Genomic DNA, 57,361 nt, shown 5'->3' with positions numbered 1-57,361 from the left:
GCGGCTACTGGCCCGGGGACCCCGACGCCGGCACCGTCTTCCCCCAGCAGCTCCTGGTCGACCACGTCCGGGTCACCACCGGCGGCGGCCGGCCCGGCGGCGGGCCCATCACGGGCATCGGCGGCAAGTGCGTCGACGTGGCCGGCGGCAACACCGCCAACGGCACGCCCGTGCAGCTCTACGACTGCAACGGCACCGCCGCCCAGGCGTGGACGGTGGGCGGTGACGGTACGCTCCGGGCGCTGGGCAAGTGCCTGGACCTCGCCTCGGGCGGTACGGCCGACGGCACACAGGTGCGGTTGTGGGACTGCAACGGCACGGCCGCGCAGCAGTGGGCCGTTCCGGCGGCCCGGGACATCGTCAATCCGCAGGCGAACAAGTGCCTCGACGCCGCCGGCGGCAGCTCGGCCAACGGCACCCGCTTGCAGATCTGGACCTGCACCGGTGCCGCCAACCAGAAGTGGACGGTGACCCGCTGACCGCCCCGCACCCACCGCGGGCGTAGCACCGCACGTACCCCCGCCCCCGCCCGCCCCGGGCCTTCGCCGTGACGGCGGCCCGGGGCGGGCCCGGGTCGGGCTCGGGTTGGGGGTCGGCGGCGGCGCGTGTGCGCCATTCGTCGCGCGGACCGCTCGCGTCGCGCGCCGAACGGCGCACCGCCGCACCGGTACGGCGGCCTATCCTCCTGGCATGGAGGCACTGGCCGTACGGCTGTCCGGACTGGACCCGCACGTCGAGGGCGCGTTCCGCGTCGTCACGTTCTACGACACGCTGATGCGCCGGCGGGTCGAACTGTCCGCCCTCACCCGGGCCTCGGCGGGCCTGGCCGAGTGCGTGGCCGGGCTGCGGCTGCACGGCACCGGGCAGGTGATCCGCATGACGCCCGACGGCGGGCGGGCCCCGGTCCCGCCGGCGCCCCCGTCCAGCAGCGGGCCGATCACCCTGGACGAGGAGGAGATCGGCACCGTGTGGCTGGAACGCCCCGGCCCGCCGGATCCGCTGGACGAGGTGCTGCTGGACCGGTTCGCCATCGCCGCCGCGGCCTTCGCCGAACGATACGGCCCGGCCCGCACGACCATGGCCGATCCCGCGCTCGTCGAACTGGCCATCGGCGCCGACAGCGACGAGGCCGCCAGGGCGCGGGCGTTACGGCTCCTGGGCTTCGCCGCCGACCGGCCGGTCCACGTCGTCGCCGTACGCTCCCGGCTCCCGCTCGACCGGATCGGGAGCCTGGTGTGCCCGGCCCGCCCGGTGAAGGCAGCGCCGCTCGCCGGGGTCGGTGTCGTCCTGGCCACCACCGTGGACGTGTCCGCGCTGCCCGCGGGGGTACGCGCCGGGGTCGGTTCCCCGGGCGGTCCCGACCGGTCCTGGCGGGAGGCCCGGGCCGCCCTCCGCTTCACCACCGCCGGTGAGCCCGTCGTCCACCACGCCGGTCTGGGCGCGCTGGCGCTCCTGGCCGAGCTCCCGCCGGACGCCCTCCGCGCCAACCCCGACGTGGCCGCCATCGCCCGGGTCGCGGGCGACCCCGACGACCTGGGAACGCTGGAGGCGTACTGCGCCACCGGGTCCCTGCGCCGGGCGGCCGACCGCCTCCACCTGCACCACAGCAGCGTCGGCCGCCGGCTGGACCACCTGGGCGGGCTCCTGGGCGTCGACCTGACCGGGCCCGCCGGACTCGTACGGGCCAGGCTCGCCCTCACCGCGTGGCGGCTGCTCGGCGAGGACGGTCCCACGGACTGACCGAAACCTTCACGGAACCTGGCCGTCCAGTTGCTGGAACGGCCCTTACGGCAGCTCTCTACCGGTGAGTAACATGCGCGGACCACCCGGCACCCCACCCGCCCGCCTGCCCCACCGGCGGCTAGGAGCACGTCGATGTCGTTCCACCGAGCCTTCCCCGACCCACCTCCCTCGCACCCTCCCCGAGGCGCGGAGGCCCCGTTCCCGAACCCCGCGTCGTCGAACCCCCCGTTCCCGAACCCTCCGTTCCCGGATGCCCCGTTCCCGGACGCCCCGTTCCGGCAGGCGCCCGCCGCGCACTGGTCGCGGGGCCCTCACGAGCCCCACCCGCCGCGGGACGACCTCGGCGCCCTCCGCTCCGGCTACCAGGGGCTCCGCCGGGTGGCCACGCTCACGGCGCTCGGGTACTTCCTGGTCTTCCTGCTCCTGGCGGCCTTCGCGCCCGGGCTCATGACCGGCGAGATCACCGGCGGGCTCACCACCGGCCTGGTGCTCGGCCTCTGCCAGCTTCCGGTGGCCCTCGCCGCCATCGCCGTGTACGAGCGCACCGCCCGCCACCGGGTCGACCCGCTCGCGGCGGCCGTCCGTGAGCGCACCCCGCGGGGGGACCGACGATGGTCCGGCCGCCAGGCCGGGGGTGACCGGTCATGACCGAGTTCGGCGCCGACGCCCAGACCATGTCCCTCGTCGCCTTCATCGCGGTCATCACGGTCACCCTGCTGGTCTGCGTGATGACCGGGCCCGACGACAACGACCTGGCCGAGTTCTACACCGGCTACCGCTCGCTGTCCCCGGTGCGGAGCGGTCTCGCGATCGCCGGCGACTACATCTCGGCCGGCACCGTGCTCGGCACCATCGGCATCATCGCGCTGCTGGGCTTCGACGGGGTCACCCTCACCCTGAGCACCGTGCTCTCGCTGGTCCTGATGATGTTCCTGCTCGCCGAACCCCTCCGCAACACCGGCCGGTTCACCACGGGCGACGTCCTGACCCGCCGGGCGCCCGGGCCTGCCGTACGGATCACCTCCGCCCTGGTCACCCTGGCCGCGCTGCTGCCCCTGGTGGTCTTCCAGCTGGCCGGCGCGGGCGATCTGCTCGCCGTCGTCCTCGGCTTCCACTCCGGCGGCTTCAAGACCGGGTCGATCGTGTGCCTCGGCCTGCTGATGATCGTGTACGCCGCGCTCGGCGGGATGAAGGGCACCGCGTTCATCCAGATCGTCAAGACCGTGGTCCTCCTCGGCGCGGCCACCGCCATCGCGGTACTGATCCTCGCGCGGTTCGACTTCAGTCCGTCGGCGCTGCTGGTGGCCGCCCGGAACGGGAGCGGCGCGGGGGACGCGTACCTCGCGCCGGGGCTCCAGTTCGCGGGCGACGGCCTGGACATGATCGGTACCCAGCTCACCGTCGTGCTGGGCGCTGCGGTGCTCCCGCACATCACCATGCGCATGTTCGGCTCGCGCGGCACGGCGGCCGTCCGGCGCTCGCTGTCCTGGGCCGTCTCCACCGTGGTCGTCACCTGCCTGCTGCTCACGGTGATCGGGTTCGGCGCGGCCGCGATCGTCGGGCACAAGGACCTCGTGGCGGGCGACCCCCAGGGGCAGACGGCGTTCCTGATGGTCAGCCAGGCCGTGCTGGGCGCGGACCCGACCGTGGCGGAGACGCTGCTGTTCACCGCGGTGGCCACCGCGGTCTTCCTGACACTGCTGGCCTCGGTCGCCGGAATCACCCTCGCCTGTGCCAACACGCTGGCGCACGACCTGGTCGCCCACGGCCTGCGCACCTCCGAGCTGAAGGCGTCCACCGAGACGGCCGTCGCCCGGACCGCCGCGGTGGGCGTCGGGGTCGTCGCCATCGCGATCGCGGCGGGCGCCAGGCACCTGAACCTCCAGGCGCTGCTGACCCTGTCCTTCTGCGTCGGCGCCTCCGCGATCGCCCCGGCGCTCGTGTACAGCCTCTTCTGGCGCCGCTACAGTCGCGCGGGGCTGCTCGCCACCCTGGTCGTGGGCACCGTCGCCACCCTCGTCCTGACGGCCGGCAGCACCCTGGTGTCGGGGTCGCCGCGGTCCATGTTCCCCGACGTGGACGTCAACTGGTTCCCCTTCACCACGAGCGGCATCCTCTCCATCCCGCTCGGCTTCCTCGCGGGCTGGCTCGCGACGGTCGCCGGCGGCGGAGACGCGGCCGAACGCGTCCGGCGCTACGACGAGGTCGAGCCGCTGATCCTGGCGGGCGCGCCCGCGGGGGCGGGCGCCGACACCCGCTGACACCGTCCCGCCCGCGCCGCGGAGCGCCCGGCCCGCCCACCGGCAGGCCGGACGCTCCGCTGTGAGCGGCCACCGGTACGCGGAGATCATCCGGGCCCACCGCCGTTCCCGCGACGGCTGAGTCCGGGGCGTACGCCACCCGGAACGGCGCGGTGCGGCGGGGAGCCGACGCGGTGCGGCGGCGGCGACGGCACCGCGCGGCGGGGGAGACGTACGTCACACCCCGCCCCTGTCACATCCCGCCCGGCCCGTCCGTCAAGGAGGTGTCAACGCACCACAACGGCACACCAGGAGTGCACCATGGACGCTCGTCTCAACCTCTTCGGCAACCCGGTCGCGGGCCGCATCCTGCGCCACGTCAACGCCGCCGGAAAGGTCGTCACCGACTCGGCACTGCCGGCCGCGACGCAGGAACTGGTGAAGATACGCGCCAGCCAGATCAACGGCTGCGGATTCTGCACGGACATGCACACCAAGGAGGCCGCGCACGCCGGGGAGACCGCGACGCGCCTCCACCTGGTCGCCTCCTGGCGCGAGGCCACCGTGTTCACCGACGCCGAGCGCGCCGCCCTGGAACTGACCGAGCAGGGCACCCGCATCGCCGACGCGTCCGGCGGTGTCACGGACGAGGCGTGGGCGAACGCCGCCAAGCACTACGACGAGGACCAGCTCGCCGCCCTGGTGTCCCTCATCGCCCTCATCAACGCCTACAACCGCGTCAACGTGATCGTCCGGCAGCCCGCCGGCGACTACACGCCCGGCCAGTTCGGCTGACCGTTCCGGGGCCGGGACCCGTGCCCCGTCCAGCCGCCCCGGCCCGCCCAGCCGTTCCGCCCCGGTCCGTCGCCACGACCGGGCCGGGGCAGGGGGGCCGCCGGGTCACACGACGTCGAGGACGTCGGACACCGGCCGGCGCGGGGTGGCGGGCACGTCCGGGCCGTACCCCAGCCGGATCAGCATCTGGGGGTGGCCCGTCGGCGACAGCGGGTCGCGCACCACCCAGCGCAGCTCCGGCCACTCCAGCACCTGCGAGTTGAGGGACGTGGACAGCCCGTCCGAGGTCGCCAGGAGCAGGACGCGCTCCATCGCCTGACCGGCCCGCAGCCAGTCCTCCGGGCCGTCGTCCCGGGTCCCGAGGACGGCCAGGCACGGCCACTGCTCGAAGACCGCGGTGCGCCGCCCCTCGACCGGGCGGTCACCGGCGAAGTCCCGCACCGGGGCCCGGCCGCCGTGCCGGCGCGGACCGAACGCCCAGGTCGGCACCCCCTCCAGCGCAGCCGCCTCCCTGCCCGTACCGGTCCAGCGGGCGATCTCCTCCCGCACCTCGGGCGACAACCGCTCCTCCTGCTCGGCGTCCCACACCAGGTCGAGCATCGCCTGGACCTGCCAGGCGTCCGGGAAGGCGAGGCGTGCCCCTTCGGCGAGCGCGGCCCCGGCCAGCCCGTCGAGGAGCTCCCGGGGGACCGGCTCGTCCGAGAACGGCTCCCTGCTGGTGCGGCGCCGGCGCACCGCCGGGTACAGGCCGGCGATCTCGTCCTCCCGGTCGGCGGACGCGAACCCGACGATGGCCAGCCGTTCGGGGTCGGCCGGGTCGGGCAGCAGCCGCACCCGTGCCTCCCAGCCGGCCGCCGCCGCGGCCACACGCAGGTTGAACAGCGCGGCACCGCAGCCGACGTGCAGTCCCCGGGCGGAGGGGTCGGTGCGCGGCATCGTCCGCCGCGGGTCCGACATCACCAGCAGCTCGCCACTGCCGCGCACATGACGGAACCGCCAGGGCTGGGCGTTGTGCATCGACGGGGCGGTGGTGGCGGCGGCCACCCAGGACGTCACGGAGTCCGTGTCCGGTGTGCGAACGGGCATGGCGGTCACCTTCCGGGAAGCGGGGCCGGCGGACCCGCCGGCCCCGACAGGAAAGGCCAGGGCGGCTTCACACCCCCAGCGTCGCCCCCGCCGCCCCCGGCGGCCATGGGCCGAACGGCTCCCGTCGGGGCCGAACGTCCCGCCTCCGGGGCGGCCCGTCAGTCCCCCGGCGCCGCCGACGCCCCGGCGCACAGATAGGGACGGGCGAGGAGCAGGCCGGTGGCGGTCATGACGATGCCGACGTACACCGGCGCGAGGTGGACGAGGTCGGTGTAGCGGATCACGCCGTGCACCACGACGGCCGGCAGGAAGCCGGCGGCCGCCGCCGCGGCCAGGGTCCAGAACACCCAGGCCTCACCCCGCCGCCAGCCCCACGCGCTGAGCAGGGTGATGGCCACCGCGGCGGCCATCAGGGCGCCGCCGAAGCCCGCCCGGTCGTGGGCGATGAACGGTACGAGCCGGGGGTTCACGGCTTCCAGCGTCTGCGGGCCGGCGCCCAGGAAGGTCAGGTCGGTCGGTACGAACACGCCGGTCAGACCGACCACCGAGATCACCGCTCCGCCGGCGAACAGCCCCGCTCCCGTGACGATCAGCAGCAACTGGCCGACCAGCGCCCGACGGCGCTCCCGTTCCGGCCCCTCGCGGGCCGGACGCCACCGGGGTGCGTGCGGAGCCCGGCGGACCGCGAGCACGAACATCGGGAACAGCACGAGGGTGGTGGCCGTGTGCAGCGGTTCCACGAAGCCGGTGGCCAGGAAGTAGAACAAGGTGGGGAAGCCGATCGCCCCCGAGAGCAGGTACACCTCGCGGGCCCAGGGCCAGCCGCGTCTGATCCCGCCCAGGGCGAGGCCGGAGTAGAGGGCGCCGATCGCCACCATCGTGCCGGCCATGGTGATCCGGTCGTGCTGGAGGAAGTGCACGAGGTGGTGGTTGGCGGCGTGCAGCTCGCGCAGCGTCATGCCGAGGTAGTCGCGGTCGTACCAGAGCAGCACCGGTCCGAGGGTGATCGCCGCGGCGCCCAGCCCGGCTCCCGTCATCCCGAGCCCGACCAAAAGCGCCCACCACCAGGCGGGCCAGCGGCGGGGATCGCGCCCGACGTCACGCAGCGCCGGAGCGGGCGCGGTGGGCGTGGCCGCTTCGGTGACGCGCTGGAACCATCCGGGTCCGGCCGCGACCAGCACCCCCGGCCGGGCGAGAACGACGGCATCCGGCTCTTCGAGCGCGGTGGCGGCGGCGGTGACCGACGCGTCGGACGTACGGACCACGTGCGGGTCGTCGCCGCTGGTGAACCCGTCGACGAACGGCGCGAGGGCGGCCTCGGTCTCCGGGTCGCGGGCGCGGACCACCAGTGGGATCGAGCGGCCGGCGGCGGCCTCCCGCACGGTCCGCGCGTCGGCCGCCGCGACGGGCGCCACCTCGACGACACCGGCCCCGAGCGGGGGCATGGCGCGTACCGCCTCGCGGGCCAGCGCGGGCGGGACGGATATCCCGAGCCGGGCGGCCAAGGGCACCCCGGCGATCTCGCCGGCGAGCCGCTCGGGCGGATGGCGATGGCCGAACCCCCGGGCGATCAGCCGCGCGCCGGCGGGACGGGAGCCGACCGAGGCCAGCAGCCGCAGTGCGGCGCGCTGCGAACGGCGCCGACCGAGCACGGCGGCGGCCAGGCCGCGCAAGGGGTGGTACGTCCAGTCCGGCATCAGTCGCTCTCGCCCTCCGTCGCCTCCAGGGGTTCACCGGGCCCGGGCGCGGTCCAGCCCAGCACCGGCGTCATGGAACGCAGCGTCGCCCGCATCGGCGTCAGCCGGGCGGCCGTGTCGCGCAGCAGCACCGCGGGCGGCCACGACAACTGGCCCACCGCCCCCAGCCGGGCGGAGCGGCGCGCGACGGCCTGGGCCCGCGGGCGGCGCAGCAGGTCGTACGAGCGCAGCGCGGCGGCCACGTCCCCGGTGCCGTCGAGGCGGTGGGCGAGGGTGACCGCGTCCTCCAGCGCCTGGCACGCGCCCTGGCCCAGGTTGGGGGTCATGGCATGCGCCGCGTCGCCCAGCAGCGCGACCCGGCCGCGGACGAAGGAGGGCAGCGGTGGCAGGTCGTACAGGTCGTGCCGGAGCACCGTGTCCGGAGCGACCGCCGCCAGCAGGGCGGGGACGGGATCCGGCCAGGACCCGAACCGGCGCAGCAGCTCGGCGTGCTCGGACGGGCCGGAGGCCGCCCCCGGCGGCAGCGACGCGGTCGCGAAGCAGTACATCCGCCCGCCCGGGAGCGCCGTGTAGCCGAACCGCGCTCCGCGGCCCCAGATCGCCGCACCCTCGGCGGGCGGCCCGGCGAGCGGCCCGGTGACCATGCGCCAGGCGGTGTAGCCGACGTACCGGGGGCCGGCCGCGTCGGGCCACAGCGCGCGGCGGACCGCACTGCGCAACCCGTCGGCGCCGACCACGAGATCGGGACGGGACACGCCCCCACGGTGTTCGACGACCGGGCGGCCGCCCTCGTCGCGGACCACGGACACCTCACTGTCCGGCCGCAGGCAGTCGCCGGGGAGCGCCTCGGTGAGCGCCCGCAGCAGGTCCGCGCGGTGCAGGACCACCAGGGGACTGCCGAAGCGGCGCGCCAGCTCCGCGTTGTCGGTGCGGGACAGCCAGCGGCCCCGGCGGTCGCGTACGCCGCCGGTGGCCTCGACCGCGCCGAGCGCCCGGACGGTGCCGGCCAGACCGAGCGCCTCCAGCGCGTGGAGCGCGTTCGGCCACAGGGAGATGCCGGCGCCGATCTCGGTGAACTCCGGGGCCCGTTCCAGCACCTCGACGCGCCAGCCCCGGCGATGCAGGGCGATGGCCGCCGCGAGCCCGCCGATCCCGCCGCCGACGATGGTCGCGGCGCGCTGCGGCATGGGTCCTCGCTCTGGTGTCGGGGGCGCCGCCCCGGTCGGGTGGCCGTCAATCCGGTGCCCGGGCGGCGGGCGATGACGCGGGGCCGGCTGAGCAGCGCCTCATAGCAACATGTCGACAGGGGCCTGTCAATGTCCGACGGACGGACCGGCCCGAGGGGGCGCCCGGATACGGACGGCCCGGCCCGAGGGGGCGCCCGGATCACGGTTGTGACCCGGGCGCCCCTCGGTGTCAGCCGGAGAGGACCTTGATGTCGTCGACGGTCAGGTGTGCGGGCGCACCGACACCCCAGAAGCCGGCGAAGGCGGTGACGGTCGTGTGGTCGCCGGAGTTGAAGGGCACGCTGATCTGCCCGAAGCAGGCGGGTGTGGTGGGCGGGCACCAGCCGGGCGCCGGGCCGAAGTGGCGTTCGACGGGCGGCCACGCCCCGGGGAGGCGGACTCCGAAGAAGGCCGTGTCGACGTTGCTCGAAGTGCGGAAGAACCCCGTGATCACGTAGTTGGTGTGCGGGCGCACCGGGATCGGCTGGGACAGGGCGTTCCACACGCGGGTTCCGGGCGAGCTCAGGACGGCGGACCTGCTGCCGGTGTTGGCACCGGTGGGGGAGGTGGAGACGGCTTTCGGGTCGGGGCCCTCCACGGTCCAGGGCGCGGAGACGGCGGAGGTGCGCTGCTCCTCGAATCCGCCGTCCTGGAGGGGGTTGCGGTAGAGCTGGATGTCGACGTTCCAGGCGCCGAAGTTGTCCCAGTCCTGGGGGTCGTTGATCCGCAGGTCGAGCTTCCCGGAGGTTCCGATCTGGCGGCAGCCGAGACGGTTGAGCACCTCGAAGGGCTGCGCGCCGGTGAGGCGGCCGATGAGGCTGTACGCGTTGAGGCCGGGCGCGGGATAGCCCGCGGGGGCGGGCCGCCGGGGGTCGGCGCCGGCCGGGGTGACCCACTGGGAGCCGTCGGCTGGCTGCCACCAGAAGCCGCTGGTGGAGACCTCGTCGTTCATGTGCGGGACGACGCGGACGACGTCGCCGGGACGCAGGCCCCGGGCATCCGAGGGGAAGGTGGTGCCCCGGCCACCGGACAGGTGCAGGGCGGCGGACTCGTCCGGGTCGAACCCGTGGGCGCAGCGGGTCTTCGCGGTGGTGGGGACCGGGCTGGGCTCGGCGTGGGCCGGCGCGCCGTGCGGGAGGCCGGCCAGGACGGCCAGCAGCAGAGTCACGGCCAGGTGGCGGCGGACCCTGCCACCGGGGTGGCTGCCGGGGCCCGGACGGGGGACGGCGGGGGTTTCGGGCCGGCCTGACGCGGCGGGAGCGGGACGGAAGGCGGCGCGGCAGCGCTGCCGGAGCTTGTTCATGCGGTTCTCCTCGTACAGGTGTCGGGGCGGGATGGGTGTCCGGTTGTCCGGCGGGCAGGTCGGAGCGGTCCGGCGGGCAGGCGCCCGGACGATCGCTCCGGGTGGCGGAAGGTCGCGGAAGCGGCGGAAGGACGTGCGGGCCGGCCAGGCACGGACGGCGCTCGGCCGCGGCGCTCGCGGACGAACGGCGAGGCCGGTGGGCCGGATGCGGGCACGGCGGGGCCGCGGGGCGGCAAGGCGCGCCGCGTACCGGAGGTGGCGTGGGACGGCTGTCAGGGGGCAGGCCCGGGGACGCTCCGCGCGCGGGCCTGCCCTCGACGGGGCGTCAGGAGCAGGTCAGGTAGAACTGGTCGGCGACCTTCTGCCGGTCGACCTCGGGGGAGCCGACCTGCACGGCCATCTCGCCCTGCACCACTTGGCCGGACTGGGTGTTGAGCAGCCGGACCTCGAAGGTCTCGTACTGGGTGTTGGGGGTGGTGAAGGTCATGCTGCCCGTACGGGGCTGGTAGCCCCGGCCGGTCAGGCGCTCGTCGGGGTACCAGGTGTAGTGGATGCTCCCGGTGCGCCGGGCGGTCGCGGAGAAGGTGAACGTGATCGGCCGGGTGCAGTCCACGGTGTCGGATCGGGGCTGGACGTGGACGGAGGTGCCCATCAGGATCGGCTCCGGCGGGTTCTTGATGTTCCCCGTACCCTCCGAGGCGCCCGTGGAGGTCCCTTCCGAACCGCCCGCCGACGTGCCCTCCGAGGTACCGGTCGACGTCCCGCCGCCGGGCCCCCGGCTGGTCCCGGCGGTCCCGCCGGCGACCGTCCCGGCGGACGCGCCTTGCACGGACCCGCTCGCCGTGCCGCCGGTCGGCCCGCCGGTGACCGTGCCGCCGGTCGGTCCCTGGCCGGTGCCGCCCGGGGCACTGCCCCCGGGCCCGCCGGTGACGGTGACGGTGACCCCGCCCGTCGGACCGGTCGTGGATCCCCCGGTCGGACCGGTGGTGGGCCCCCAGGTCGGACCGCGCGTCGCACCGTCGGTGGGCCCCCAGGTCGGGCCGGGCGTCGCACCCGCGGTCGCACCACCGGTCGGGCCGGGCGTCGCACCGGCGGTCGCACCACCGGTCGGGGACCCGGTCGGGGAACCGCCGACGGGCGGGTCGGCCCCGTCACGCCACGACGGCGGGTGGAGGTTCATCAGCGCCCCCGCGAGGGCGATCACCGCGGTCACCGCGGCCGTCGCGAGCGCCACCCGGGCGGTCCGCGAACGGGACCCGCCCGCACGCGTGTCCGGATCGGGCGCCCGGACCTCGGCGGCCTCCCGGGCCCGCCGGCGGATCATCCCGGTCAGGGGGGCGGGCAGCCAGCCCGGGCCCGGCTGTCCGGCGCGTTCGCAGCACCAGTCGAGCACCTGGCCGGGACTCGGCCGGTCATTCGGGTCCTTGGCCAGACACCACGCCACCAGCTCCCGCAACTCCTCGGGCACCGGCTCTAGGTCGGGCTCGCCGTGCACGATCCGGAAGCCCATCTCCGACGGCTCGCTGCCGAACGGCAGTCGGCCCGTCGAGGCGAAGGCCAGCAGCGCCCCCAGGGAGAAGACGTCGCACTCCGGCCCCACCGTGCCCCTCGTCAGCCGCTCGGGCGCCACATAGCCGGGCGTGCCCACCAGCATCTGTGTCCGGGTCAGTGTGGTGGCGTCCCGGGTGCGGGCGATCCCGAAGTCGATGACCTTCGGTCCGTCCCCGGCCACCAGCACGTTGCCCGGCTTCAGGTCCCGGTGCACCACGTCGGCGCCGTGGATGGCCGCCAGCGCCTCGGCGATACCGGCGGCGAGCCGGATCACCGTGTCCACCGGCATCGGGCCCTGCTCGCCGACCAGTTCCTGCACCGAGGGCCCGGCCACGTACTCGGTGGCCAGCCACGGGTCGTCGGCGTCCGGATCGGACGCCACCACCGCCGCGGTGAACATCCCGTGCACCCGGCGGGCCGCCGCGATCTCCTGCCGGAACCGGGCCCGGAACTCGGTGTTCCCGGACCGCGCACCGTCGATCACCTTGATGGCGACCTTGCGCCCCCCGAGACTTTCCCCCAGGTAGACGCGCCCCATCGCGCCGGCCCCGAGGAACCGCAGCAGCCTGAACCCGCCGATCACGCGCGGGTCGTTCGGTGCCAGCGGCCACAGCGCCTCCCGCCACGTCCCCGCCCCGCCGGTACGGGGCTGGCTGCCGGGTCCGGTGTCGCCGCCGGCCGCGAGGGGCTCCTCGGCGCCGGCCGCGAGGGGCTCCTCGGCGCCGGCCGCGAGGGGCTCCTCGGCGCCGGCCGCGGCCGCGTCCCGGGCGTCCTGGTGGTCCAGGTCCCGCTCGAGCAGGGCCTTGGTGCTCTCCCAGCGCCGCGCCCACTCCCGCACGGCCCGCTCATCGCCACCGCAGGCCCGTACGAAGGCCAGCGCCACGTCCCTCGACGGGAGGTTGTGGCCGCGGGCCGCCGCGTGCAGGGTCGCCCTGCCGTACGTGGCCCGCCTCGCCATCGCCTCGTACGAGGGGTTCCCCGCCTCCTGCCGTAACCGCCGCAGCTCCGCCGCGAACTCGACGACAGGCCCCCCACCCGGATCCAACGGTCGTTCCCGACGCCCCACCATCACTGCCTCCCCTGGCTCCGCGCACGGACCTGGCCGTGCCGCGGTCGTCGCCACCGCGCCGGCCGGGCAGCGGCGGCGCGGACTTGCTGCCTCTATGAGTAGCGGCAAAGTCGCCGCCAGGGGCAGGGATCCGGCGTCCCGGGACGTCCATGGACAATCGGACCGCTCCACCGCAGCTCAGCGCCGTCCGGCGGACGCCCTCCGGACAATGCGCGGCGCGGCGTACCGCTGACCGAGGAGGAACTCACCGTGCCGGCACGCCACCCGGACTCCTCGTGCCCGCCGCCGGTCCGCGGCGCGTACCCGGCCCGGTGGACGGCTCAGACGAAGGTGCACGGCACGTCACGGTCCACGCCCAGGGTGCGGATGACACGGGCCGGGAGCCGCTGGATGTGGCACAGACGCAGCCGGACGCCCGCCGCCGCGCAGCGCCGGTGCACCCGGATCAGGAGCGCGGCGCCGGAGCTGTCGCAGAAGGTGACGTCCGCCAGGTCCAGCAGCACTTCCCGGTGCGCGTCGCGCGTCAGAAGGGCCAGCGTCGGCTCGACGCACTCCACGGTGTACAGGTCGAGCTCCCCCGCCAGCGCGACGCCCACCGTGCTCCCGTCCAGGGGCATCCTCGTCAGGCTGATCCCGGTCGTCGTCATGCGGCAGCCTTTCCTCGCGCGGGCCCTGCCCGGGGACCCTGATCGCCCCGGAGCACGCAGTCCATCAGGGAGCGCCGGGCGCCGGCAGGCCCCGCGAGTCCCCGCCACAGGGCCGAAGGTCCCTCTTCCCGGCGCCCGCTCGACCGTCCCGCCGTGGCCGGAGGACCCCGCCCCCGGACTTGGGGCGTCCCGCGCCCGCGACGGGCCGTCAGTCGTGCGGAACGACCGCCACCGGGCAGGGGGCGTGATGCAGCGCGGCGTGGGCGACCGAGCCGATGCGGGCGCCCACCGGGCCCCGTCGCGTCCGGCGCCCCACCACCAGCAACCGCGCCTCCGCCACGGCCGACAGCAGCACCTGTCCCGCGCTGCCGATCTCGACGTGCTCGGTCACCGGCACCTGAGGGAACCGCTTCCGCCAGGGCGCGAGCGCCTCCGCCAGGGCCTTCCGCTCGAACGGCTCCAGCCCTCCCGCCTCGTCCGCGAGGCGCAGCGAACCGGGGCTGTAGGCGTACACCGGCGGCAGGCTCCACGCCCGTACCGCGCGCACGGCCGCACCCCGGGCCGCGGCCGCCTCGAACGCGAAGCGGAGCACCGCGCCGCTGTCCTCGGGCGTGCCCTGCTGCCCCACCACGACCTCACCGCCCTCCGCCGGGCGCACCGGCCCCTCGGAAGCGCGTACGGACACCACGGGCCCGGCCGCGGCGGCGATCACCTGCTGCCCGTACGAACCGAGGAGCCGGCCGGCCAGCGCTCCGTGCCCGCGGGAGCCCAGTACCAGCATCCGTGCCGCGGCCGCCTCCCCCAGCAGGGTGGCGACCGCGGTGTCCTGCACCACCTCGGCCGAGACGGCGAGCTCCGGCCACCGCTCCCCGACACGCGTCCCGGCCTCCCGCACCAGCGCCTCGGCGGCCCGGGCCGTCGTCTCCCGGTCCTGCGCCACGGGCACGTCCAGCGGCTGCCAGAGCCAGGCGTGCACGATCCGCAGCGGCACCCCGCGCAGCGCGGCCTCACGCGCCGCCCAGTCGGCCGCCGCCAGGCCCTCCGCGGATCCGTCCACTCCTACGGCGATGGCGCGGGTCATGGGTGCCTCCACACGGTTCGGGGGCGGCCGCCACGGCCACCCCTCCGCACCCAGCATGAGCGGGGCGGCACGTGGTCGCGCAGGGCCGGTCGGCCCCGCGCCGGGGGCCGGCCGGGCCAAGAAACGGCGCCCACGGCCGGACACCCGCCACCGGCGGGCCCACCGGCCCCCGCGCCCCGGGACCTCCGTCCCCTGTGCGGACCCGGGCGGAGCGACCATGGTGGGGAGCGCAGGCCCACCCCCGGCACCGAAGGAGCCCCTCATGTCCCGCACCGTCACCGTCGGCCTCGACGGGTCCCGGGAAAGCCTCGCCGCGACGGACTGGGCGGCCGAGGAGGCGCTGCGCCGGGGCGTGCCCCTGCGCCTCCTCCAGGTCTGGGCCGGTGACGACGACCCGCGCACCCGCCTCGTCGACCCGTTGACGGCCCTCGGCTGGGGGGAGCGGACGCTGGGGTCCGCGCAGCGGCGGCTGCGCACCCGCCACCCGGGCCTCGACGTCGAGACGGAGTGGGGCTCCGGCGACCCGGTCGAGGCACTGTGCGCCGCCGCCGACGAGGCGGAGGTGCTGGTGCTCGGCTCCCGGGGCCTGGGCGCCCTCGCCGGATTCCTGGCCGGCTCGGTCTCCCTGGCCGTCCTCGCCCGCACCCGGCACCCGGTGGTCCTCGTACGCCCGCACAACCGTCCCGTGCCCGGGGAGGCCCGCACGGCCGGCGAGGTGGTCCTGGGCCTGGACGTACGGGGCTCCGCGGACGAGGTGCTCGCCTTCGGCTTCGCCGCGGCCGACCGGTACGGCTGCGGGCTGCGGGTGCTGGCCGCCTGGGCGGTCCCGGCGGTTCACGGGCCCGACCTGGGCGGCGCCCTGGCCGTGACCCTGGCCGACGCGGCCCGGGCCGCACGCCGGGCGCTCGACGAGGCGCTGCTGCCGTGGACGGACAAGTACCCGGGCGTGCCCGTCGTGCGCGAGTGCCACCAGGCCCGCCCGGCGCAGGACCTGGTGGAGGCGTCGCGCGACGCCCTGCTCCTCGTGGTCGGTCGCCGCAACCGGCGGGCGCGGACCGGTTCCCACATCGGGCCGGTCACCCACGCCGTCCTCCACCACTCCCAGGCCCCCGTCGCCGTCGTCCCGCACGACTGACCGGCCCGGGCAGGGCTACCCGGCCGCGCGCCGGTCGACCAGCAGCGACAGGGGCACCGAGGCGATCCAGCTGTAGAGGGCCGCCTGCGGCGAGAACGGGGCGATGCCGACCGAGAGCAGGAACACGAAGGCCTGCGCCGGGAAGGGCGTACGGCCGCCGCGCCCGTACGCCGGGGACCGCGCGATGTGCCGCTGCATCGCGTACAGCACCAGCGCCGCCGTGCCGATGACGGCCCCGTACAGGCCCGGGCCGAGGGGCAGATGGGCGTAGGCCTCCAGCACCCGCGTCGGGAACGGGATCAGGGAGACCAGGACGAGGAAGGCCACGTTCAGCCAGAACAGGCGGGCGTCGAGCCACTCCGCGCCCCGCAGCGCCGTGTGGTGGGCCTGCCAGAACAGCGCGATCACCACGGCGCTCAGCAGGAAGGTCGCCACCTGCGACGCCACGTCGTCGAGCGCGTCGTGCAGCGCCCGGCCGCTCAGCCCCTCCGGCAGCTCGATGTCCAGCACCAGCAGGGTCATGGCGATGGCCATGACGCCGTCGGTGAGGGCGAACATCCGGTGCGAGGGCAGTCGCGGCCCGCCGGTCCGGGCGGCGGCGCGCCCCTGGCCCTTCTCCATGGCCCTGTAGTAACACCCGCGCGGCCCGCGCGCCCAGGCCCGTCCGCGCGTGTCGCGGACCGGCCCCGGCGCTCCGTCCGTCCGCCCCGTCGCCCCGTCCGTCCGCCCCGCGCCACGCCCGTCCACCGCGCTCGTCCGCCCCGCGCCCCGCCGCGGTGCCGGCGGGGCCCCCGCTCAGAGCCAGCCGTTGCGGCGGAAGCCCCGGTGGATCAGGAAACAGGCGAGGGCGATGACCCCGAGGGCCAGCGGATAGCCGTACCTCCAGCGCAGCTCGGGCATGTGGTCGAAATTCATGCCGTACACCCCGCACACCATGGTGGGCACGGCGACGATCGCAGCCCAGGCGGTGATCTTGCGCATGTCCTCGTTCTGAGCGACCGTCACCTGCGCCAGATGGGCCTGGAGGATCGAGTCGAGCAGCGCGTCGTAGGCGGTGATCTGCTCGGTGACGCGCAGGTGGTGGTCGGCCACGTCGCGGAAGTACGGCCGGACGTCCGGGGCGACGGGTGCGAGCGGCGCGGTGGCGAGGGCGTGCAGGGGCCGGTCGAGCGGGGTCACGGCCCGCCGCAGCTCCAGCAGTTCCCGCTTGAGCTGGTAGATCCGGCCGGCGTCCCCGCGCGCCGCCTGCTCGCTGAAGACGACCGTCTCCACGTGGTCGAGGTCGTCCTGGAGCGCGTCGGCGACGGCGAGGAAGTCGTCCATCAGCCGGTCGGCGACCGCGTGCAGCACCGCGGACGGCCCCTTGGCGAGCTGTTCGGGACACTCCTCCAGCGCTTCCCGGAGCGGGCCCAGCGAACCGTGCGGGCCGTGCCGGACGGTGATGACGAAGTCCGGCCCGGTGAAGACCGTGATCTCGCCGGTGTCCACCACCTCGCTGGTGGCGGTGAGTTCGGTGTGCTCGACGTACCGGCACGTCTTGAAGACCGCCAGCAGCGTGCCGTCGTGCGCCTCCACCCTGGGCCGCCGGTGGGGACGCACCGCGTCCTTCACGACGGCGGGAGGCAGCTCGAACACGTCGGCGAACCCGGCGAACTCCTCCTCGGACGGTTCGTGCAGGCCCAGCCAGACGAACCCTCGGCCGGCCTTCCGCACGTACCGTACGGCCTCGTCCGCACGGTGGAACCCGGAGAGCCGGACGCCGTCCTCGTAGACCACGCAGTTCATCACCGAGGTGCCCAGCGGTGAACGGGCCGGGTGGCTCAGGTCCACGGTCCTGCGGTAGGCGCGGCGCACCACTCGGCGCAGGCTGCGTATCACGGGCAACTGCGGGCTCCTTCGAACAACCGGCGGGCCGGGTGCCAGTGTCCGGCGGCGTCGGGCCCGTCCGGCGCGACGAGCAGGCCTCATGGTCGGTGACGTCCCCGGTCCGGGGCAAGCGGGTGGGTGTGGAGGCCGACGCCTCGACCGGACAGAAGGGGTCACAGAGACGATGACGGACATCGGTAACACGGTCGTACCCGAATCGGTGGCGAGTCCCGCGGCGCGGACGCAGCCCACCGGGGCGGTCGCCCGCTGGCTCCTGCGCCACCGTGTGCAGCCGGTGGGCCGGGCGGCGGGGGAGGGGAACACCGAAGAGCACCCCTGGTGGAAGGTGATGTGCCTGACCGGCGTCGACTACTTCTCCAGCCTGGCGTACGTGCCGGCCATCGCCGCGCTCGCGGCCGGGGCGGTCTCCCCCCTGGCCACGCTCCTGATCGTGGCGCTGACCCTGCTCGGGATGCTGCCGATGTACCGGCGGGTCGCGCGGGAGAGCCCCCACGGGGCGGGGTCGGTGGCGATGCTGGAGGACCTGCTGCCGTTCTGGTGGGGCAAGTTGTTCGTGCTCGTCCTGCTCGGGTTCGTGGCCACGTCCTGGATCATCACCATCACCCTGTCCACCGCCGACGCCTCGGTGCACGTGGTGGAGAACCCCTTCTTCCCGGCCGCCCTGCACGGGCACGAAGTCGCGCTCACGGTCGTCCTGTTGCTGCTGCTCGGCGGGGTGTTCCTGCTCGGGTTCAGCGAGGCGGTCAACGTCGCCATCCCGCTGGTCGCCGTCTTCCTGGCGCTCAACGCGATCGTCATCGCCGTCGGGGCCGCCCAGGTGTTCACCACCCCCGGCGCCCTGGCGGCCTGGACCGACGCGCTGACCGGCGGCGGCGCCGGCCCCGGCGACCTGCTGGGGCCCGCGCTGATGGCGTTCCCGCTGCTGGTGCTGGGCCTGTCCGGCTTCGAGACCGGCGTCAGCATGATGCCGCTGGTGGCGGCCGACGGCGCCGACGACGAACGGCGCCTGCGGGCGCGTATCCGCAACACCCGCGCGCTCCTCACCACCGCCGCGCTGGTGATGAGCGTCTACCTGCTGTCCGCGAGCTTCGTCACCGCCGTCCTCATCCCCGCCCGCGAGTTCGCACCCGGGGGCGCGGCGAACGGACGCGCCCTGGCCTGGCTGGCCCACGAACACCTCGGCGAGGGCTTCGGCACCGTCTACGACATCAGCACCATCCTCATCCTCTGGTTCGCCGGCGCGTCCGCCATGGCGGGACTGGTCAACATCGTGCCCCGCTACCTGCCCGACTACGGCATGGCCCCCGAATGGGGGCGCGCCGTACGGCCCGTCGTGCTGGTCTACACCGCGCTGTGCGTCCTCATCACCCTCGCCTTCGGCGCCGACGTCGACGCCCAGGCCGGCGCGTACGCCACCGGCATCCTGGCCATGATGGTCTCCGGCGCCTTCGCGGTGACCGTGTCCACGGCCCGCCACGGCCGGCGGGCGGGTGCCGCGGGCTTCGGTGTGCTCACCGCCGTGCTCCTCTACGCGCTGATCGCCAACATCGTCGACAAGCCCGGCGGCATCGCCATCTCCGGCCTGTTCATCGCGGGCATCGTCGTCGTGTCCCTGGTCTCCCGCGTCTCCCGCACCACCGAACTGCGCGCCGACCGCATCGTCTTCGACGAGACCGCCCGGCGCTTCCTGACCGACACCCTCGCCCACGACGGCGCCATCAACATCATCGCCAACCGGCGCCAGGCGGGCGACGACGCCGAGTACCGCGGAAAGGAGCGGGAACAGCGCGGCACCAACCCCGTCCCCGGCCCAGCCGACATCCTCTTCCTGGAGATCGACGTGGTCGACCCGTCGGACTTCAGCGACACCCTCACCGTCCACGGCGTCGAGGTCGACGGCCACCGGGTGCTGCGCGCCCACGCCCCGGCCGCCCCCAACGCCATCGCCGCGATCCTGCTCGCGCTGCGCGACGCCACCGGCGTACGCCCGCACTGCTACTTCGCCTGGGCGGAGGGCAGCCCGCTGATGCACATGTTCCGGTACTTCCTGCTCGGCCGCGGCGACACCGCACCCGTCACCCGCGAGATCATCCGGAGCCACGAGCCCGACCCCGACCGGCGCCCCGGCATCCACGTCGGCGGCTGACAGCCCCCCGCCCGCCCGCACGCCCGCCCGACCACCCGCGCCCGCACGGCCACCGGCCGCCGTGCGGGCGCTCCGGGGCTCAAGAGGCAGCGGGCCCGCGCCGATGGGGGAGGTGTGACGGTGCACTCCAGAACGGGACGACACGGGTCCGGACGGGTACGGGCTGCCTGGGCGGTGCCGGCCACGGCGGCGGCCGTGGTCCTCGTCACCGCGCCGCTCACGGGCGCCGCGCCCCCGCACGACGCCGCGGCGCGGCGGACGGTGGGGGCCACGGCGGGGTGGGACGAGGGGCGCCTGCGGGCGCTGTACGGGTCGGAGAACCGGACGATCCGGACGGACCGCCGGGTGGCCGCGCTCACGTTCAACGCGGCCTGGGACGACCGGGGCCTGGACACCGTGCTGGCCGTCCTCGCCCACCACGGGGTGCCCGCCACCTTCTTCCCGACGGGCGACTTCGCCCTCCGCCACCCCGACGCGGTCCGCCGGATCGCGGCGGCCGGACACGGCCTCGGCAACCACTCCCACACGCACCCGCGCTTCGCCCGACTGACCCCCTCCGGGCGGGCGAGGGAGGTGCTGCTCGCGGACCGGGCCGTCCGCGCGGCGTCCGGCACCCGACCGCTGCCGTTCTTCCGCTTCCCGTACGGCGCCACCACGCCCCGGCACATCGCCGAGGTGAACGCGCTGGGCTTCGCCGACATCGAGTTCACCGCCGACACCAAGGGCTACCTCGGCACCGCCGGCGGGATGACCGCGGACCGGGCGGTACGCCGGGCCGTGGACGCCCTGCGGCCCGGCGCGATCCTCCAGATGCACATCGGGGACCCGGCCGGCCGGACCACCGTGCTCGACGCCGAGGCGCTGCCCCGTGTCATCGACGCCTACCGGTCCCGCGGCTACCGGTTCGCCGGCCTGCGGGACCTGCTGACCGGCGCGGCACCCCGCCCGGCGGCCCGCCCGCTCCCGGTGCCCCCACCGTGGGCCACCCGGCGCCTCGGTAACATGACCGGCGGACTGCGCCCGACCGACCGGGACCGGCGCAAGGTCAGCGCCTCTGTCGACCACAGGGCATGCTCCGCACAGCACCGACCGCTCCAGCCCCGCCCCCGACCGGCCGTGTGCCGCCCGCCCCGCCCCGGAGACCTCCGTGCTGAGTGCCGAATCCACGCTGCCCGCCGACCCCGCCCCGGCCGCCCGTACCGCCCCGCCCGGCGACTCCGCCGGCCCCGCCCGCGGCCGCCCGCCCCAGCGGCGCCGCACCGCCACCGGCCGTGCCCCCGACCGGCCCGCCCTCACCGGGGCGTTCTACAGCTTCACCGCGGCCACCACGGGCCTCCTGGTCCTCGCCGCGATCGGCGCGGTGATCCACGAGCCGGTGCTGATACCCCCGCTGGCCGCCAGCGCCGCCCTCGTCCACAGCGCGCCCACTCTGCCCCCCGCCCAGCCCCGCTCCGTCCTCGCCGGCCACCTCATCGGCGCCGCCGTGGGTTACACCGCGCTCGCCACCGCCGGCAGCAGCCCCTGGGCGGCGGCCGTGGCGGCCGGCATCACCCTCGCCCTCCTCATGGTCGCCCGCGCCCCCCATTCCCCGGCCTGCGCCACGACCGTCGTCATCGTCCTCCAGACCCCCGCGGCCGGCCGGTTCGTCCCGCTGCTGCTCGGCGCCGCGACGCTGATGATCCTGGCCGAGTACGCCGCCTCCCGGATCCGCCCCCGGGCCCCGAGGTACCCCGCCTACTGGTGGTGCCCCCGGCCGGTCCAGGACCGGGCTCCCCGTGGCGGCACCCGTTCGGACACGGCCGCGTTGCCGGGGCCGCGCACCGCTGCTGAGCTGGGCCCACGGCCGCGGACGCGAGGAGCGCCGCCAGGGCATGGGACGAGGACGGGATCATGGGCGGTGAGGCCGAGGGCGTCCGGAGAACGGACGCCACCGACGGCGCCGAGGCGGTACGGCGGCTGAAGGTGACCGGCGGCAAGGTCTACGCGAGCGACTTCCGGCCCCGGGACCTCGCCGCCGAGGGCTGGCCCGCCGAGTGCGCCCACGCCCTGCTGCTCCGCAGCCGCTGCGTGGACCGGCCCTTCACCGGCCTGGACCTCGGCCTGCTGCCGCCCGGCCTCCGGCCCGACACCGTGGTGACCGCGGCGGACCTGCCCGAGCCGCCGTACCGCAACAGGGTCTCCACCGACCGGGTCCAGGCCCTCCTGCCGGTGGGCGAGCGCGCCGACTACCTCGGCCAGCCCGTCGCCATCGCGCTGTACGGCGACTTCGTGCGGTTCCGCCGGGCCGCCCAGGAACTCCGCGAGGACCCCGGCCCCGTGCTGTACGGGCCGCGGGCCGGCCAGGACGACGGCCGGACCATCGAGGACGAGCTGCGGGACTGGACCCGCCGCCGGTTCACCGGCACCCAGCGCCAGAGTCACTACCTGCTGGACCGCACCAGGCCCGACGGCTACTCGTTCTGGCAGCGGGGGCGCACCACCTTCGACGGGACCTCGTTCGTCCGGAACGACATGCCCGACACCGAGGCCGAGGACCTGTACCGGGCCGTCGAGGCCGACATGGCGGACGGGGCCGAACACGTCGTCGAGACCACCACCTTCACCCAGCAGACCGACCCGGCCTTCCTCGAACCCGAGGCCGGACTGGCCTGGCTCGACCGTGCCACCGGCCTGCTGCACATGCTGCTGGGCACCCAGTCCCCGCACAGCGACGTCCCCGACATCCTCGACCTGCTGGGCGACGGCCACCCCACCGTGCGCGGCGTGCGGCTGACCGCGACCGAGTGCGGCGGCGGCTTCGGCGGCCGGGACAAGTCGCCGTTCCCCTTCTACCTCGCGCTCGCCGCGGTCTTCTCCCCCGTACCGGTCCGCCTCGCCTACGACCGGCGGGAGCAGTTCCAGGGCGGGCTCAAGCGCCACGAGTCCGCGATGCGAAGCTGGATCCGCGCCACCCCCGACGGGCGCCTCCACGCCGTCCGCTCCTTCGTCGTGCTGCGCGGCGGGGTCGAGGCCAACCTCAACGGAGCCGTCCTCGGGCTCGCCGCGCTGCACGCCACCGGCCCCTACCGTGTGCCCCGCGCCTCCGTGCACGCGATCGTGCTGGAGCGGGCCATCCCGCCGGTGGGATCGATGCGGGGCTTCGGCATCCCCCAGGTCGCGTTCAACCTGGAGACGGCCCTCGACCGGCTCGCCGTACGCCGTCTGCGCACCGACCCCATCCGGTTCCGCCTCGCCAACGTGCTGCGCCCGCACGGCGACGGAATGCCGGACGACGGAACGCCCGGCGACGGAACGCCGGACGACGGCACGCCCGGCGACGGAACGCCCGGCGACGGTGACGTCGACCTCGCCGGCACCCCGCTGCGCTTCCACGTCGGGAACGCCGAGGTCTGCGCCGCGGCGCTGGAACACCCCCTGTGGCGGGAGCGCGACGCGGCGCGCGCCCGCGCCGCCGACCGGGGCGACGGCACCCTCCGCGGCGTCGGCTTCGCCTGCTGCATGGAGGCGTACGGAACGAGCCAGGACAGCGTGTACAGCGCCGTCCGCCTCACCGAGGACGGTCGCGCCGAGGTCTGGGGACAGACCATCGACATGGGGCAGTCCGCACGGCTCGCCCTGGAGCACGCCGCCCACGGCGTGCTGGGGGTACCGGCCGTCGCCCGCCTCGGCGTGGTGGGGCCCTTCGAGCGGTTCGCCCGGCGGCTGCGGGACCGCAACCTGCACTCCACGGTCAAGATCTCCCTGTCGCACGGCGCCAGCAGCGCCTCCAAGACGGCGTTCTTCCACGTCCACGTCCTGCGCGAGGTGTGCCTCGCCCTGCTGCGCCTGCGCATCCTGCCCGCCGCCCGGACCCTGCTGGGCGACCCTGGCCTCACCGACGCGCAGTTGCTGGCCGCCTGGCGCGACGGTGCCGTACGGCTACCCGGCCGCGACCCCGTCCCGCTGGCCGCGCTCGCCGGCGAACTGCGCCGCACCGGAGGCGAGACCTACGCCCTGGCCCACGGCTACTTCTGCAACGGCTGGTCCGGGGCGACCTTCCGGGTCGACGGCGTCGAGCACCGGGCGGCCGTCGACGCCCTGGCCCTGGGGCAGGGCCCCACGGACGACCCGCTCCCGCTGGAACCCCACGGCCCGCTGCGGGCACCGCCCGCGCGAGGCCCCGGCGGCCTGGTCGTCCCCCGCTCCCTGTACGCCGCCGCCGGACACCTGATCGGCGTGGAACTGTCCCCGCGCCGGGGCACCCTGCGGGTGACGGACGCGGTCACCTTCCTCGACGCCGGGGACGCCCTGCTGCCCTCGGCGCTCGAAGGCCAGGTCGAGGGAGGACTGGCGATGGGCATCTCCCACGCGCTGCACGAGGAACTGCCCGAGGAGACCGGCGCCGGGCCGTTCGTCAACCTGGACCGCTACCGGCTGGCCCGGTACGCCGACATCACCGGCATCCGCCGCGAGACGGTGCTCGTCCCGCTCCCCGACGGCGGCGTCCTCGGCCCCGGACAGCCGGCCATGCGCCACAAGGGCGTCGGCGAGGCCACCATGACGGGCGTCGGTCCCGCGATCGCCAACGCCGTCGCCCACGCCCTCGGCCACACCGACGACCGCTGCTGGCCCACCCGTACCCCGATCCGCCTCGCGGATCTGCCCCTCCCCACCGATGGACGGCCGTGATGCAGGAACCGCAGACCGAGCTGGACGTCACCGTCAACGGCGTACGGCACAACGGACGGCGGGTGCCGGGAGACCTGTCGCTCGTGCACTTCCTGCACGAGGAGCTGGGGCTGACCGGCACCAGGATCGGCTGCTCGATCGGCGAGTGCCGCGCCTGCACCGTCGCCGTCCGGACGGCTCCGGGGCTGCCGCCCGTGACGCGCCAGGCCTGCATGACGAGCATGCGGCACGTGCGCGGCTGGGAGGTGACGACCGTCGAGGGGCTCGCCGAGGACGGCGCGCTGCACCCGGTCCAGCAGGCGTTCCTCGACCGGGACGCCTTCCAGTGCGGCTACTGCGCGGCCGGGTTCGCCGTCGCCGGCAGCGTGGTCGCCGAACACGCGCGGCTCGCCCGCGAGGCGGCCGGCACCGGGGACGGGGACGGTCCGGACGTCCAGGACGACCAGGACGTCCTGGACGAGCTGGTCGCCACGGTCCTCGGCCCGCACGTCTGCCGTTGCACCGGGTACGACCGGTACGGGGAGGCGGTGCGGTCCGCCGCCGACGGGCACCGCACGGTGCACCGTACGGCGACCCTCCCCGCCACCCCGGCCGGCGCCCCCGCCCCGGACGCCACCACCCGGTCCGGGGCGGTCCGCAGCGGCGCCCGAAGCCCGGCGGCCGCCCGCCCGCTCACCACCGCCGAGGCCGAACAACTCGGTTACACGCCCCTGTTCGACGATCCCACCCTCGAACTGATCCGGCTGCTGCGCGACGGCGCCGAGATCGAGCACTCGCTGCTGGTCCAGTACCTGTACGCGGCGTTCTCCGTGAAGGTGCCCCGCTTCACCTCCCTCGCCGGCTGGCCCAGCCACCGCTACGGAGGCCGCCCCCTGCACCTGATGGGCGTGGCCATCGAGGAGATGACCCACCTCGACATCGTCAACTCGCTCCTGGTCGCCCTGGGTGCCGCCCCCCACCTGGGACGCCAGCAGTTCCCGTACGAACAGGACATCTACCCCTTCGACTTCACCCTGGAGCCGCTGAGCCCGTACAGCCTGGCCAAGTACGTCTACGTCGAGGCCTCGCCCCGGGCGGTCGACCCCGACCAGCAGCAGACCCCCGAGGACCGCGCCTTCGTCGCCCGCCTGTACGAGGTGCTCGGCTCCGGCCCCGCCCCCGCGCCCCGCCCCAACCAGGTCGGCAGCCTCTACCGCAAGGTCGCCCGGGTCCTGGAGCTGCTCCGGGCCCGGGAACCGGACCGGCTCGACTACCCTGCCTGGTCCGCCCGGCTCGACCTGCTCCGCGAAGAGGGCGAGAGCGAGCACTTCGCGCTCTTCCGCGCCCTGTTCGAGGGCACCCACCCCGCCCTCCTCGGCGGCCAGGACGTCTGGAACCCCGCGAGCCCCGACCACCCGGTCGTCCCGCTGCGCCTCGCCACCGGTCTCCCGCCGTCCGGCGAACCGGTGCCGGACGAGACCGTCCCGGTGCTGCGCCACCTGTCGAACCTGCACTACTGGGCGGTCTGCATGCTGCTGGACCGGTCCTACCGGCAGGGGGGCCGGTTCCACAGCGCGGCCCGCCGCCACATGACCGGTCCGCTGCGCGCCCTGGGGACGGCCCTGGCCCGCCACCGCGAGGGCGTCCCCTTCGACGCCTTCGTCGCCGGGTACGCGCCCGGCCGCGGCGACGCCGAGAACCTGGAGCTCTGCCGGGGGATGGTCCGTCAGATCGTGCTGGCCCAGGAACGCCACGCCCGGCACCTGCCGCCCGACTACGCCCACACCTGCGCGCCGGAGACCCTGTGGGAGCTGGCCGGCGGGTGAGGGATCCGGGCCGGGTACGGTGACCTCGTATTTCCGGTGTCGGACGATGCGGCCGGCCCGTGCGCGGGCCGCCGGTGAAGGGGGTGGCCCGTGCGGGTCAAGGACTTCGACCACGTGGTGCTGAACGTGGCGGACGTGGAGCGGTCGCTGGAGTTCTACTGCGGGCCGCTCGGCCTGGAACCGGTCCGGGTCGAGGAATGGCGGGCCGGCACGGTGCCGTTCCCGTCCGTCCGGGTCAGCCCGACGATGATCATCGACCTGTTCGGCCGTCCGCGCGGCGAGTCCAACGTGGACCACATCTGCCTGGTCGTGGAGCCCCTGGACTGGCAGGAGGTCATCGACTCGGGCACGTTCGACGTGCTGGAGGGGCCGGTCAGCCGGTTCGGCGCCCGGGGCAGCGCGCAGTCGGTGTACGTGCGGGACCCGGACGGCAACACCGTCGAGCTGCGCTGGTACCCGGAGGACGCCGAGGCCTGAGCCTCACCCGCGGCCGGGCTCCGGCGAGCAGCAGCCGTCCCGCCGCATCGCGCGGCCGACGTCCAGCCAGTCCCGCACCCCCGGCCGCGGGCCGTCCCCCTCCCGCCGGCCCCCGCCCCCGTCCCCCCGCCGACGCCCGCCCGCACCGTGCGTCGCGCCGGTCACTTCCGTACCCGTCCCGTCGGCGTTCAACTGGCCTCCCAGCCAGAGAAGTTGGCCTCCCGGCCGTGACCGTCCGGAGTGCGGAAGCCGACATGGAGCACATGGTGCCGCACCCGGGGTCCTGCGGAGGCGCGGACACCGCGACACGAGCCGGTGTTGTCCGAACCAGGCCACGGCGTGCCCGGTGTGCCCCGGCCCGGGCGCACGCGGGTCCGGACCGCCCGCCCGGGCCCGTGGGCCGGCCGGGTCCCGCCGTAGGGCATGATCGGAGGATGTCCGATCGCATCATCGCCGCCTGTGACGGGGCGGCCAAGGGAAACCCCGGCCCGGCCGGCTGGGCGTGGGTCATCGCCGACGCGGAGGGCCGCCCCGAGCGCTGGGAGGCCGGGCCGCTGGGCCGGGCCACCAACAACGTGGGGGAACTCACCGCTCTGCTGCGGCTGCTGGAGGCCGTCGACCCCGGGACCTCCCTGGAGGTGCGGATGGACTCCCAGTACGCCATGAAGGCCGTCACGCAGTGGCTGCCCAACTGGAAGCGGAACGGCTGGCGGACGGCGGCCGGCAAGCCCGTCGCCAACCAGGAGCTCGTCGAGGGCATCGACGCGCTTCTGGCGGAACGGGAGGTCGAGTTCCGTTACGTGCCGGCCCACCAGGTGGGCGGCGACCCGCTGAACGCGATCGCCGACCAGGCCGCGAGCGACGCGGCGCTCACCCAGGAGGCCGCCGGTACCGCGCTCGGTGCCGTGGAGGTTCCGGTGCCCGCGCCGGCCCGCACCGCCCCGGCCCGTGCGAAGGCCGGGGGCGCCGGGAAGCGCCCGGGCCGCACCACCTCCGGCACCATCAAGGCGAAGTTCCGCGGCACCTGCCCCTGCGGCCGGTCGTACGCGGCCGGGGAGCGGATCGCCAAGCTCGGGACCCGCTGGGGCCACCCCGACTGCGCGACCGCGACCCCCGGGGGCGCGGCGGGCTGAGGCCCCGGCCGGCCCGGGACGGCCGGGGCGGGGGGCCCGCGGCCGCGGCCGGGCCCGGGAGCTCAGCGGCCCACCGCCGCGAGGCGGTGCGTCCCGTTGAGGTAGTGCTCGCCGATGTCACGGAGCCGGTGGGCCGTGGAGCGGTGGGCCGTCAGCACCCGGGCGTTGCGCCAGAACCGGTCCAGGCCGGGGGTGTCGGCCAGCTCCAGCACCCGGGTGGTGATGTGCAGGGCAGCCCGGGCCGTGACGGTCTCGGCCGTGGCCACCAGGGCGGCGACGTCCGCGGGCTCCTCCACACCGAGGTGCGGCCCCGCCTCCAGGGCCCCGGCCATCGTCTCCGTCGCCCGCTCGACGACCACGGCGGCGGTGTGGGCCGCGGAGGCCAGCTCGCCGTACGCGAGGAGGAGGTCCGGGTCCTTGGCGGGCAGCGCGTTCCTGCTGGTGTCGCGGGCCTCGGCGAGGGCCCCTTCGGCGATGCCCAGGCCCACGTGGCACAGGGCGAGCCGGAGCGCGGGGTCGGCCAGCGCGGTGAACGGCGCCGTCGATTCCGCGTCGTGCGGACGCGGGCCGAGCACCTGGGCCGGGGCGACGGTCACCCGGTCGAAGGTGACGCTGCCCGCACCCGCGACCCGCTGTCCGAGCCGGTCCCCCGCGGGCTCGACGGACACCCCCGGCCGGCCCGACGGCACGCGGACGACCAGGACGTCGCCCGTCACGGCGCAGAAGGCGTCCACGACGAACTGGTCGGCGACGGTCACGGCCGTGTCGACCGCCACCCTCCCGTGGAGCAGGTGGCCGGAGCCGAGCGGGGTCAGGGTCAGCTCCGGGGCGGCGCCGTCGGGGGGTGTGGTGTGCACGTCACCGGACCAGAGCCACTGTTCGCGGGCGGTGTCCCCCTCGAGTGCGGACGCGCGGTGCGCGGCGCCGTAGAAGCGGCCGCTCCAGGTGTGCACGTAATGGCGGGCCAGTAACGCGCCGACGGAGCTGTCCGCGGTGGCGACCTCCTGGATGACGGCGCAGCCGGTGCGCCAGTCGACCCCGCGCCCCGGGCCCGGCGGGACAAGGAGGCCGGGCAGTCCGGCCTCCCGCAGCCGGGCGGCCTCGTCGGCCGGCTGCCGGCCGGCCCGGTCCCGGGGGACGGCGTCGGCGGCGAGGTCGTCCGCGACGTCCCGCGCGACGCGGAGGACATCGGTACGGCCGGCGGGTCCGGCTCCGGGGCCGGGCCCGAACCCGGACCCGGCTCCGGGTTCCGGTCCGGCGTCGGTCACCGGGGCGGGCGCGGTCACCGTCTTGGCGGTGGCGGAGGTCACCGGCGGGCCGGGGTCGTGGGGCGGTGCCCGGCGGCCGGGGCGGCCTCGGCGCCGTGGGGGGCGGGGGCGGTGGTCATGGGCGGTACTCCTGGTGTCGTGGGCGTACGGGGCGTGCGGGGCGTACGGGGCGGGAGGGCGCGCCGGAGACGGGCCGGGGCACCGGTGCCGCGGGTGGTCGTCGGGGCGAGGGGGCCGACCGTGAGGCAGGGGCATGACAGGCCCGAAGACAGGGGAGCGCCGGGCGCCCGCCGGACCACGGCCGGTGTGGCCCGGCGGCGCACACGGCGTACGGGTCCATGCGTCGCACCCCCCAATCCCTAGTTTCCCTATCGGGTTGGTAGGGATATTGCTCGGCAGGGGACACCGGAACAAGGGGCGGCTCACATGGTGGTCGGCCACGTCTCGCGTGCCGAGACGCCGCACGTCAGGCGGCTATGACGCTGTCTCAGGGGTTGGACCAGGCGGCGGGGTCCTCCGCCAGCGCGTGCACGCCCTCAGGCAGGCGGCCCGACGCCACGTCCGCCAGCGAGACGCCCTCCAGGATGCTCCGGACGTTCGCGCGCAACGCGATCCACAGCGGCAGCAGCGACTCCGCCGGGCCGCTGTACGACAGTTCCGGCGGCCTGACGCCCCGTACCGACACCAACGGGCCGTCCACCGCCCGGACGACGTCGGCGACGCTGATCTCTCCGGCGGGCCGGGCCAGCCGGTAGCCGCCGTTCACCCCGCGCTGGCTGGTGACCAGGCCACCGCGCCGCATGTCGTTCAGGATGCCTTCGAGGAACTTGTGCGGGATCTCCTGCGCCTCGGCCATGGCCTCCGCCTTCAGGGGGTCGCTCCGTTCGCCGACGGCGAGGAGCAGTGCGGCGCGCACCGCGTAGTCCGCCCTGGCTGAAATCCGCATGGCGGCATTATCCCGCACGTGCCGTTGCCCTCGGCGCCGTGCCCCGTGCGGCGGCGCCGTGCCCGTACGCGGCTACGCGCGCGGGGCGGACTCGTCGTCCGTGTCGTCCGTGTCGTCCGTGCCGTCCAAGTCCTCCACCGAGCCGACGACGTCCGCGCCGGACGGCCCGTCGGAGGTGACCGCCTGGGCGGCGGGCGGCGCCGGGCTGAGGGCGGCGATCGCCGCTCCGGCGACGAGGGAGGCGACGGCGAGCATGCTGCGCTTCTTCATGCCCTGTTCAACTGCCGGCCCCGCCCGGCGTCACGACGTCCACCACCCCGAACGGATGTCCCCATCCCGTGGGTGGGTGAACGGCCGGCCGCTCGTCCGCCGTCCGGTCCCGGTCCCGCCCCCGTACGGGCCGGCGCGCGGCTCCGTACCCCGGCGTGCGGAGACGGCCCAGGGGCGGTAGACACGTGGATGTGCAGACCTTCCTGCCGTACCCGGCGTTCTCGGCGTGCGCCGAGGTGCTGGACCCGCGCCGTCTGGGCAAGCAGCGGGTCGAGGCTCTCCAGGTGCTGCGCGGGCTGACCGTGCCCGGCTACGGCTGGCGGCACCACCCCGCGGTACGGATGTGGATCGGCTACGAGGAGGCCCTGGTCCGCTACGGCCTGGACGTGTGCGCGGCCTGGACCGAGCGGGGGCACCGCGACACCTGCGCCGCCTCCCTGCTCGCGGACTTCCACGCCTTCCGCTCCGGCGCGCCCGTCCGTCCGCAGGACGAGCTCGCCGGGGCCGGTGAGGTGCCGTTCTGGCTGGGCGACCCCGCCTTCCACCGCAGCCACCAGTCGGCCCTGCTGCGCAAGGACCCGGACTTCTACGCGGCGCGCTTCACCGGCGTCCCGGACGACCTGCCCTACGTGTGGCCCGGCTCCGACCGGGAAGCGGCGGCCCGTCCGGCCGGCGACGGGGGCTGAGGGCCCCGCCCAGCCCCGGATGAGGCGCGTGGGGCGCCTGTGCCATACTCGGCCGCGCTCCAAGCACTTTCGCAGTCGGGGGAACCACCGTTGAGATTCGAGCCCGCCGTCCTCGGCACGGTACTGGTCGGGTGCCCGGGCGGCGTCGGATGAGCGGTATAGCGCTGACGACCCCGTACCTGGACACCGACGCCGACCAGTTGTCGTTCGTGCTCGGACGTCCGCCGCGCGAGGCGCTCGCCGTGCGCGACCTGACCGTCGGCGGACTCGACGTACAACTGAGACTGCTGGGCGCCTCCCACCAGGTGTTCGCCGGGCCGGTCGGGGAGACCGTCGCCTGCCTGCCCGGCGTCGCGGGCGGTCTGCCCGACACCGCGGCCCGGGACTTCGACGGCTGGCACTACGGCTTCGGCGCGCGCGTACGCCAGTACGGCCCACGGGAGTTCAGCACCCGGGTGGCCCGGATCCGCGACCGCTCGGAGGACCACCCCCGGTCCCTGTACGGGGTCTTCCCCGGCTCACCGGAAGCCGTCACCGCCCTCACCGTGGAGCCGGAGGACACCGGGCTGAGCTGGCGCACCTGGCACACCTACCCGCAGAGCCGCCGGATCGTGGCGACGCACACCCGGCTGGAGGCCCGATGAAGACCGCCCGACGCATCAGCGTGATGCTCCTCGCCACCCTCGCCCTCGCCGCCTGTTCCAGCGACCCGGACGACGACGACGGCAACGACGTCCCGTCCGGCTGGATCCGCGGCCAGTACTCCTCCAGCGGCGCCGACTACGTCGACCGCACCGACCCGGTGCCCAAGGTCGCGGGGGAGATCAACGGCAACACCTCCGCCGTCGACCGCGTCAGCGACGGCGGCAAGGAGTTCCTCCGCTACCGCAACGACATCGTCGCCATAAGCCCGCACACCAGCGGCACCGGCAGCCTGATCGAGATCGCCGACTACCGCACGGGTTACAGCCGTTGGCGCACCCACGTCGGGTCGGTCTGGCCGGACCCCGACAGCGCCGCGTTCCGCGGCGGGGGCCCCGGCTCCGGCAAGTGACGCGACGCGTCCGCCCCTCCGCACCCCCCTTCCCTCCGCATCCCTCGACGACGTCCCCGAAAGGCACACCGTGGCAGAGATCTTCGAGTCGGCAGGCACCGCCCTGCTCTACGGCCTGGTCGGCTTCGTCGTGATGGCGGTCGGCTTCATCGCGCTCGACCTCGTCACCCCCGGCAAGCTCCTCCACGTGGTGTGGACCGAGCGCAACCGGGGCGCCGCCGTCCTCCTCGCCGGCCAGACGCTCGCCATCGGCCTCGTCATCGAGCAGTCCATCCGGGCCAGCGAATCCGAGCTGGGCCTCGCCGAGGGCCTGGTCAGCACCCTGCTGTACGGCCTCGCCGGTGTCGTCGTGATGACGCTGATCTCGGTCATCGTCGGGCTGCTCACCCCTGGGCGCCTGGGCCACGCCGTGCTCGACGACAACGGGACGAGCCCCCACCCCGCCGCCTGGGTCCAGGCCGCCATGTACCTCGGCACGGCCTTCATGGTCGGCGCCGCCGTTTCCTGAACCCGGCATGGGCACCACCGTCCTGGACCGCACCGCCCCGGCCGCCGGACCCCGGCCGCCGGGGCCCCGCGCACGGGGAACGCGCTTCCTGCTGCTGCTCGCGGTGTTCGTCTGCGCGGCCTGCGGCCTGGTCTACGAACTGGCGCTGACGGCCCTCGGCAGCTACCTCATCGGCAACTCCGTGATGCAGACCTCCGTGGTCATCTCCGTCATGGTCTTCGCCATGGGCATCGGGTCCCTCGCGGCCAAGCCGCTGCAAGGGCGCGCGGTCGGCGCCTTCGCCCTCGTCGAGATCCTCCTCGCGCTGGTCGGCGGCCTGTCGGTGCTCATCCTGTACATGGCCTTCGCCTGGCTGCGCCTCTACATGCCCGCCATGGTGGTCGTCTCCTTCGTCGTCGGGCTCCTGGTCGGCGCCGAGATCCCGCTGCTGATGACCCTCCTCCAGCGGATCAGGCGCCAGGAGGCCGGCAGCGCCGTCGCCGACATGTTCGCCGCCGACTACGTCGGCGCGCTGGCCGGCGGCCTGTGCTTCCCCCTGCTGCTCCTGCCGGCCTTCGGCCAGCTCAAGGGCGCGCTGGTGGTGGGCGGCGTCAACGCCGTCGCCGGTGTCGTCGTGGTGCTGTGGATCTTCCGCCGCGAAACCCGCCCGATGGTGCGCAACGGGCTGCTGGCCGGCGCGGGCGGCGTCCTCGCCGTCCTCGCCACGGTGTACGTCCTGGCCGACGACATCGAGGTCACGGCACGCCAGCAGCTCTACCGCGACCCCATCGTGCACGCCGAGACCACGCCGTACCAGGACATCGTGGTCACCCGCTCCACCGCCTTCACCGGGCAGCCCGACACACGGCTGTTCCTCAACGGCGACCTCCAGTTCTCGTCCGTGGACGAGTACCGCTACCACGAGGCGCTGGTCCACCCCGCGCTCGCCGGGAAGCGCTCCTCCGTGCTGATCCTGGGCGGCGGAGACGCGCTGGCCCTCCGGGAGGTTTTGCGCTACGACGACGTGGACACCGTCACCCTCGTCGACCTCGACCCGGCCATGACACGGCTGGCCCGCACCTTCGCCCCGCTGCTCGACCTCAACCGGCACGCGCTGTCCGACCCGCGCGTCACCGTCGTCAACGCCGACGCCTTCAACTGGCTGCGGGACGCCACCCGGCGCTACGACGCCGTCCTCATCGACTTCCCGGACCCGGACACCGCCGCCCTCGCCAAGCTGTACAGCGTCGAGTTCTACCACCTGCTGGGCCGCGTCCTGACCCCCGACAGCCGCGTCATGGTCCAGGGCGGGTCGCCGTTCTTCGCGCCCAAGTCGTACTGGTCCATCGCCGCCACCATCGGGAAGGCCGGCTACGCGACCACCCCCTACCAGGTCGACGTCCCCAGCTTCGGCAACTGGGGCTTCGTCCTCGCCACCCCCGGCGCCGACGGCCCGCCCCCGAAGCTGCGCCTCGCGGCCGACGCCCCGCCGCTGCGCTTCCTCGACGACGACGTCCTCGCGGCCGCCACCGTCTTCCCCGTCGACCGGCGCCCCCAGGACGTCCGCGCCAGCACTCTGATGGACCCGGCGGTGCTGGAGTACACCCGCCACGAGTGGCAGAACTACTGAGCGTGCCCGCCCGTGAGGGCGGCAGGGGTCAGCCGCGGCGGGGGCGCTGGCAGGCCGGGCAGGGCCGGTCGTGGCCCTGGGCGTCGATCACGGTGCCCCATTCGCCGCAGTCGTGGCAGTTCCGGGCCAGGGTGATGTCGATGCGGAGGGCGGGGGCGGGGGCGGGAGCGGTCGGGTCGGCTTCGTGGGCCATGCGGGAAAACTCCTCGTACAACGCGGTATGCGTAAGTTTGCACGATTTGGCATGGTTATGCAATGCCGGTGCGGTGGTGCGGTGGTTCCCGGGCGGAAACGCCGGCGGGGCCGGCCGCGAGGGTGCGGCCGGCCCCGGTGCGGGAGCGGGAGGATCAGTACGGGCCGTTGACGTTGTCGATCGAGCCGTACCGGTCGGCCGCGTAGTTGCAGGCGGCGGTGATGTTGGCGACCGGGTCGTAGAGGTCGGTCGAGGTGCCCGGCACGTGGTAGGCCTCGAAGGTCGGGGCGATCACCTGGAGGAGGCCCTTGGAGGGCGTTCCGGCCAGGGCGTTGGAGTCCCAGTTGTTGATCGCGAGCGGGTTGCCCGAGGACTCGCGCATGATGTTGCGGTGGATGCCCTCGTACGTGCCGGGGATGCCGTGCTGGGCCATGATGTCCAGCGCCTCGCGGATCCAGCCGTCCAGGTTGTCCGGGTAGGACACGGCCTTGGCGGCGGCCGGGGCGGCCTGGCGTACGGCGGACCGGTCGGCGCGCTCGGGGGCGGCGGAGGGGCGCGCGGCCGCGGCCTTGCCGGCGATGGTCAGCTTCAGGCCGGGGCGGATCAGGGACGGGTCGGCACCGATGGCCTTGCGGTTGTCGTCGTAGAGCTTCTTCCAGCCGCCGCTCACCCCCTGCTCCCGCGCGATCTTGGACAGGGAGTCGCCCGCGACGACGGCGTACGTGACGGTGCCGGCCTTCTTGGCGGCGGTCGTGGCGGCCGGCGCGGCGGACACGGCGGTGGTGACCGCGTGCACGGCGCTGGGCGCCGCGCTCGGTGCCGCCTCGGCGGCCGTGGCACCGATCATCGGCAGCGCGAGCGCCGCGCCACCCGTGCCCGCGGCCAGGAGGCGGCGTGCGAGCGGGCTGTTCTTGGCACGACGGTGCTTACCCTTTGCGGGCATGGCGAAATTCCTCTCCGTCGCCTGCGAGGTGAGCTGTCGGGTTCGGACGGGAGATGTCCGGCCGTGGTATTCACCACGACTTCACCCCGAGCCGTTCCGGTGTGATCCGGGCCGGCGGCTTACCTGGGTCCCCCGCTCCTGCCGTTGGTCCGTGAGTGGGTGGGGTTACCGGACGGCGGCAGGATTCGGCGGTCCATCCGGATTGAGGGGACCGTAAGCGAGAGAGGCCGCACGGAACAAGGCTGGAATTCCACACGCGCGGTTACCGCCGTGAAGTGGTGGACCGTCAACTTCGCAGTTCCCATACGGAAATACGGGCATGTGCGAGGGCTCGTGGAGGCAGGGCGCGGTGATGCTTATCACGCGGACCTCGGAAGGGCGACAAGTCGCCTATGTATGGCTGGACATGGGCACATGCCGCGTTACCGGCTTAGAGCCCATCGCGGGGTAAATGGGGCGTAAGGCTGCCGACTGGGCGGGTGATCGCCGGTCACTCGCGAGGAGCGCCGGGCGCGAACCACGGATGGCCGCCCCGATCGACACTCCCGTGGATCCCCGGGAACGAGCGGCATCGGCCCCCTTCCCACATTCACGCCTCGCGAAAGCAAGGCGGAGACGGGCCGAGTCCTGTCGACGGCGTCCGGAGCGGACGCGGCTTCTTTCCTGCGGCGGTCCGGTCGTCCATTGATCCACGCGTACCGGCCGGCCCGTGGTAACGCCGCGATCATTCAGGAATTCGGCGCCGGCGGGAAAGGAGCAAAACGGCCCTCGTCCATTCGGCGGGAATGGATCACTTCACCAGGAGATGTCGTCCAGCATCAGCTCCACCGGCTGCCGGGGCCCCGCGGACGGGGACTGCTCGGTCCACATGACCTTCCCGGTCGGGGTGTACCGGGTGCCCCACCGTTCGGCGAACTGGGAGACCAGGAACAGTCCCCGCCCACCTTCGTCGGTGGTGGCCGCGCGCCGCAGGTGGGGGGAGGTGCTGCTGCCGTCCGACACCTCGCAGACCAGCCGGCGCTCGTACAGCATCCGCACGCGGATGGGCTCCGAGCCGTACCGGATGGCGTTGGTGATCAGCTCACTGAGCATCAGCTCGGTGGTGAACCCGATGTCCTCCAGTCCCCACTGCTCCAGCTTCCGGCCGCACGCGGCCCGGACGCCGGCGACGGCCGCCGGGTCGGCCGGCACGTCCCAGTCGGCGACCCTGGACGGGTCGAGCAGCGTGGTGCGGGCCACCAGCAGGGCGATGTCGTCGCGGCGGTGCGGCGGCAGCATGGCCCGGAACACGGCCTCGCAGGTCTCCTCGGGCGGCCGGCCGGGGTGACCGGACAGCGTCTCGTGCAGCTCCCGCAGACCGATGTCGACGTCCCGCCGCCGGTGCTCGATCAGGCCGTCGGTGTACAGGACGAGCTGGGTGCCCTCGGCGAGCCGGAGCTCGGCCGTCTCGAACGGCAGCCCGCCCAGCCCCAGGGGCGGGAAGACGGGCACCTCGGGGCAGTCCACGGTGCCGTCCGGGCGGATCAGCGCCGGGACGAAGTGCCCGGCGGTGGCCACGCTGCACCCGCCGGTCGCCGGGTCGTAGATCGCGTACAGGCAGGTGGCACCCGTGATGCCCTCCCCGTTGCCGTCCCCGCCCTCCTCCTGGTCGATGCGGGTGACCAGCTCGTCCAGATGGCCCAGCAGTTCGTCGGGCGGCAGGTCCAGCGCGGAGAAGTTGTGCACGGCGGTCCGCAGCCGGCCCATCGTGGCGGCGGCGTGCAGACCGTGGCCCACCACGTCGCCGACCACCAGGGCCACCCGGGCCCCCGGGAGCGGGATGACGTCGAACCAGTCGCCGCCCACCCCCGCCTGCGCGGGCAGGTAGCGGTACGCGATGTCCAGCGCGCTCTGCTCGGGCAGCACCCGCGGCAGCAGGCTCCGCTGGAGGGTGACCGCCATGGTGTGCTCGCGGGTGAAGCGCCGCGCGTTGTCGACGGCCACGGCGGCCCGGGCGGCCACCTCCTCCGCGAAGGCGAGGTCCTCCTCCTCGAACGGCTCGGCACGCTCCGAGCGCCAGAAGTTGGCCATCCCCAGCACCACCCCGCGTGCCTGCAACGGCACCGTGACCAGCGAGTGGATGCCGTACGCGAGGGCCTCGTCGGCCCCGGACGGGTCCTGCGCCCGCCAGCCGTGCGCCACGCTCAGGTCGGCCTCCAGCACCGCGTGCCCGGCCGCCAGCGCCGCCGCCATCGGCGTGGTCGGCACCGCGAACCGGACGAGGTCGCCCACCGGCTGGAGCGGGTGGTCCTCCCGGATCCCGCACACCGCGGTGCGCCGCATCTCGGTGTGCCCGCCCGACGGCTCCTCGCCCCGCAGCACCGGATCCAGCAGCTCCACCGTCACGAAGTCCGCGAACCCCGGGACCGTCACCTCCGACAGCTCCTCGGCGGTGCGTACCACATCCAGCGTCGTCCCGATCCGCACGCCCGCCTCGTACAGCAGCCTCAGCCGCTCCCGCGCGACCTCGGCCATCCCCGACACCGCGCGCAGCTCGGTGGTGTCGCGCAGCGTCGCGACCGTGCCGACCGCCCCGCCGTACGGGGCGGTCGGCCGGGTGTTGACCGCCAGCAGCCGGTCCCCGGCCAGGTGCACCTCGTCGGTCACGGCACGGCCCGAGGCCAGCAGCCCGGCGGTGCTCTCGTCCAGCCCGAGCGCCGTGACGGGGCGCCCCTCCGCGTCCGGCGGCAGCTCCAGGAGCCGGCGCGCCTCGTCGTTGGCCAGGGTCAGCCGGCCGTCGTCCCCGATGATGAGCACCCCTTCGCGCGCCGCGTGCAGAACGGCGTCGTGGTGTTCGTACATCCGGGTCATCTCGGTCGGCCCGAGCCCGTGCGTCTGGCGCCGCAGCCGCCTGCTGACCAGCGCCGAGCTGCCGACCGCCAGCACCAGCGCGGCACCGGCGGAGGCGAAGAGCACCGGGAGGTGCCGGTTGACGGAGTCCCCGACGTTCTCGATGGAGACCCCCGCGCTCACCAGGCCGGCCACCGACCCGTCGGGGGCGGTGACGGGCACGACCGCCCGGGCCGCGTCGTTCGGGGCACCTTCGAAGATCTCGGTGAACGCGGTCCCCGCCGTGGCGCGCTCGACGCCCTCGGCACGGACACCGATCAGCGAGCGTTCGTTGTCGGCGACGCGCGTCCCGTCGGGCCGCATCACGGAGATGAAGTCCACGCCGGAGCCGTTGCGTGCCCGCACCACCGCGGCCTGGAGCGCGGCGGTCGGATCGGCGGACCTCAGCGCATCGATCGTGCCCGGCGCGTCGGCGAAGGACTCGGCGGTGGCGAGCGAACGGTTCTGGGCGTCCTGCTCCCCGTCGTAGCGCGCCTGGAACGCCAGTCCCACCACCGCGGCCGTGATCAGCAGCACCGCCACCAGCACCTGGAGCAGCAGCACCTGACCGGCGACGCTGCGCACGCCCAGCAGGGACCGCATCCCCTCACCGGGCGGCCGTCCGGCCGCGCCGGGACGGGCCCTGCCCCGGGGCCGGTCCGGAGCGTCCGGAGCGTCCGGCGCGCGTCCCGGGACCGGGCGGCCCGACGCCCGCCTGGTCCGTCCGAGACGTCCGCTCATGAACCATTTCTAACACCGCTCCCTCATGCGCAGCGACCCACGGGCGCACGCCCGGCCCCCGTCGCCGTACCGGGAAAGCGGAGCCGGGGTGAACACATCCGCCGCGCCGCCCGTACCTAGGGGCGGACGCGTCCCCCGGCCGCCGTCGGCGACCGGAGTCCGAACCACCAGCAGGAGCAGCGGAGTTGAGTCACAGGCGCATACCCAAGCGAAAAGCCGTCCTGGCGGGAGCCGGGGCGGTCGGCATTGTCGCGGCGGCGATCCTGCTGCCCAACGCCAACGCCTCACAGTCCGGCCCCGCACCGGGGACGGCGACCGCCACGACCATGAGCGCCGCGTCCGCCGCACAGGTGGCCAGGCAACTGGGCCAGTCCCTCGGCGACTCGTACGCCGGGGCCTACTACGACAAGGCCGCGCGCCGGCTCGTCGTCAACGTGGCGGACGGCGACGGCACCGACAAGGCCGCGGTCGAGCGGGCGGGCGCGGTCGCCCGGGACGTGGAGCACAGCACCGGCGAGCTGACGGCGGCGACCCGGACGCTGTCCCGGAAGGCCGGCATCCCCGGGACGGCCTGGGCCCTCGACCCCCGGACGAACCAGGTCCTCGTCACCGCCGACCGCACGGTCACCGGTGAACGCTGGGACAAGCTGGAGTCCACGGTCGCCTCACTGGGCGAGGGCATGGCCCGCATCCAGAAGTCCAAGGGGGAGTTCAAGCCGTTCGTCGACGGCGGTGACGCCATCTTCGGCGGCGGCTCGCGCTGCTCGCTGGGGTTCAACGTGACCACCCAGGACGGCGCCAACGCCTTCCTCACCGCCGGTCACTGCACCGCCGCCTCCCAGCAGTGGGCCGACCAGAACGGCACGCCGCTCGGCTCGGTGCAGGAGAGCGTCTTCCCCGGCCAGGGCGACTTCGGCCTGGTCACGTACGACGACCCCAACGCGGAGGCGCCGAGCGCCGTCGACGTGGGCGGCGGCCGGAAGCTGGAGATCCGGCAGGCGGCCGAGGCGGCGGTCGGGCAGCAGGTCTTCCGGATGGGCAGCACCACGGGGCTGCGGGACGGGCAGGTCACGGGCCTGAACGCCACCGTGAACTACCCCGAGGGCACCGTCACCGGGCTCATCCAGACCAACGTGTGCGCCGAGCCCGGCGACAGCGGCGGCTCCCTCTTCACCCGGGAGGGCGACGCCATCGGCCTCACCTCGGGCGGCAGCGGCAACTGCGACGTGGGCGGTGAGACGTTCTTCCAGCCCGTGACGACCGCCCTCGCCGCGGTCGGCGCCCGCATCGGCAACGGCTGACCGCCGCACCGGTCGCCCGGGCGCCGCGCCCGGTCCCTCCCGGTCCGAACCGCCTCCCGGAGCCCTTGCCGGGCGTCCGGGGGCCTATGGGTACCGCCCCGGGGCCTCCCCCGGACGCCGGTGCGGGCCCATGGGCCGGGCGGCCGGGGGAGGGGCGGGTGCGTACCCGGGCGGTGGGGCCGTCCCTTCCGGCCCGGGGCGAGCCGCGCCCCGCCCGCCCGGGGTCAGGCCCCGGGAATGAGCAGCAGGGGGGTCCGGATCCTGGTGGGGGCCTCGCGGCGGGGTGGTGACGGGCGCCGGGGGGCGCCGCGTGCCACCAGGGCGAGCGCGGCCAGGGCGAGGGCCGTTCCGGCCAGGCCCACGGGCGTCACCGCCCGTCGTGGTCGCCGTCCCATCCCCGTTCCTCCCTCGCTCGGTCCACCGGACAGCGTCCACCCGGCGGGTCCCGCGAGGCGTCCGCGCCGGGCCGGACGGCGCCGGAAACCGCCCGCCCGGCCCAGCGCGTCACCGCCCGGCGTTCCGCCGCCCGGGCGAATCCGGGTGTCCCCGCACCGGCCGGGGCGCCCCATCCAGCAAGGTGAGAGGCATGTCCTCGTACCCCACCGCCGATGTGACGCCGGTCGCCGACCACCCCCCGGCGCTGCCGGGGCCCCGCGCGGGCACCCCGCTGGCAGGGCGGGTGTTCAGCGCCCTCCACGACCGGAAACTGGTCTACAACGCGTGCTGGGAGGACCCGGCGCTCGACCGCGCCGCCCTCGGCATCGGACCCGACGACCATGTCCTGGTCATCACCAGCGGCGGCTGCAACGCCCTGGACTACCTGCTCGCCGGAGCCGGCAGGGTCACCGCCGTCGATGTCAACCCGCGCCAGAACGCCCTGCTGGAACTGAAGGCCGCCGGCGTCCGGCGCCTGTCGCACGACGCGTTCTTCGAACTGTTCGGCACCGGGCGATCGGTACACGCCCACCGGCTCTACCGGGACGCGCTGCGACCGGACCTGTCCCCCTTCGCACAGCGGTTCTGGGACGGGTACATCGAGGCCTTCGCGGGCCGAGGCTGGCGCAACTCCTTCTACTACCGGGGCACGTCCGGCTTCCTCGCCAAGGGCCTGATGCTCTTCCTGCGCCGCTTCCAGGGCCTCGGCCCGGACCTGGACGAGCTGCTGGCCGCGCCCACCCTGGAACGGCAGCGGCACATCTACGAGTCCCGGCTGCGCGACCGGCTCTGGTCGGCGGCGCGGCTCGCCGCACAGCCGGTCGCCCTGAACCTGGCGGGCGTCCCGCCGGAGCAGCGCCGGGAGATCGCCGACGAGTACGCGGGCGGCACCGCCCAGCTCGTGCACGACGGACTGGACGCCATCTTCGGCCGGCTGCCCCTGGCCGACAACTACTTCTGGCGCGCCTACATCACCGGTTCGTACACGGAGACCTGCTGTCCCGAGTATCTGAAGGCCGGCAACTTCGTTCGTCTCCGGGACGCCCTGCCGCGCCTGGACGTGCGCACCGCGACCGTCACCGGGTTCCTCTCCCGGACCGCGCCCCGGCCGGACGTCTCGAAGTTCGTCCTGCTGGACCACATGGACTGGATGGGCTGGCGCGACCAGCCCGGGCTGGCCGAGGAGTGGCAGGCCATCGTGGACGCCGCCCGCCCGGGCGCCCGTGTGATCTATCGCAGCGCCGGACTGACCACCCGCTACCTCGACCCCGTACGCGTCCGCCACGACGGACGCACCCGGCGGCTGACGGACCTGCTCCGGCGTTACCCGGAACTCGCCGCCCGGCTGCACGAGCGGGACAGGGTGCACACCTACGGCAGCTTCCACATCGCCGACCTGCCCTGAGCGAGGAGCATCCATGGGAATCCGGTCCGACCTGCGCACCATCCGCCACATGGCTTTCCCGCGCGTCGCCGGCACCACACCGGCCGAGCGCATGGAGTCCTACTACCGTTCCACGGCCGCCGACTACGACGCCTTTCGCGAACGGCTCCTGCACGGCCGCCGTGAACTGGTCGGCCTGCTTCCCGCCGCGCCTGGCGGCCACCTGGTCGACATGGGCGCCGGCACCGGCAGCAACATCGCCCACCTCGACGAGCGGCGCCGCAAGGAGTACGGGCGCATCACGCTCGTCGACGTCTCCGCCTCGATGCTGGCCGTGGCACGCGACCGCGTCGAACGGTCCGGCTGGGACAACGTGGAGACCGTCCTCGCGAGCGCCACCGACTACCGGCCCCCGGAGGGGCGGGCCGACGTCGTGGTGTTTTCCTACGCGCTGACGATGATGCCCGACTGGTTCACGGCCGTGGACCACGCCCGGGCCATCCTCCGGCCCGGCGGGACCCTCGCCGTCTGCGACTTCTACGTCTCGCGCAAGCAGCCCTCCGGCGGCGTCCGCCACGCCGCGTGGCGGCGGCACCTGTGGCCCGCCTGGTTCAGCCACAACAACGTCTTCCTGTCGCCCGACCATCTGCCCTACCTGTGTGCCCGGTTCACCCCCGTGCACGTGCGCGAACGCCTCTCCCCGGTCCCGTACCTGCCGGCCCGGGTGCCCACCTACCTCTTCACCGGCACCAGGGACTGAGGCGCGGGACGCAGGGCCGGGACCCACCAGTTGGCCCGGCCCAGCAGCGCCATCAGTGCGGGGGCCAGCAGCAGCCGGATCACCGTGGCGTCCACGAACACCGCCACCGCCAGGCCCACCCCCACCACCTTCAGCAGCAGCAGGCCGGACGCCGCGAGCGCCGCCATCACCACGACCACGACCAGCGCGGACGCCGTGAACAGCCCGGCCGTGTGCTGCACGGCACGCGCCACGGCCCGCCGTGTCGGCGCCCCCGCCCCGTGCTCCTCCACGGTCCGCGACAGCAGCAGCACCTCGTAGTCCATCGACAGCCCGAAGGCCACGCACAGCACCAGCACCGGCACCACGGTGTCGGTCACCCCCGTCACCGTGAACCCGCCGAGCCACCCACTCAAGTGCCCCTCCTGGAACACCAGCACCATGACCCCGAAAGTGGCGCTCAGGCTCAGCACGTTCAGGACGAGCGCCTTCAGCGGGAGCACCACACTGCGCGTGCACCACCCCAGCAACAGCAGCGTCACCACCGCGATCAGCGACAGCGCCGGCACCAGCCGTGCCCGGATGGCGTCCGCGAGGTCGGCGAGCCACGCCTGCGTGCCGCCCACCAGCGCCGGCACCGGCGACGAGACCGCCCGTACCGCCCGTACCACCGACACGCCCTCCGCCGTCTCGGGACCGACGTCGGTGACGACCGCCGCCCACGCACCGGCCCCCGAGGCGTAACCGTGCCCGGGCACCGGGGGCGCCACCCGCCGGCCCTCCCGGTACGTCCCGGTGGCCGTCTCCACCCGGGCCACGTGCTCCAGCCGGGCCAGCCGCCGGGCGTAGCCGTCCAGCGCGGCCGCCCCGGCGCGGGCGTCCAGCCCGGGCAGCGCCACCTGCACGGGGTTCAGGGCGTGGTGGTCGAAGTCGCGGCGCACGGTGTCCGTGGCCCGGCGCGTCGCCGAACCGGCGGGCAGCGCCCGGTCGTCGAACGTGCCGAACCGGGCGTCCGTGAACGGCAGCACCAGGGCCGTCAGCAGCGCGCCCAGCACCAGCACCACCGGCACCGGGCGGCGCATCACCGCGTGGGCGAGGCGGTACCAGCGGCCGCCGTCCGGGGTCGTCCACGGCCGGCGGCGGCGCACCGACAGCGCGTCGACACGGGGACCGAGCAGGACGAGCGCCGCCGGCAGCGCGGTGACGGCGAGCAGCGCGCTCAGCGCCACCACCGTGATGCCGCCGTACGCCACCGACCGCAGCATGTCGAGCGGGAACACCAGCAGCGCCGCCAGGCTCCCGATCACCGTCAGCGCGGAGCACACCACCGTGCGGCCCGTGCTGCACACCGTGGCCACCAGCGCCTGGTGCGCGGCCTCGCCCGGATCGGGCTCGTCGCGGTACCGCGCCCGCTCCTCGCGGTACCGGGCCATCATGAACAGGCTGAAGTCCACCGCCAGCGCGAACCCCAGCGCCGTGGTCAGGTTCAGCGCGATCACCGACACCGTCGTGAGCTGGGACAGTCCGGTCAGGAACGCGACCGCCCCCACCACCGCGCACAGGCCCACCAGCAGCGCCAGGCCGGCCGCGACCACACCTCCGAAGACGCCCACGAGCACGGCGGCGGTCAGCGGCGCGGCGAGCAGCTCGGTGCGCCGGAGGTCCAGCCGGCTCTGCCGCTCGATCGCCAGCCCCACCGGCGTGGCCCCCGTCGCGCCCACCGCCAGCGGCCCGTGGCGGCCCGTCAGCTCGCGCAGCAGCGGCTCCACGTCCCTGTGCGCCGTCGCCTCACCGCTCGCCACCCGCAGCAGCACCAGGGCCGAGCGCCCGTCACGGCCGCGCAGCGCGGCGGGACGGCCCGGCCAGTACGAGCGGACCTCCACCACCTTCGGCAGCCGGCGCGCCCGCTCGGCCAGCCGCGTCCCCGCGGCCACCGACGCCGGGTCGTCCACCGAACCGCCGGGGCCGGCCGTCGCCACCAGGGTGACCGTGGGGCTGCCGCTGCGGAACGCGGTGGAGAGCGTGTGCTCCGCCCGCGCCCACTCGGCGCCCGGTGCCGTCGTACCGCCGTGGTAGAGGTTCTCGTTCACCCCCACGGCGGTGACCGCCGCGACCAGCAGCGCGCAGCCGGTCAGCACCAGGGTGCGGACGGGGAAGCGCAGGACCAGACCGGCGAGGGCGCCCAGCGGGTCGGCGGGCAGGAGCCTGAGGTTCCGTTTCACGATCCCGGACCGCACATGTTCTCCTGACGCCTTCGCCCCGGAGCCGTCACCCCGGCCGGACTCGGACTCCCCAACCTCCCACACCGGTCTCCGGCGCGGCCGCCGCGACCCGGGGGGTGTACTCGGACGGCGGAAGCGCCCGCCGGGCCCGCACCCGCCGTTGCCCCACCGGCCCTCAGAGGTCGGTGCGCCCTCTACCGCCCGGCCCGGCGACCGGAGGGGACCTCCCGCCACCGCCCGGCCCGGAGACCGGAGGGGACCGCCCTCCACCGCCCGGCCCGGAGACCGGACGGGACCGCCCTCCACCGCCCGCCCCGGCGACCGGGTAACCCTTTCGCGGTCTTGTGGGGCGGCCCGGACCGGGACAAGGTGAACCCGTCCCGTCGTCCCCTCCCGATCGGAGCGACCGTGGCCCCCTTCCCGCTGCCCCACCACCTGACCGGTGACGGACCCCATCGCGTCCTCGCCGTCCACGGCTGGCTCGCCGACCGCACCGCCTACGCCCCCGTCCTGCCCGACCTCGACCGGACGGCCTTCACCTACGCGCTGGTCGACCTGCGCGGCTACGGGGAGGCCAAGGACGCCCCCGGCGCGTACACCACCCGGGAGGCGGCCGAGGACCTGCTGGCCCTCGCGGACCGGCTCGGCTGGGACCGGTTCTCGGTCGTCGGCCACTCCATGGGCGGCAGTGTCGCCCAGCGCGTCCTGGCCGCCGCGCCCGGCCGCGTCCGCCGGCTGGTCGGTATCTCCCCGGTCCCCGCCGGGGGACTGCTGATGCCGCCCGAGCAGTGGGACCTGTTCGCCGGCGCCGCCGACGCCCCCGCCAACCGCCGCGCCATCATCGACGCCACCACCGGCGGCAACCGCCCCGACGCCTGGCTCGACCGGATGGTGGCCCGCTCCCTGGACCGCAGCGACGCCAAGGCGTTCCGGGCCTGGCTCGACTCCTGGGCCCGCGAGGACTTCCACACCGAGGTGGCCGGGAACGACGTCCCCGCCCTCGCCGTCGTCGGCTCGCTCGACCCGGCGCTCGGCGCCGAGCTGATGCGCCGCACCTGGCTGCGCTGTTACCCCAAGGGCCGGGTCACCGAGCTGCCCCGCGCCGGCCACTACGCCATGGACGAGACGCCCCTCGAACTCGTCCGGGTCGTCGAGGACTTCCTCCGCGCGGACGGCCCCGCGTGACCGTCCCGCCCCGGGCGGTGCCCGACGTGTTCGACCCCCGGCTGTACGCGCGCGGCATCCCGCACGACGCCTACCGGGAGCTGCGCGACCACCATCCGGTGGCCCGGCAGGACGAGTACGAGGTGCTCGGCTGGCCCGCCGGGCCCGGCTTCTGGGCGGTGACCCGGCACCGCGACGTCGTACACATCCTCAAGGACACCCGCCGCTACTCCTCCTGGCTGGGCGCCACGCAGATCCGCGACCCCGACCCGGCCGACCTGCCCTTCATCCGGCGCATGATGCTCAACCAGGACCCGCCCGGCCACGGCAGGCTGCGCCGTCCGGTGAGCCGCGCCTTCACCCCCGGGCGGGTCGCCCGCTTCGAGGCCGACGTCCGCCGCCGGGCCCGCGCGCTGCTCACCGCCGCGCACACCACCGCGCGGGACGGCGACGGCACCGTCGACGCCGTGCGCGCCGTCACCGACGAGTACGCCCTGCTCAACCTCACCGACCTGCTCGGCGTGCCGCGCGGCGACCGGGGCCTGCTGCTCGGCTGGACCGAGCGCGTGATCGCCTACCAGGACCCCGACGAGCCACCGGTGCTCGGCCCCGACGGCACACCCGTCAACCCGCGCTCACCCGCCATGCTGGAGGAGATGTTCGGCTACGCCCGGGACCTCGCGGCCCACAAGCGCGCCCGTCCCGGGGACGACGTCCTCACCTCGCTCGCCCACGCCGACCTGTCCGACGGCGAACTGGAGATGTCCTTCTTCCTGCTCACCGTCGCCGGGAACGACACGGTCCGCAGCGCCGCCCCCGGCGGGCTGCTCACGCTCGCCGCCCACCCGGACGCCCAGCACGGGCTGCGCGCGGGGGAGTTCTCCATCGGCACCGCCGTCGAGGAACTGCTGCGGGTCCACCCGCCCGTCCTGCACATCCGCCGCACGGCGGCCGAGGACCACGTCCTGCGCGGCCGACGGGTGCGCCGGGGGGACAAGGTCGTGGTCTTCCACGCCTCCGCCAACCACGACGAGCGGGTCTTCCCGCAGCCGCACCGGCTGGACCTGGCCCGTTCGCCGAACCCGCACGTGTCGTTCGGCGACGGGCCGCATGTGTGCCTGGGCGCCCACTTCGCCCGGCTCCAGCTACGGGTGTTCCACGAGGAGGTGCTGCGGGTCCTGCCGCCGTACGAACCGGGCCCGCCGCCGCGGCGGCTGGTCTCCCACTTCATCAACGGCCTGAAGTCACTGCCCCTTCGCCTTCTCGGCTGACACCAGCACGCCCACCTTGTCGATGCGGTGCTCCGGGTTGCCCTTGGCGTCCCGCCAGAAGTTCCCGTCGGCGTTGTCCTCGGGCGTCGCGCAGGTGGAGAGGGTGATCATCGCCTTGACCGGCCGCTCGCCGGGCCGGCCGGGCACGGCGGCGCGCTGCTCGGCGAGGGAGCGCTCCGAGCGGAACGACGTCTTCCGGGTCCCGGTGATCCGGTACTCGTACACGGTGCCGCCCGAGGTGACGAACACCGACGCGCCCACCCGGAGCTCCGGCAGGTCCCGCAGCGGACCACCGGCGGACAGCCGGTGCGCGGTGACCAGGTAGTTCCCGACCTCGCCGGGCCCCACGCCGCCGTGCGGGCCGTACGGGCCGGCGGCCACGCCCCGGTTCTGGATCCGGGTCCCGGGCCAGTCGTCGGTCGTCCCCTCGTACGGCACGACCCGCAGGTTCTCGACGCCGATCGCCGGAACGGCCAGCACGGCGGCCTCGGAGCGGGCCGGGTCGTCGGGGGACGGCTCGGGGGAGGGCGCGACGGGCGGTGCCGCCCGGGGCGTCCCGGGCGCCGGCCCGCCGACGGGCGCCACCGGGGTCGAGGCCGCCGTCGCCGTCGCCGCCGCCGTCACCGGAGCCGTCGCCGAGGCGGAGCCGGGGGCCGGGCCGGCCGGCCGCTCGGCCGCTCCGCTGCCCGTGGCGGCACAGCCGACGAGCGCGACGACGAGGGCGCCGGTGAGCGCGGCGGAAGCGGTACGGGCGCTGTGCATGGGGCTCCGGATCGATAGCCGGGACAGGGCGGGCCACACCAACGTAAACCGGACACGTGTTCCCTGAACAGCCCCGTCGGCGAATCGTGGGCACGCCGTGACCCCGCCCTCACTCCGTGCCACCGGCCCAGCACGGGCGGTCCGGGCTCAGCCCGTGCCGCGCGGGGTGCGGCGGGCGGCCCGGCGGCGCTTGATCGCCCGCCGCTCGTCCTCGGTCGTGGCGCCCCAGACGCCCGCCTCCTGCCCGGACTCCAGCGCCCACTCCAGGCACGGTTCCCGCACCGGGCAGCGGCGGCACACCGTCTTGGCGTCCTCCGCCTGGAGGACCGCCGGACCGGTGTTCCCGATCGGGAAGAAGAGGTCGGGGTCCTCGTCGCGGCACACCGCCTGCTGGCGCCAGTCACTCATGAAACTCTCCCAATCCGTCGAACGGTTCGTCCCATGCGGGTCGCCGCGAGGAGGGGAGTCGAAACAGATCATCACAGAACGGACTCATTCGCCGCACAGTCGCAGCCTCTTGGGCGTGGTGGCGGCCGGCTCCGGCAGGCGCAGCCCGTCCCTCCCCGGCGTCAGTGAACCGAGGAGGCTCGCGTGCCGGGCGCCGGTGCACGAGGGCACCGTCCCCGGCAGCCCACGGACCGTCAGGAACCCCAGGACCGCGAAGGCGTACGCCTCCTTGGCGGCCGACGGCAGCCCCAGCTCGTCCGACCCGCGCAGCGGCACGCCGCCGAGTTCCCCGCCCAGCATGCCCATCAGCACCGGGTTGCGGGTGCCGCCGCCGGACGCGACGACCTCCGTCGCCCCCACCGAGCGCACCGCGTCCGCCACCGTCCGGGCGGTGAGCCGGGTGAGCGTCGCGACCACGTCCTCGGCGGGCAGCCGCTCGAACCCCGCCAGGGCCGCCCGCAGGTACGGCAGGTGGAACCGTTCCTTGCCGGTCGTCCGGGGCGGCGGCTGCGCGTAGTACGGGTCCTCCAGCAGCCGCCGCAGCAGCGCCCGGTCGACCCGGCCGCGGGCGGCGAGGGCGCCGTCCTCGTCGTACCCGAGCGCACCGCCGGTGAAGTGGCGCACGGCCGCGTCGACCAGGGCGTTGGCGGGCCCGGTGTCGAACGCGACCGGGGACCCGGCCCCGGCGGCCACCGTGATGTTGGCGATGCCGCCCAGGTTGAGGGCCACCGGCACGCCGGGCCGGTCGCGCAGCCACAGCACGTCCACGACGCTCACCAGCGGCGCGCCCTGCCCGCCGGCGGCGACGTCACGGGCCCGGAGGTCCGACACGACGGGACGGCCCGTCGCCTCCGCGATCCAGGCCGGCCGGCCGAGCTGGAGGGTGCCGTGCACCGTCCCGTCCGCCACCCAGTGGTACACGGTCTGTCCGTGGGAGACGACGAGGTCGGCGCGCCCGTCGCACAGCTCCTCGTCGGCCCGTACGGCGAGCGTCGCGAAGGCCCGCCCGATCAGGGTGTCGAGCCGGCACACGTCCTCCATGGTGGTGGCGGCCGGGGGCAGCGCCGCGGCCAGCGCGTCCCGCACCCCGGCGGGGTACGGGGCGCTCACCATGCCCAGCGGCGTCAGCAGCAGGGTGTCGTCCTCCAGCGACAGGTCGGCGGCGGCCGCGTCGACGGCGTCGTACGACGTGCCCGACATCATCCCGATGACCCGCATCCCGCTCCGTCCCCGGTCAGCCGCGCAGCGCGCGGCGGTGGTCGTCGCCCCGCAGCGTGGCCAGGGCGAGGGCGCTGACGGCGCACGAGGCGGCCACGTAGTACGCGGGCACGTCGGCATCGCCGGTCCTCCTGACCGCCTCGGTCACGATCAGGCCCGCGCAGCCGGAGAACACCGCGTTGGACAGGGCGTACGCCAGCCCCAGCCCGGTGTACCGGACGCGGGTGGGGAACATCTCCGCCAGCATCGCCGGCCCGGGCCCCGCCATCAGACCGACCACCATCCCGGCCCCGCACACGGCGAGGCCCTTGACGGCCGGCGGCACGCCCGGGTCCTGCAACAGGTCCAGCAGCGGGAACGCCGCCACGGCGGCCACCACCGCGCCCGACACCATCACCGGGCGCCGCCCCACCCGGTCGCTCAGCGCGCCCGCCGGGAGGATCACGGCGGCGAAGCCCGCGTTGGCCAGGACCGCGGCGGTCAGCGCCTGCCGGAACGAGGCGTCCAGCACGTTCTGGAGGTACGACGGCATGACGACGAGGAAGGTGTAGCCGGCCGCCGACCAGCCCATCAGTCGCCCGGCGCCCAGCGCGACGGCCCGCACCGCCTCCCCCGCGGACGCCCGGGGCGCGGGCGCGGCGGCGGCCGGGGCGTCGTGCCGGTGCCGGAACGGCGGCGTCTCCTCCAGCCGCAGCCGCAGCCACAGGGCGGCCAGCCCCATCGGCAGCGTCAGCAGGAACGGCACGCGCCAGCCCCACGCGGCGAGCTGCGCCCCGGTGAGCACCGTGCCCAGCAGGGCCGCCACCCCGGCGCCGCCGAGCAGGCCGAGCGCCACCGTGAACGACTGCCAGGCCCCGTACAGACCGCGCCGGCCCGGCGGGGCGAACTCCGTCATCAGTGCCACGGCGCCCCCGAACTCGCCGCCCGCCGACAGGCCCTGGACGACCCGCAGCAGCGTCAGCAGCCACGGCGCCGCCGCGCCGATCGTGGCGTACGAGGGCAGCACGCCGATCAGGGTGGTCGCGGCCGTCATCAGCAGCACCGCCAGGATCAGCGTGGGGCGCCGGCCCACGCGGTCACCCAGGCGGCCGAACAGGGCGGCGCCCAGCGGCCGGAAGAAGAAGGCCAGCGCGAACGACGCGTACGTCCGCACCAGCGCCTCCGCCGCGCTCCCGCCCTCGGGGGTGAAGAACGTGGCGGCGACGAGGGTGGCGAACCAGCCGTAGACGCCGAACTCGTACCACTCGATGAAGTTGCCCACCGAGCCCGCCACCAGCGCCCTGCGGGAGCGCGGCGGCCCGGGGCGTCCGGTGCTCCCGGCGGGGCCCTCGGCCTCCTCCGCGGGGCCGTGCACGGAGGTCGTCATGCGGTGCCCTTCCGGAGGCGTCGACTCACGTCATCGGTTCCCTCCCGGGGGCGTCGAGGAAACGGTCCAGCAGGGCGTCGAGGCCGGCGGCGAGCACCTCCTCGCCCGCCCGTTCGGCCAGCGCGGGCGCGGTGGCGCGCAGATGGGGAAGTTCCCGTACGGGCATGAGGTGCAGGCCCATCCGGATGGCCGGTTCCGGCTCGTCGGGGTCGTCCACCACGGCGGTCAGCTCCACCAGCACGAACCCGAAGGCCCACGCCGTCACCGCCCGGTAGGCCAGCTCCGTGCGGTGGTCGTCGGCCCCCGCCCGGACCAGCAGGCCCAGGACGTGCTCCTGCACCCGCAGCACCGCCCGCGGCCGGCGGGCCAGCGGCACGGCGAGCATCCGGGTGGCGAACAGCGGAACCACGTGCGGGTGGCGCAGCGACAACCGGTGGACCTCCCGCACCGTGCGGTGCAGCTCCTCGCGCCACTCCCCGCCGTTCATACCGGTCCGCTCGCCGGCCGCGGGAACCCCCAGGGCGTCCATGAGCTCCCGGAAGACCGCTTCCACGAGCCCGTCCAGCAGCGCGTCCTTGCCCGGCGCGTACCGGTAGAGGGCCATCGCCTCCACCCCCAGCTCCGCCGCGAGCCGCCGCATGCTCAGGCTCGACAGGCCCTCCCGGTCGACCAGCCGGAGCGCCGTGGCCAGCACCAGGTCCCGGGTCAGCCGGCCGCGCCGGCGTCCCGTCCTTCCGGAGCCTGCCTCTGTGGGCATCCCTTGACCCTCTTCATAAATCGGAGGAAGGTGTACATATACGCTGTAAATATATATCTTTTCGGGCGTCATCGATATCCCCCGGCAGGTCACCGTGGAGCCGATCACACGTCTCGGGAACTGGCTTCGGCCGAACACCGGAGGGGGGCCGCACAACGGGCCCGGACCGGTCAGCGGCAGGCCGCCCGTCTCCGCCCATCGCGTCATGGCGCTGTACGTCCTCTTCGTGATCCCCTTCACCGTCGTCTACCTGACGGTCCCCGACCGGCACACCAGCATGTGGGCCGTGATCGGGACGGCGGGGGTCGTCGCGATCCTCATCGGCGTCCGCCTCCACCGCCCGGCGCGACGCTGGCCCTGGCTGATGCTCGCCGCCGCCAACCTGACCTTCACGGCCGGGGACACCACGTACAACATCCTCGAATCGGCCTTCGGCCAGACCAACCCGTTCCCGTCCCTCGCGGACGTCTTCTATCTGCTGGCCTACCCGCTGTTCGCCGCCGGGTTCTTCGGCTTCATCCGCTACCGCACCGCGTCCCGGGACATCGCCAGCCTGCTGGACGCGCTCATCCTCACCTCGGGACTCGCCCTGCTCTCCTGGGTGCACCTCATCAACCCGCTCACCATGGCCGGCGGCGAGACCTGGGTGCACCAGACGGTCGCCATCGCCTACCCGCTCGGTGACGTGCTGATCCTGGCCATGCTGGTCCGGCTGCTCACCCTCGGCGGCACCCGCGAGCGGTCCGTCCAGCTCCTCGCCCTCGGCACGTGCGGCATCCTCACCTCGGACGTCCTGTACGGGCTGATGCAACTCCAGGGGACCTGGCGGGTCGGCACCTACATGGATTTGGGCTGGGTGGTGTTCTTCACCGCCTGGGGGCTGGCCGCCCTGCACCCGTCCATGGTGCGGCTCACCGAGCACGTCCCCCAGCCCGGCCCGGGCCTCGCCAAGCGCCGCCTCGCCGTCCTCGCCGTCGCCTCGCTCATCGCCCCCGTCATGCTGCTGGTCGAGGCGCTGCTGGGCCACGTGCGGGACGCCGCCGTCATCGCCGTGTTCTCCGCCCTGATGTTCCTGCTGGTCATGGCCCGGTTGTGGGAGCTCGTCTCGGAGCACCGCAGGGCGGTCACGCGCGAGCGCAGCCTCCGCGTGGCCGCCGCGTCACTGGTCGGCGCGGTGACCCCCCGGGACGTCGCCCGCTGCGTCGAGGCGGCCGCCACCACGCTGTTCGGCGCGGGGGACCCGCGCGAGGCCGTGCTGCTCGCCGTGGACGCCCGGCGGCGGCTGCGGCCCGTCACCACGGCGGGCGGGCCCTGGACCCGGAACATAGACATCCCGGCCGACGCCCTCGGCAGGGTCGGCGTCCCCGCCCCGCCGGCCCCCGGCACGTCCGCCGGTACGGCCCCGAGCGGCACCCCGCCGGGCACCACGCCCGCGCCGCCCGCCGGCCCGGCCGCCACGCCCCCGCCGCCCGCCGGCACCGGCGGTCCGGCGCCCGCTCCCGCCGCGCCCGCCCCCGCGACGGCCGGCCGCCGCGCCGAGGGGACGCGGCTGGTGGACGTCGCCGCCCTGGGGCCCGAGGCGGCCGCCGCCCTGGCGCCGTCGACCCACGTCGTCCTCAGCCCCCTGACGCTCGACACGCCCCAGACGGTCACCCCACTGATCGGCGCACTCCTGGTCGCCGGGCCGCGCCGCCGGCTGGAGCAGATCGGCACCTCCGTGCAGTCCCTGGCCTCACAGGCCGCCCTGGCGCTCGAACGCGTCGGCCTGAGCGAGGAGATCAACCGGCGCCGCAGCGAGGCCTACTTCCGCACCCTCGTGCACAACGCCTCCGACGTGATCCTGATCGTCGACGACGACGACACCGTCCGCTACGCCAGCCCCTCCGCCCAGGGCATGTTCGGCGGCGCCCTCCTCAGCGGCACCCCCCTCGCCCGGCTCGTCGACGCACAGGACCGCGCCCGGGCCGCCCGCACGCTCGGCCGGGTCCGCTCCGGGGACGCCCGGGACGTCCACGACGACTGGCGCGTGCTGCGCTCCGACGACCAGCGGCTGGACGTGGAGGTCCGGTGCAGCAACCTGCGCCACGAGCAGACCGTCCACGGCATCGTGCTCACCCTCCGCGACGTCACCGAACAGCGGGAGCTGGAGCGCGAGCTCACCCACCGCGCCTTCCACGACGCGCTGACCGGCCTGCCCAACCGGGTCCTGCTGCTGGAACGCCTCGAACGGGCCCTGCTGCGCGGCCGCCGGGTCGCCACCCTCACCTGCGTGCTCTTCATCGACCTCGACGACTTCAAGATCGTCAACGACATGATGGGCCACTCGGTCGGCGACGAACTCCTCGTCGCCGTCGCCCGGCGGCTGACCGCCGCACTGCGGCGCACCGACACCGCCGCCCGGCTCGGCGGCGACGAGTTCGCCGTCCTCATGGAGGGCGTCAGGGAACCCCAGGACGCCGAACGGCTCGCCGCGCAGATCGTCGAGGCCCTCGACGCGCCGTTCCGGCTCACCACCGGCTCGACCAGCGTCTCGGCGTGCATCGGCGTCGCCACGGCCCGGGACAGCGGCGAGGCGGAGGAACTCCTCGGCCACGCCGACCTCGCCCTGTACGCCGCGAAGACCGCCGGCAAGGGCCAGTGGCAGCGCTACCGGCCCGACCTGCACTCCGGCATGGTCGAGCGGCACGAACTCCAGGCCGGCCTGGACAGCGCCATCAGCCGAGAGGCGTTCACCGTGCACTACCAGCCGATCGTCGAGATCGACGGCGGCGCCGTCGCGGGCCTCGAGGCACTGATCCGCTGGCCGCGCTCACGGGGTCTGGTGCCGCCGGACCAGTTCATCACGCTCGCCGAGGAGACCGGGCACATCATGCCCCTCGGCGCCTGGGTGCTCGAACGCGCCGCCCGCGACGTCGCCCGCTGGCAGAAGGCCCACCCCCGCACCCCGCCCCTCTGCCTCAACGTCAACGTCTCCGCCCGGCAGTTCATCGACCCCGGGTTCGTCGAGGACGTACGGCGCGTCCTCGACACCTCCGGGCTGGCGCGCGGCTCCCTCGTCCTGGAGATCACCGAGACCGTCCTGATGCGGCGTGACGAGCAGATCCGCACCGCCATGCGGACCCTCAAGCGGCTGGGCGTCTCCATCGCCATCGACGACTTCGGCACCGGGTTCTCCTCCCTCAGCTACCTGCGGGAGTTCCCCATCGACATGCTCAAGGTCGACAAGTCGTTCATCGACGACATCGTCACCGACGGCCAGCAGGTCGCCCTCGTCGAGGGCATCGTCCGCATCGCCGACGTCCTCGGCCTCCAGGTCATCGCGGAGGGCATCGAGAACGCCGGCCAGCGCGACCTGCTCAGCGCCATGGGCTGCCGCTTCGGCCAGGGCTACCTCTTCGCCCACCCGGTGACCGCCGGCGAGGCCGAACGTCTGCTGGACGCGTCGGGCGGCCACCGGCCGGCCTCCCTCGTCGGCCGCCGCCCCGAAATCCGGACCATCGCCCACCCGGCCGCCCGCGGCGAACCGAGCGTCGGCGACCTGGCCCGCCTCCAGAAGACCAGTCGCATGTGCGACGCCGTCATCGACGAGGTCCACGGCCGCCGCATCCGCATCGGCGACCGCTGGCTGGCCGACTTCGCCTCCTGCAACTACCTCGGGTTCGACTTCGACCCCGAGATCATGGACGCCATCGCCCCCCACGTACGCCGCTGGGGCACCCATCCGAGCTGGTCCCGGCTCATCGGCAACCCCCGCCTCTACACCGAGATCGAGGAACGGCTCGCCGGCCTGCTCGGCGCGCCGGACACCCTGCTGCTGCCGACCATCACCCTCATCCACTCCTCCGTCATCCCCGTCCTCGCGGGAGGCGGGCAGGTGTGCGTGGAGGCCCGCGCCCACCGCACCGTGTACGACGGCTGCCTCGTCGCCCGCGGACAGGGTGCCTCGGTACGGCGCTTCCACGGCGACCGCCCCGACGAGCTGGAGCAACTGCTCGCCTCCGCCCCGCCCGGCGCCACCCGGCTGGTCTGCATCGACGGCGTCAACAGCATGACCGGCAACCTCCCCGACCTGGAACTGCTGGCGCGCATGTGCCGCGCCCACGACGCCCTGCTGTACATCGACGACGCCCACGGCTTCGGCGTCATCGGCGAACGCGGCCCCGGCGAGACCTCGCCGTACGGAGCGAAGGGCAACAGCATCGTCCGCCACCTGGCCGAGTCGTACGACGGCATCATCCTGGTCGCCGGCTTCTCCAAGGCGTACTCCTCCCTCCTCGCCTTCCTGACCGCGCCCCCCGACCTCAAGGCCCACCTGAAGATCGCCGCCGGGCCCTACCTGTACTCCGGGCCCTCTCCGACGGCGTCGCTCGCGACCGTCCTCGCCGGACTCGACGTCAACGAGCGCCGCGGCGACGCCATCCGCGCCGGCCTCCACCGCAAGACGCGGCGCGTGCTGGACCACGTGCGCGGCCTCGGCATCGCCACCCCCAACACCGACGACCTGCCCATCATCGAGATCCCCCTCGCCGACAGCTGGGACCTGGACGCCGTGGGCGACTACCTGTGGGAACACGGCATCTACGTCACCCTCGCCGGCTACCCGCTGGTGCCGCGCAAACAGGTCGGCTTCCGGGTCCAGGTCACCGCCCTCAACACCGACGAGGAGATCGAGCAGCTCAACGACGCGCTCACCGGGCTGGCCGACCGCTTCCCGCTCCAGCAGAGACTGCCGGAGGCGGACGCCGAGCCCGGACCCCTGCCCGGGCCCGACGGTTGGGCGCCATGAGCCGCCCGGGCCGGTACGCCGGCCGCGACGACGACCGCGACGACGCCGGCCGCCGCGACGGCGGCCCACCGCCCCCCGGCCGCGACCACCGGCACAACGCCGACGCGGACTGGGACCAGTGGCCCGTCGCCGCCTACCTGGCCGAGAACTACCGCCGGATGCACGCCTCCGACGCCACCGTCATCCGCCACCACGCCGGCTTCTACCGGCAGTTCCCCGCCGACGGCATCGGCCGGTCGCTGGAGTTCGGCGCAGGTCCCAACCTGTACCCGCTGATGGTCGGCGCGGCGGTCGCCCGCCGGATCGACGCCCTCGAACCCAGCGCCGCCAACGTCGCCTACCTCACCGGACAGCTCGCCCACCCCGACGAGAACTGGGACGCCTTCTACGCCCTGTGCCGCACCCTGGACCCCCGGCTGCCCGCGAGCCTCCCCGACGCACTGTCCCGGGTCGGCGTCCTGCACGCCGACGCCACCGCCGTCCCACCGGGCGCCTACGACCTGGCCTCGATGAACTTCGTCGCCGAGAGCGTCACCGAGGACGCCGACGAGTTCGCCGCCCTGTGCGGCACGTTCATCCACGCGGTACGGCCCGGGGGCCACCTCGTCGCGGCCTTCATGGAGAACATGCCCAGCTACCACATCGGCGCCGGCCTGAGCTGGCCCGCCTTCCCCGTCGACACGACGGCGGTACGGCACGTCTTCGCCCCGTACACCGAACGGCTCCGGATCACC

General features: G+C 74.9%; 46 protein-coding genes, 1 pseudogene and 1 riboswitch (2 of these 48 running past the window's edge). Of the genes and pseudogenes, 25 read left to right on the top strand and 22 right to left on the bottom strand.

The window, feature by feature from the left end:
* The 5 genes from ACZ7LK_RS15945 to ACZ7LK_RS15925 all read left to right on the top strand — a co-directional run.
* A protein-coding gene (locus ACZ7LK_RS15945; protein ID WP_471141190.1) for a ricin-type beta-trefoil lectin domain protein crosses the window boundary here: on the top strand, positions 1-479 show its 3' portion. The gene continues 817 nt to the left of window position 1, outside the view; only the last 479 of its 1,296 coding nucleotides appear in the window; its start codon lies off the left edge, out of view; the stop codon is at positions 477-479.
* Positions 480-690: 211 nt separating this feature from the next.
* A complete protein-coding gene (locus ACZ7LK_RS15940; RefSeq protein ID WP_392273529.1) occupies positions 691-1,740 on the top strand; it encodes a helix-turn-helix domain-containing protein in 1,050 nt (349 codons plus the stop codon).
* Between the two features lie 135 nt (positions 1,741-1,875).
* Positions 1,876-2,391 carry a DUF485 domain-containing protein gene (locus tag ACZ7LK_RS15935; protein ID WP_471141187.1) on the top strand — a complete coding sequence of 172 codons (516 nt, stop codon included), beginning with the start codon at positions 1,876-1,878 and terminating at the stop codon, positions 2,389-2,391.
* Entirely contained in the window at positions 2,388-4,004 is a 1,617-nt protein-coding gene (locus tag ACZ7LK_RS15930) for a sodium/solute symporter (RefSeq protein ID WP_471141184.1), read from the top strand. Before ACZ7LK_RS15935 ends, ACZ7LK_RS15930 begins: the two co-directional genes overlap by 4 nt.
* A gap of 300 nt (positions 4,005-4,304) precedes the next feature.
* Positions 4,305-4,778 carry a carboxymuconolactone decarboxylase family protein gene (locus tag ACZ7LK_RS15925; protein ID WP_471141181.1) on the top strand — a complete coding sequence of 158 codons (474 nt, stop codon included), beginning with the start codon at positions 4,305-4,307 and terminating at the stop codon, positions 4,776-4,778.
* Between the two features lie 105 nt (positions 4,779-4,883).
* On the opposite strand, the gene ACZ7LK_RS15920 is transcribed toward ACZ7LK_RS15925, so the two are convergent.
* The 7 genes from ACZ7LK_RS15920 to ACZ7LK_RS15890 form a co-directional block, all read right to left on the bottom strand.
* Positions 4,884-5,864 (bottom strand): Acg family FMN-binding oxidoreductase, encoded by a 981-nt coding sequence (locus ACZ7LK_RS15920; protein ID WP_471141179.1) that lies wholly within the window; start codon positions 5,862-5,864, stop codon positions 4,884-4,886.
* Positions 5,865-6,022: 158 nt separating this feature from the next.
* Positions 6,023-7,561, bottom strand: a complete 1,539-nt coding sequence (locus ACZ7LK_RS15915; RefSeq protein ID WP_471141176.1) for a hypothetical protein — start codon at positions 7,559-7,561, stop codon at positions 6,023-6,025.
* Entirely contained in the window at positions 7,561-8,748 is a 1,188-nt protein-coding gene (locus ACZ7LK_RS15910) for an FAD-dependent monooxygenase (protein WP_392273535.1), read from the bottom strand. Before ACZ7LK_RS15910 ends, ACZ7LK_RS15915 begins: the two co-directional genes overlap by 1 nt.
* 229 nt (positions 8,749-8,977) lie before the next feature.
* Complete coding sequence (locus tag ACZ7LK_RS15905; RefSeq protein ID WP_392273536.1) at positions 8,978-10,090, bottom strand: hypothetical protein; 1,113 nt, start codon at positions 10,088-10,090, stop codon at positions 8,978-8,980.
* Positions 10,091-10,415: 325 nt separating this feature from the next.
* On the bottom strand, positions 10,416-12,686 hold the full coding sequence (locus ACZ7LK_RS15900) for a protein kinase domain-containing protein (protein ID WP_471141172.1): 2,271 nt from the start codon (positions 12,684-12,686) through the stop codon (positions 10,416-10,418).
* A 344-nt stretch (positions 12,687-13,030) separates the two neighbouring features.
* The gene (locus ACZ7LK_RS15895) at positions 13,031-13,357 is read right to left on the bottom strand and encodes an STAS domain-containing protein (RefSeq protein WP_471141169.1); all 327 of its coding nucleotides are present in this window, start codon (positions 13,355-13,357) and stop codon (positions 13,031-13,033) included.
* Positions 13,358-13,565: 208 nt separating this feature from the next.
* Positions 13,566-14,438 (bottom strand): universal stress protein, encoded by an 873-nt coding sequence (locus tag ACZ7LK_RS15890; protein ID WP_471141166.1) that lies wholly within the window; start codon positions 14,436-14,438, stop codon positions 13,566-13,568.
* A 262-nt stretch (positions 14,439-14,700) separates the two neighbouring features.
* Here ACZ7LK_RS15890 and ACZ7LK_RS15885 point away from each other — a divergent pair, with 262 nt between their 5' ends.
* On the top strand, positions 14,701-15,573 hold the full coding sequence (locus ACZ7LK_RS15885) for a universal stress protein (RefSeq protein WP_392273540.1): 873 nt from the start codon (positions 14,701-14,703) through the stop codon (positions 15,571-15,573).
* Positions 15,574-15,588: 15 nt separating this feature from the next.
* Here ACZ7LK_RS15885 and ACZ7LK_RS15880 read toward each other — a convergent pair whose 3' ends face one another.
* Positions 15,589-16,194, bottom strand: coding sequence for a TMEM175 family protein (locus ACZ7LK_RS15880; protein WP_469463336.1), 606 nt, complete (start codon positions 16,192-16,194; stop codon positions 15,589-15,591).
* 174 nt (positions 16,195-16,368) lie between these two features.
* On the bottom strand, positions 16,369-17,457 hold the full coding sequence (locus ACZ7LK_RS15875; RefSeq protein ID WP_392273542.1) for a magnesium and cobalt transport protein CorA: 1,089 nt from the start codon (positions 17,455-17,457) through the stop codon (positions 16,369-16,371).
* Positions 17,458-17,623: 166 nt separating this feature from the next.
* Here ACZ7LK_RS15875 and ACZ7LK_RS15870 point away from each other — a divergent pair, with 166 nt between their 5' ends.
* From ACZ7LK_RS15870 to ACZ7LK_RS15840, 7 genes and pseudogenes are all read left to right on the top strand, one after another.
* Complete coding sequence (locus ACZ7LK_RS15870) at positions 17,624-19,606, top strand: APC family permease (RefSeq protein ID WP_471141161.1); 1,983 nt, start codon at positions 17,624-17,626, stop codon at positions 19,604-19,606.
* A 114-nt stretch (positions 19,607-19,720) separates the two neighbouring features.
* Positions 19,721-20,287 (top strand): annotated as a pseudogene (locus ACZ7LK_RS15865) (polysaccharide deacetylase family protein); the annotation flags it as partial.
* A 466-nt stretch (positions 20,288-20,753) separates the two neighbouring features.
* On the top strand, positions 20,754-21,566 hold the full coding sequence (locus ACZ7LK_RS15860; protein WP_471141158.1) for an HPP family protein: 813 nt from the start codon (positions 20,754-20,756) through the stop codon (positions 21,564-21,566).
* Positions 21,497-24,274 (top strand): xanthine dehydrogenase family protein molybdopterin-binding subunit, encoded by a 2,778-nt coding sequence (locus ACZ7LK_RS15855; RefSeq protein WP_471141155.1) that lies wholly within the window; start codon positions 21,497-21,499, stop codon positions 24,272-24,274. Before ACZ7LK_RS15860 ends, ACZ7LK_RS15855 begins: the two co-directional genes overlap by 70 nt.
* Positions 24,274-26,079, top strand: coding sequence for a ferritin-like domain-containing protein (locus tag ACZ7LK_RS15850; RefSeq protein WP_471141152.1), 1,806 nt, complete (start codon positions 24,274-24,276; stop codon positions 26,077-26,079). Before ACZ7LK_RS15855 ends, ACZ7LK_RS15850 begins: the two co-directional genes overlap by 1 nt.
* Positions 26,080-26,169: 90 nt before the next feature.
* Entirely contained in the window at positions 26,170-26,556 is a 387-nt protein-coding gene (locus ACZ7LK_RS15845; protein ID WP_392273548.1) for a VOC family protein, read from the top strand.
* Between the two features lie 434 nt (positions 26,557-26,990).
* Positions 26,991-27,689, top strand: a complete 699-nt coding sequence (locus ACZ7LK_RS15840) for a ribonuclease H family protein (RefSeq protein WP_469463341.1) — start codon at positions 26,991-26,993, stop codon at positions 27,687-27,689.
* 62 nt (positions 27,690-27,751) lie between these two features.
* Here the strand turns inward: ACZ7LK_RS15840 and ACZ7LK_RS15835 are convergent, their stop codons facing one another.
* The 3 genes from ACZ7LK_RS15835 to ACZ7LK_RS15825 form a co-directional block, all read right to left on the bottom strand.
* Positions 27,752-28,999 (bottom strand): acyl-CoA dehydrogenase family protein, encoded by a 1,248-nt coding sequence (locus tag ACZ7LK_RS15835; RefSeq protein ID WP_471141147.1) that lies wholly within the window; start codon positions 28,997-28,999, stop codon positions 27,752-27,754.
* A 445-nt stretch (positions 29,000-29,444) separates the two neighbouring features.
* Positions 29,445-29,903: an RrF2 family transcriptional regulator gene (locus ACZ7LK_RS15830; protein WP_469463343.1), complete on the bottom strand. Its 459-nt coding sequence runs from the start codon at positions 29,901-29,903 to the stop codon at positions 29,445-29,447.
* A 72-nt stretch (positions 29,904-29,975) separates the two neighbouring features.
* Entirely contained in the window at positions 29,976-30,173 is a 198-nt protein-coding gene (locus ACZ7LK_RS15825) for a hypothetical protein (protein WP_471141144.1), read from the bottom strand.
* Between the two features lie 191 nt (positions 30,174-30,364).
* Here ACZ7LK_RS15825 and ACZ7LK_RS15820 point away from each other — a divergent pair, with 191 nt between their 5' ends.
* The 5 genes from ACZ7LK_RS15820 to ACZ7LK_RS15800 all read left to right on the top strand — a co-directional run bounded on the left by ACZ7LK_RS15820 (position 30,365) and on the right by ACZ7LK_RS15800 (position 34,030).
* Entirely contained in the window at positions 30,365-30,859 is a 495-nt protein-coding gene (locus ACZ7LK_RS15820; RefSeq protein WP_471141568.1) for an MSMEG_6728 family protein, read from the top strand.
* A 149-nt stretch (positions 30,860-31,008) separates the two neighbouring features.
* Positions 31,009-31,503, top strand: coding sequence for a DUF2617 family protein (locus tag ACZ7LK_RS15815; RefSeq protein WP_392273553.1), 495 nt, complete (start codon positions 31,009-31,011; stop codon positions 31,501-31,503).
* Positions 31,500-31,913 carry a DUF4247 domain-containing protein gene (locus ACZ7LK_RS15810; RefSeq protein WP_392273554.1) on the top strand — a complete coding sequence of 138 codons (414 nt, stop codon included), beginning with the start codon at positions 31,500-31,502 and terminating at the stop codon, positions 31,911-31,913. The genes ACZ7LK_RS15815 and ACZ7LK_RS15810 overlap by 4 nt, the downstream gene beginning before the upstream one ends.
* A 70-nt stretch (positions 31,914-31,983) precedes the next feature.
* Positions 31,984-32,421, top strand: a complete 438-nt coding sequence (locus ACZ7LK_RS15805) for a DUF350 domain-containing protein (protein WP_469463346.1) — start codon at positions 31,984-31,986, stop codon at positions 32,419-32,421.
* A 7-nt stretch (positions 32,422-32,428) separates the two neighbouring features.
* Positions 32,429-34,030, top strand: coding sequence for a polyamine aminopropyltransferase (locus ACZ7LK_RS15800; RefSeq protein ID WP_392273556.1), 1,602 nt, complete (start codon positions 32,429-32,431; stop codon positions 34,028-34,030).
* A gap of 28 nt (positions 34,031-34,058) precedes the next feature.
* Here the strand turns inward: ACZ7LK_RS15800 and ACZ7LK_RS15795 are convergent, their stop codons facing one another.
* The 3 genes from ACZ7LK_RS15795 to ACZ7LK_RS15785 form a co-directional block, all read right to left on the bottom strand.
* Complete coding sequence (locus tag ACZ7LK_RS15795) at positions 34,059-34,223, bottom strand: hypothetical protein (protein ID WP_392273557.1); 165 nt, start codon at positions 34,221-34,223, stop codon at positions 34,059-34,061.
* 154 nt (positions 34,224-34,377) lie between these two features.
* Positions 34,378-35,166, bottom strand: a complete 789-nt coding sequence (locus tag ACZ7LK_RS15790; protein WP_392273558.1) for a LysM peptidoglycan-binding domain-containing protein — start codon at positions 35,164-35,166, stop codon at positions 34,378-34,380.
* 3 nt (positions 35,167-35,169) lie between these two features.
* A riboswitch (cyclic di-AMP (ydaO/yuaA leader) is annotated at positions 35,170-35,338 on the bottom strand.
* A 623-nt stretch (positions 35,339-35,961) separates the two neighbouring features.
* Positions 35,962-38,775, bottom strand: a complete 2,814-nt coding sequence (locus ACZ7LK_RS15785; RefSeq protein WP_471141137.1) for a SpoIIE family protein phosphatase — start codon at positions 38,773-38,775, stop codon at positions 35,962-35,964.
* 185 nt (positions 38,776-38,960) lie between these two features.
* On the opposite strand from ACZ7LK_RS15785, the gene ACZ7LK_RS15780 reads away from it, so the two are divergent.
* On the top strand, positions 38,961-40,076 hold the full coding sequence (locus ACZ7LK_RS15780; RefSeq protein ID WP_392273560.1) for a S1 family peptidase: 1,116 nt from the start codon (positions 38,961-38,963) through the stop codon (positions 40,074-40,076).
* 224 nt (positions 40,077-40,300) lie between these two features.
* Here the strand turns inward: ACZ7LK_RS15780 and ACZ7LK_RS15775 are convergent, their stop codons facing one another.
* On the bottom strand, positions 40,301-40,471 hold the full coding sequence (locus tag ACZ7LK_RS15775; RefSeq protein ID WP_392273561.1) for a hypothetical protein: 171 nt from the start codon (positions 40,469-40,471) through the stop codon (positions 40,301-40,303).
* A 191-nt stretch (positions 40,472-40,662) separates the two neighbouring features.
* On the opposite strand from ACZ7LK_RS15775, the gene ACZ7LK_RS15770 reads away from it, so the two are divergent.
* The gene (locus ACZ7LK_RS15770) at positions 40,663-41,916 is read left to right on the top strand and encodes a BtaA family protein (RefSeq protein WP_471141133.1); all 1,254 of its coding nucleotides are present in this window, start codon (positions 40,663-40,665) and stop codon (positions 41,914-41,916) included.
* Between the two features lie 13 nt (positions 41,917-41,929).
* Entirely contained in the window at positions 41,930-42,655 is a 726-nt protein-coding gene (locus ACZ7LK_RS15765; RefSeq protein WP_392273563.1) for a class I SAM-dependent methyltransferase, read from the top strand.
* On the opposite strand, the gene ACZ7LK_RS15760 is transcribed toward ACZ7LK_RS15765, so the two are convergent.
* Positions 42,628-44,856 (bottom strand): MMPL family transporter, encoded by a 2,229-nt coding sequence (locus ACZ7LK_RS15760; protein ID WP_471141130.1) that lies wholly within the window; start codon positions 44,854-44,856, stop codon positions 42,628-42,630. The two genes, ACZ7LK_RS15765 and ACZ7LK_RS15760, sit on opposite strands and share 28 nt — an antisense overlap.
* 408 nt (positions 44,857-45,264) lie before the next feature.
* Here ACZ7LK_RS15760 and ACZ7LK_RS15755 point away from each other — a divergent pair, with 408 nt between their 5' ends.
* On the top strand, positions 45,265-46,041 hold the full coding sequence (locus ACZ7LK_RS15755; protein ID WP_392273565.1) for an alpha/beta fold hydrolase: 777 nt from the start codon (positions 45,265-45,267) through the stop codon (positions 46,039-46,041).
* Positions 46,038-47,291, top strand: coding sequence for a cytochrome P450 (locus ACZ7LK_RS15750; RefSeq protein WP_471141126.1), 1,254 nt, complete (start codon positions 46,038-46,040; stop codon positions 47,289-47,291). The genes ACZ7LK_RS15755 and ACZ7LK_RS15750 overlap by 4 nt, the downstream gene beginning before the upstream one ends.
* On the opposite strand, the gene ACZ7LK_RS15745 is transcribed toward ACZ7LK_RS15750, so the two are convergent.
* The 5 genes from ACZ7LK_RS15745 to ACZ7LK_RS15725 form a co-directional block, all read right to left on the bottom strand.
* Entirely contained in the window at positions 47,265-48,053 is a 789-nt protein-coding gene (locus tag ACZ7LK_RS15745; RefSeq protein ID WP_471141123.1) for a class E sortase, read from the bottom strand. The two genes, ACZ7LK_RS15750 and ACZ7LK_RS15745, sit on opposite strands and share 27 nt — an antisense overlap.
* A gap of 147 nt (positions 48,054-48,200) precedes the next feature.
* Positions 48,201-48,461, bottom strand: a complete 261-nt coding sequence (locus ACZ7LK_RS15740; RefSeq protein ID WP_392273568.1) for a WhiB family transcriptional regulator — start codon at positions 48,459-48,461, stop codon at positions 48,201-48,203.
* Between the two features lie 84 nt (positions 48,462-48,545).
* Positions 48,546-49,718, bottom strand: a complete 1,173-nt coding sequence (locus ACZ7LK_RS15735) for an anhydro-N-acetylmuramic acid kinase (RefSeq protein ID WP_471141119.1) — start codon at positions 49,716-49,718, stop codon at positions 48,546-48,548.
* 16 nt (positions 49,719-49,734) lie between these two features.
* On the bottom strand, positions 49,735-51,084 hold the full coding sequence (locus ACZ7LK_RS15730) for an MFS transporter (RefSeq protein ID WP_392273570.1): 1,350 nt from the start codon (positions 51,082-51,084) through the stop codon (positions 49,735-49,737).
* Between the two features lie 25 nt (positions 51,085-51,109).
* Positions 51,110-51,841, bottom strand: coding sequence for a TetR/AcrR family transcriptional regulator (locus tag ACZ7LK_RS15725; protein WP_471141115.1), 732 nt, complete (start codon positions 51,839-51,841; stop codon positions 51,110-51,112).
* A 205-nt stretch (positions 51,842-52,046) separates the two neighbouring features.
* On the opposite strand from ACZ7LK_RS15725, the gene ACZ7LK_RS15720 reads away from it, so the two are divergent.
* Together ACZ7LK_RS15720 and ACZ7LK_RS15715 are read left to right on the top strand one after the other, a co-directional pair.
* Complete coding sequence (locus tag ACZ7LK_RS15720) at positions 52,047-56,627, top strand: aminotransferase class I/II-fold pyridoxal phosphate-dependent enzyme (RefSeq protein WP_469463354.1); 4,581 nt, start codon at positions 52,047-52,049, stop codon at positions 56,625-56,627.
* Positions 56,624-57,361, top strand: partial view of a class I SAM-dependent methyltransferase gene (locus ACZ7LK_RS15715; protein WP_471141112.1) — the 5' portion only. It continues 87 nt past the right edge of the window; 738 of the gene's 825 nt are visible here — the first part of the coding sequence; it begins with the start codon at positions 56,624-56,626; its stop codon lies off the right edge, out of view. The genes ACZ7LK_RS15720 and ACZ7LK_RS15715 overlap by 4 nt, the downstream gene beginning before the upstream one ends.

The organism is Streptomyces sp. NPDC039423, assembly GCF_055598725.1.
This window is presented reverse-complemented; position numbering and strand designations above follow the sequence as displayed.

Bases quoted from the DNA above. Each gene is read 5' to 3' on its own strand.
- ACZ7LK_RS15940 (WP_392273529.1), top strand. From the start codon at position 691: ATGGAGGCACTGGCCGTACGGCTGTCCGGACTGGACCCGCACGTCGAG.
- ACZ7LK_RS15935 (WP_471141187.1), top strand. From the start codon at position 1,876: ATGTCGTTCCACCGAGCCTTCCCCGACCCACCTCCCTCGCACCCTCCC.
- ACZ7LK_RS15930 (WP_471141184.1), top strand. From the start codon at position 2,388: ATGACCGAGTTCGGCGCCGACGCCCAGACCATGTCCCTCGTCGCCTTC.
- ACZ7LK_RS15925 (WP_471141181.1), top strand. From the start codon at position 4,305: ATGGACGCTCGTCTCAACCTCTTCGGCAACCCGGTCGCGGGCCGCATC.
- ACZ7LK_RS15920 (WP_471141179.1), bottom strand. From the start codon at position 5,864: ATGCCCGTTCGCACACCGGACACGGACTCCGTGACGTCCTGGGTGGCC.
- ACZ7LK_RS15915 (WP_471141176.1), bottom strand. From the start codon at position 7,561: ATGCCGGACTGGACGTACCACCCCTTGCGCGGCCTGGCCGCCGCCGTG.
- ACZ7LK_RS15910 (WP_392273535.1), bottom strand. From the start codon at position 8,748: ATGCCGCAGCGCGCCGCGACCATCGTCGGCGGCGGGATCGGCGGGCTC.
- ACZ7LK_RS15905 (WP_392273536.1), bottom strand. From the start codon at position 10,090: ATGAACAAGCTCCGGCAGCGCTGCCGCGCCGCCTTCCGTCCCGCTCCC.
- ACZ7LK_RS15895 (WP_471141169.1), bottom strand. From the start codon at position 13,357: ATGACGACGACCGGGATCAGCCTGACGAGGATGCCCCTGGACGGGAGC.
- ACZ7LK_RS15890 (WP_471141166.1), bottom strand. From the start codon at position 14,438: ATGACCCGCGCCATCGCCGTAGGAGTGGACGGATCCGCGGAGGGCCTG.
- ACZ7LK_RS15885 (WP_392273540.1), top strand. From the start codon at position 14,701: ATGTCCCGCACCGTCACCGTCGGCCTCGACGGGTCCCGGGAAAGCCTC.
- ACZ7LK_RS15880 (WP_469463336.1), bottom strand. From the start codon at position 16,194: ATGGAGAAGGGCCAGGGGCGCGCCGCCGCCCGGACCGGCGGGCCGCGA.
- ACZ7LK_RS15870 (WP_471141161.1), top strand. From the start codon at position 17,624: ATGACGGACATCGGTAACACGGTCGTACCCGAATCGGTGGCGAGTCCC.
- ACZ7LK_RS15855 (WP_471141155.1), top strand. From the start codon at position 21,497: ATGGGCGGTGAGGCCGAGGGCGTCCGGAGAACGGACGCCACCGACGGC.
- ACZ7LK_RS15850 (WP_471141152.1), top strand. From the start codon at position 24,274: ATGCAGGAACCGCAGACCGAGCTGGACGTCACCGTCAACGGCGTACGG.
- ACZ7LK_RS15840 (WP_469463341.1), top strand. From the start codon at position 26,991: ATGTCCGATCGCATCATCGCCGCCTGTGACGGGGCGGCCAAGGGAAAC.
- ACZ7LK_RS15830 (WP_469463343.1), bottom strand. From the start codon at position 29,903: ATGCGGATTTCAGCCAGGGCGGACTACGCGGTGCGCGCCGCACTGCTC.
- ACZ7LK_RS15825 (WP_471141144.1), bottom strand. From the start codon at position 30,173: ATGAAGAAGCGCAGCATGCTCGCCGTCGCCTCCCTCGTCGCCGGAGCG.
- ACZ7LK_RS15815 (WP_392273553.1), top strand. From the start codon at position 31,009: ATGAGCGGTATAGCGCTGACGACCCCGTACCTGGACACCGACGCCGAC.
- ACZ7LK_RS15810 (WP_392273554.1), top strand. From the start codon at position 31,500: ATGAAGACCGCCCGACGCATCAGCGTGATGCTCCTCGCCACCCTCGCC.
- ACZ7LK_RS15800 (WP_392273556.1), top strand. From the start codon at position 32,429: ATGGGCACCACCGTCCTGGACCGCACCGCCCCGGCCGCCGGACCCCGG.
- ACZ7LK_RS15795 (WP_392273557.1), bottom strand. From the start codon at position 34,223: ATGGCCCACGAAGCCGACCCGACCGCTCCCGCCCCCGCCCCCGCCCTC.
- ACZ7LK_RS15790 (WP_392273558.1), bottom strand. From the start codon at position 35,166: ATGCCCGCAAAGGGTAAGCACCGTCGTGCCAAGAACAGCCCGCTCGCA.
- ACZ7LK_RS15785 (WP_471141137.1), bottom strand. From the start codon at position 38,775: ATGAGCGGACGTCTCGGACGGACCAGGCGGGCGTCGGGCCGCCCGGTC.
- ACZ7LK_RS15775 (WP_392273561.1), bottom strand. From the start codon at position 40,471: ATGGGACGGCGACCACGACGGGCGGTGACGCCCGTGGGCCTGGCCGGA.
- ACZ7LK_RS15770 (WP_471141133.1), top strand. From the start codon at position 40,663: ATGTCCTCGTACCCCACCGCCGATGTGACGCCGGTCGCCGACCACCCC.
- ACZ7LK_RS15765 (WP_392273563.1), top strand. From the start codon at position 41,930: ATGGGAATCCGGTCCGACCTGCGCACCATCCGCCACATGGCTTTCCCG.
- ACZ7LK_RS15745 (WP_471141123.1), bottom strand. From the start codon at position 48,053: ATGCACAGCGCCCGTACCGCTTCCGCCGCGCTCACCGGCGCCCTCGTC.
- ACZ7LK_RS15740 (WP_392273568.1), bottom strand. From the start codon at position 48,461: ATGAGTGACTGGCGCCAGCAGGCGGTGTGCCGCGACGAGGACCCCGAC.
- ACZ7LK_RS15735 (WP_471141119.1), bottom strand. From the start codon at position 49,718: ATGCGGGTCATCGGGATGATGTCGGGCACGTCGTACGACGCCGTCGAC.
- ACZ7LK_RS15730 (WP_392273570.1), bottom strand. From the start codon at position 51,084: ATGACGACCTCCGTGCACGGCCCCGCGGAGGAGGCCGAGGGCCCCGCC.
- ACZ7LK_RS15725 (WP_471141115.1), bottom strand. From the start codon at position 51,841: ATGCCCACAGAGGCAGGCTCCGGAAGGACGGGACGCCGGCGCGGCCGG.
- ACZ7LK_RS15720 (WP_469463354.1), top strand. From the start codon at position 52,047: ATGGCGCTGTACGTCCTCTTCGTGATCCCCTTCACCGTCGTCTACCTG.